The organism is Exiguobacterium sp. K1, assembly GCF_033721435.1.
GTDB lineage: Bacteria > Bacillota > Bacilli > Exiguobacteriales > Exiguobacteriaceae > Exiguobacterium_A > Exiguobacterium_A artemiae.
The window spans coordinates 1-57,671 of sequence record NZ_JAOTIT010000005.1; the positions used below are offsets into that span (position 1 = coordinate 1).

Annotated in this window: 52 protein-coding genes and 2 riboswitches (1 of these 54 running past the window's edge); of the genes, 45 read left to right on the forward strand and 7 right to left on the reverse strand. The window is 49.6% G+C overall.

Annotated features, from left to right (window positions below; genetic code table 11):
- Positions 1 to 96: 96 nt before the first annotated feature.
- The 20 genes from N7U64_RS11075 (at position 97) to ligA (ending at position 22,329) form a co-directional block, all read left to right on the forward strand.
- Positions 97 to 303, forward strand: coding sequence for an NETI motif-containing protein (locus N7U64_RS11075; RefSeq protein WP_318929807.1), 207 nt, complete (start codon positions 97 to 99; stop codon positions 301 to 303).
- A 223-nt stretch (positions 304 to 526) separates the two neighbouring features.
- A riboswitch (purine riboswitch) is annotated at positions 527 to 628 on the forward strand.
- A gap of 89 nt (positions 629 to 717) precedes the next feature.
- The gene (gene purE, locus N7U64_RS11080; protein WP_114596963.1) at positions 718 to 1,209 is read left to right on the forward strand and encodes a 5-(carboxyamino)imidazole ribonucleotide mutase; all 492 of its coding nucleotides are present in this window, start codon (positions 718 to 720) and stop codon (positions 1,207 to 1,209) included.
- The gene (gene purK / locus N7U64_RS11085) at positions 1,206 to 2,309 is read left to right on the forward strand and encodes a 5-(carboxyamino)imidazole ribonucleotide synthase (RefSeq protein ID WP_318929808.1); all 1,104 of its coding nucleotides are present in this window, start codon (positions 1,206 to 1,208) and stop codon (positions 2,307 to 2,309) included. The genes purE and purK overlap by 4 nt, the downstream gene beginning before the upstream one ends.
- Positions 2,306 to 3,601: an adenylosuccinate lyase gene (gene purB / locus N7U64_RS11090; RefSeq protein WP_290829540.1), complete on the forward strand. Its 1,296-nt coding sequence runs from the start codon at positions 2,306 to 2,308 to the stop codon at positions 3,599 to 3,601. Before purK ends, purB begins: the two co-directional genes overlap by 4 nt.
- 61 nt (positions 3,602 to 3,662) lie before the next feature.
- Positions 3,663 to 4,370: a phosphoribosylaminoimidazolesuccinocarboxamide synthase gene (gene purC / locus N7U64_RS11095; protein ID WP_214766545.1), complete on the forward strand. Its 708-nt coding sequence runs from the start codon at positions 3,663 to 3,665 to the stop codon at positions 4,368 to 4,370.
- Complete coding sequence (gene purS, locus N7U64_RS11100) at positions 4,367 to 4,615, forward strand: phosphoribosylformylglycinamidine synthase subunit PurS (protein WP_214766547.1); 249 nt, start codon at positions 4,367 to 4,369, stop codon at positions 4,613 to 4,615. Before purC ends, purS begins: the two co-directional genes overlap by 4 nt.
- Entirely contained in the window at positions 4,612 to 5,295 is a 684-nt protein-coding gene (gene purQ / locus N7U64_RS11105) for a phosphoribosylformylglycinamidine synthase subunit PurQ (RefSeq protein ID WP_214766549.1), read from the forward strand. Before purS ends, purQ begins: the two co-directional genes overlap by 4 nt.
- Positions 5,276 to 7,495 (forward strand): phosphoribosylformylglycinamidine synthase subunit PurL, encoded by a 2,220-nt coding sequence (purL, locus tag N7U64_RS11110; protein ID WP_318929809.1) that lies wholly within the window; start codon positions 5,276 to 5,278, stop codon positions 7,493 to 7,495. The genes purQ and purL overlap by 20 nt, the downstream gene beginning before the upstream one ends.
- Complete coding sequence (gene purF, locus N7U64_RS11115) at positions 7,471 to 8,880, forward strand: amidophosphoribosyltransferase (RefSeq protein WP_012369360.1); 1,410 nt, start codon at positions 7,471 to 7,473, stop codon at positions 8,878 to 8,880. Before purL ends, purF begins: the two co-directional genes overlap by 25 nt.
- Positions 8,881 to 8,899: 19 nt before the next feature.
- Positions 8,900 to 9,934 (forward strand): phosphoribosylformylglycinamidine cyclo-ligase, encoded by a 1,035-nt coding sequence (purM, locus tag N7U64_RS11120; protein WP_012369361.1) that lies wholly within the window; start codon positions 8,900 to 8,902, stop codon positions 9,932 to 9,934.
- Positions 9,931 to 10,506, forward strand: coding sequence for a phosphoribosylglycinamide formyltransferase (gene purN, locus N7U64_RS11125; protein WP_214850266.1), 576 nt, complete (start codon positions 9,931 to 9,933; stop codon positions 10,504 to 10,506). Before purM ends, purN begins: the two co-directional genes overlap by 4 nt.
- Entirely contained in the window at positions 10,503 to 12,023 is a 1,521-nt protein-coding gene (gene purH / locus N7U64_RS11130) for a bifunctional phosphoribosylaminoimidazolecarboxamide formyltransferase/IMP cyclohydrolase (protein ID WP_214850269.1), read from the forward strand. Before purN ends, purH begins: the two co-directional genes overlap by 4 nt.
- A 15-nt stretch (positions 12,024 to 12,038) precedes the next feature.
- Positions 12,039 to 13,295 (forward strand): phosphoribosylamine--glycine ligase, encoded by a 1,257-nt coding sequence (gene purD, locus N7U64_RS11135; protein ID WP_318929810.1) that lies wholly within the window; start codon positions 12,039 to 12,041, stop codon positions 13,293 to 13,295.
- A gap of 209 nt (positions 13,296 to 13,504) precedes the next feature.
- The gene (locus N7U64_RS11140; RefSeq protein ID WP_318929811.1) at positions 13,505 to 15,244 is read left to right on the forward strand and encodes an adenine deaminase C-terminal domain-containing protein; all 1,740 of its coding nucleotides are present in this window, start codon (positions 13,505 to 13,507) and stop codon (positions 15,242 to 15,244) included.
- A 67-nt stretch (positions 15,245 to 15,311) separates the two neighbouring features.
- Positions 15,312 to 15,626 (forward strand): YerC/YecD family TrpR-related protein, encoded by a 315-nt coding sequence (locus N7U64_RS11145; RefSeq protein WP_012369366.1) that lies wholly within the window; start codon positions 15,312 to 15,314, stop codon positions 15,624 to 15,626.
- 39 nt (positions 15,627 to 15,665) lie between these two features.
- On the forward strand, positions 15,666 to 17,045 hold the full coding sequence (locus tag N7U64_RS11150; protein ID WP_290829561.1) for a TrkH family potassium uptake protein: 1,380 nt from the start codon (positions 15,666 to 15,668) through the stop codon (positions 17,043 to 17,045).
- 12 nt (positions 17,046 to 17,057) lie between these two features.
- Positions 17,058 to 17,282, forward strand: coding sequence for a hypothetical protein (locus N7U64_RS11155; protein WP_318929812.1), 225 nt, complete (start codon positions 17,058 to 17,060; stop codon positions 17,280 to 17,282).
- 84 nt (positions 17,283 to 17,366) lie between these two features.
- Positions 17,367 to 18,050, forward strand: coding sequence for a heptaprenylglyceryl phosphate synthase (locus tag N7U64_RS11160; protein WP_318929813.1), 684 nt, complete (start codon positions 17,367 to 17,369; stop codon positions 18,048 to 18,050).
- A 44-nt stretch (positions 18,051 to 18,094) separates the two neighbouring features.
- Complete coding sequence (pcrA, locus tag N7U64_RS11165; RefSeq protein ID WP_131973679.1) at positions 18,095 to 20,320, forward strand: DNA helicase PcrA; 2,226 nt, start codon at positions 18,095 to 18,097, stop codon at positions 20,318 to 20,320.
- Between the two features lie 14 nt (positions 20,321 to 20,334).
- Positions 20,335 to 22,329: an NAD-dependent DNA ligase LigA gene (gene ligA, locus N7U64_RS11170; RefSeq protein ID WP_290829569.1), complete on the forward strand. Its 1,995-nt coding sequence runs from the start codon at positions 20,335 to 20,337 to the stop codon at positions 22,327 to 22,329.
- A gap of 93 nt (positions 22,330 to 22,422) precedes the next feature.
- Here the strand turns inward: ligA and N7U64_RS11175 are convergent, their stop codons facing one another.
- Positions 22,423 to 22,998: a class D sortase gene (locus tag N7U64_RS11175; RefSeq protein WP_318929814.1), complete on the reverse strand. Its 576-nt coding sequence runs from the start codon at positions 22,996 to 22,998 to the stop codon at positions 22,423 to 22,425.
- Between the two features lie 132 nt (positions 22,999 to 23,130).
- On the opposite strand from N7U64_RS11175, the gene N7U64_RS11180 reads away from it, so the two are divergent.
- The 3 genes from N7U64_RS11180 (at position 23,131) to N7U64_RS11190 (ending at position 26,569) form a co-directional block, all read left to right on the forward strand.
- Positions 23,131 to 24,309 (forward strand): CamS family sex pheromone protein, encoded by a 1,179-nt coding sequence (locus tag N7U64_RS11180; protein ID WP_290829573.1) that lies wholly within the window; start codon positions 23,131 to 23,133, stop codon positions 24,307 to 24,309.
- A gap of 217 nt (positions 24,310 to 24,526) precedes the next feature.
- A complete protein-coding gene (locus tag N7U64_RS11185) occupies positions 24,527 to 25,381 on the forward strand; it encodes a MurR/RpiR family transcriptional regulator (RefSeq protein WP_290829575.1) in 855 nt (284 codons plus the stop codon).
- A 12-nt stretch (positions 25,382 to 25,393) separates the two neighbouring features.
- On the forward strand, positions 25,394 to 26,569 hold the full coding sequence (locus tag N7U64_RS11190; RefSeq protein ID WP_318929815.1) for an amidohydrolase: 1,176 nt from the start codon (positions 25,394 to 25,396) through the stop codon (positions 26,567 to 26,569).
- Positions 26,570 to 26,632: 63 nt separating this feature from the next.
- Here N7U64_RS11190 and N7U64_RS11195 read toward each other — a convergent pair whose 3' ends face one another.
- Positions 26,633 to 26,824 (reverse strand): YwbE family protein, encoded by a 192-nt coding sequence (locus N7U64_RS11195; RefSeq protein ID WP_012369376.1) that lies wholly within the window; start codon positions 26,822 to 26,824, stop codon positions 26,633 to 26,635.
- A 192-nt stretch (positions 26,825 to 27,016) separates the two neighbouring features.
- On the opposite strand from N7U64_RS11195, the gene N7U64_RS11200 reads away from it, so the two are divergent.
- The 3 genes from N7U64_RS11200 (at position 27,017) to glsA (ending at position 31,543) form a co-directional block, all read left to right on the forward strand.
- A complete protein-coding gene (locus N7U64_RS11200) occupies positions 27,017 to 27,883 on the forward strand; it encodes a DnaJ C-terminal domain-containing protein (RefSeq protein ID WP_318929816.1) in 867 nt (288 codons plus the stop codon).
- Between the two features lie 7 nt (positions 27,884 to 27,890).
- Complete coding sequence (gene clpB, locus N7U64_RS11205) at positions 27,891 to 30,464, forward strand: ATP-dependent chaperone ClpB (protein WP_290829582.1); 2,574 nt, start codon at positions 27,891 to 27,893, stop codon at positions 30,462 to 30,464.
- 146 nt (positions 30,465 to 30,610) lie between these two features.
- Entirely contained in the window at positions 30,611 to 31,543 is a 933-nt protein-coding gene (glsA, locus tag N7U64_RS11210) for a glutaminase A (protein ID WP_290829584.1), read from the forward strand.
- Here the strand turns inward: glsA and N7U64_RS11215 are convergent.
- Positions 31,540 to 32,322 (reverse strand): CHAD domain-containing protein, encoded by a 783-nt coding sequence (locus N7U64_RS11215; protein ID WP_290829586.1) that lies wholly within the window; start codon positions 32,320 to 32,322, stop codon positions 31,540 to 31,542. The genes glsA and N7U64_RS11215 overlap by 4 nt on opposite strands.
- A gap of 96 nt (positions 32,323 to 32,418) precedes the next feature.
- Between N7U64_RS11215 and N7U64_RS11220 the strand changes: the two genes are divergently transcribed.
- The 5 genes from N7U64_RS11220 to N7U64_RS11240 all read left to right on the forward strand — a co-directional run bounded on the left by N7U64_RS11220 (position 32,419) and on the right by N7U64_RS11240 (position 39,716).
- Positions 32,419 to 33,774: an MATE family efflux transporter gene (locus N7U64_RS11220; protein WP_290829588.1), complete on the forward strand. Its 1,356-nt coding sequence runs from the start codon at positions 32,419 to 32,421 to the stop codon at positions 33,772 to 33,774.
- A complete protein-coding gene (gene mprF, locus N7U64_RS11225) occupies positions 33,771 to 36,329 on the forward strand; it encodes a bifunctional lysylphosphatidylglycerol flippase/synthetase MprF (RefSeq protein WP_318929817.1) in 2,559 nt (852 codons plus the stop codon). Before N7U64_RS11220 ends, mprF begins: the two co-directional genes overlap by 4 nt.
- A gap of 148 nt (positions 36,330 to 36,477) precedes the next feature.
- A complete protein-coding gene (gene nagA, locus N7U64_RS11230) occupies positions 36,478 to 37,623 on the forward strand; it encodes an N-acetylglucosamine-6-phosphate deacetylase (protein WP_318929818.1) in 1,146 nt (381 codons plus the stop codon).
- Between the two features lie 6 nt (positions 37,624 to 37,629).
- Positions 37,630 to 38,388: a glucosamine-6-phosphate deaminase gene (nagB, locus tag N7U64_RS11235; RefSeq protein ID WP_318929819.1), complete on the forward strand. Its 759-nt coding sequence runs from the start codon at positions 37,630 to 37,632 to the stop codon at positions 38,386 to 38,388.
- A gap of 212 nt (positions 38,389 to 38,600) precedes the next feature.
- Positions 38,601 to 39,716 carry an LCP family protein gene (locus tag N7U64_RS11240; protein WP_318929820.1) on the forward strand — a complete coding sequence of 372 codons (1,116 nt, stop codon included), beginning with the start codon at positions 38,601 to 38,603 and terminating at the stop codon, positions 39,714 to 39,716.
- Positions 39,717 to 39,831: 115 nt separating this feature from the next.
- On the opposite strand, the gene phnF is transcribed toward N7U64_RS11240, so the two are convergent.
- A complete protein-coding gene (gene phnF, locus N7U64_RS11245) occupies positions 39,832 to 40,566 on the reverse strand; it encodes a phosphonate metabolism transcriptional regulator PhnF (protein WP_012369386.1) in 735 nt (244 codons plus the stop codon).
- Between the two features lie 128 nt (positions 40,567 to 40,694).
- On the opposite strand from phnF, the gene N7U64_RS11250 reads away from it, so the two are divergent.
- From N7U64_RS11250 to lysA, 12 genes are all read left to right on the forward strand, one after another.
- Positions 40,695 to 41,846: an alanyl-tRNA editing protein gene (locus N7U64_RS11250; protein WP_318929821.1), complete on the forward strand. Its 1,152-nt coding sequence runs from the start codon at positions 40,695 to 40,697 to the stop codon at positions 41,844 to 41,846.
- Positions 41,843 to 42,271, forward strand: coding sequence for a GNAT family N-acetyltransferase (locus N7U64_RS11255; protein WP_290829602.1), 429 nt, complete (start codon positions 41,843 to 41,845; stop codon positions 42,269 to 42,271). The genes N7U64_RS11250 and N7U64_RS11255 overlap by 4 nt, the downstream gene beginning before the upstream one ends.
- A 121-nt stretch (positions 42,272 to 42,392) precedes the next feature.
- Positions 42,393 to 43,598: an argininosuccinate synthase gene (locus N7U64_RS11260; RefSeq protein WP_318929822.1), complete on the forward strand. Its 1,206-nt coding sequence runs from the start codon at positions 42,393 to 42,395 to the stop codon at positions 43,596 to 43,598.
- Complete coding sequence (gene argH, locus N7U64_RS11265; RefSeq protein WP_318929823.1) at positions 43,595 to 44,968, forward strand: argininosuccinate lyase; 1,374 nt, start codon at positions 43,595 to 43,597, stop codon at positions 44,966 to 44,968. The genes N7U64_RS11260 and argH overlap by 4 nt, the downstream gene beginning before the upstream one ends.
- Positions 44,969 to 45,035: 67 nt before the next feature.
- Positions 45,036 to 45,214: riboswitch (Lysine riboswitch) on the forward strand.
- A gap of 113 nt (positions 45,215 to 45,327) precedes the next feature.
- Complete coding sequence (locus tag N7U64_RS11270; RefSeq protein ID WP_012369391.1) at positions 45,328 to 46,527, forward strand: aspartate kinase; 1,200 nt, start codon at positions 45,328 to 45,330, stop codon at positions 46,525 to 46,527.
- 12 nt (positions 46,528 to 46,539) lie between these two features.
- Complete coding sequence (locus N7U64_RS11275; protein ID WP_318929824.1) at positions 46,540 to 47,532, forward strand: aspartate-semialdehyde dehydrogenase; 993 nt, start codon at positions 46,540 to 46,542, stop codon at positions 47,530 to 47,532.
- Positions 47,533 to 47,552: 20 nt separating this feature from the next.
- Positions 47,553 to 48,434, forward strand: coding sequence for a 4-hydroxy-tetrahydrodipicolinate synthase (dapA, locus tag N7U64_RS11280; protein ID WP_290829611.1), 882 nt, complete (start codon positions 47,553 to 47,555; stop codon positions 48,432 to 48,434).
- Positions 48,431 to 49,177, forward strand: coding sequence for a 4-hydroxy-tetrahydrodipicolinate reductase (gene dapB, locus N7U64_RS11285; protein WP_318929825.1), 747 nt, complete (start codon positions 48,431 to 48,433; stop codon positions 49,175 to 49,177). Before dapA ends, dapB begins: the two co-directional genes overlap by 4 nt.
- Positions 49,164 to 49,871, forward strand: coding sequence for a 2,3,4,5-tetrahydropyridine-2,6-dicarboxylate N-acetyltransferase (dapD, locus tag N7U64_RS11290; RefSeq protein ID WP_290829615.1), 708 nt, complete (start codon positions 49,164 to 49,166; stop codon positions 49,869 to 49,871). The genes dapB and dapD overlap by 14 nt, the downstream gene beginning before the upstream one ends.
- A 25-nt stretch (positions 49,872 to 49,896) precedes the next feature.
- Positions 49,897 to 50,829, forward strand: coding sequence for a branched-chain amino acid transaminase (locus N7U64_RS11295; RefSeq protein WP_012369396.1), 933 nt, complete (start codon positions 49,897 to 49,899; stop codon positions 50,827 to 50,829).
- On the forward strand, positions 50,826 to 51,884 hold the full coding sequence (alr, locus tag N7U64_RS11300) for an alanine racemase (RefSeq protein WP_318929826.1): 1,059 nt from the start codon (positions 50,826 to 50,828) through the stop codon (positions 51,882 to 51,884). The genes N7U64_RS11295 and alr overlap by 4 nt, the downstream gene beginning before the upstream one ends.
- 12 nt (positions 51,885 to 51,896) lie before the next feature.
- Positions 51,897 to 53,210 (forward strand): diaminopimelate decarboxylase, encoded by a 1,314-nt coding sequence (gene lysA / locus N7U64_RS11305; protein ID WP_318929827.1) that lies wholly within the window; start codon positions 51,897 to 51,899, stop codon positions 53,208 to 53,210.
- Positions 53,211 to 53,263: 53 nt separating this feature from the next.
- On the opposite strand, the gene N7U64_RS11310 is transcribed toward lysA, so the two are convergent.
- Positions 53,264 to 54,286 carry a LysM peptidoglycan-binding domain-containing protein gene (locus tag N7U64_RS11310; protein ID WP_318929828.1) on the reverse strand — a complete coding sequence of 341 codons (1,023 nt, stop codon included), beginning with the start codon at positions 54,284 to 54,286 and terminating at the stop codon, positions 53,264 to 53,266.
- Positions 54,287 to 54,491: 205 nt separating this feature from the next.
- Between N7U64_RS11310 and N7U64_RS11315 the strand changes: the two genes are divergently transcribed.
- Together N7U64_RS11315 and N7U64_RS11320 are read left to right on the forward strand one after the other, a co-directional pair.
- Positions 54,492 to 55,619, forward strand: coding sequence for an ABC transporter ATP-binding protein (locus N7U64_RS11315; protein ID WP_012369400.1), 1,128 nt, complete (start codon positions 54,492 to 54,494; stop codon positions 55,617 to 55,619).
- Entirely contained in the window at positions 55,616 to 57,199 is a 1,584-nt protein-coding gene (locus tag N7U64_RS11320; RefSeq protein ID WP_318929829.1) for a glycine betaine ABC transporter substrate-binding protein, read from the forward strand. The genes N7U64_RS11315 and N7U64_RS11320 overlap by 4 nt, the downstream gene beginning before the upstream one ends.
- A gap of 144 nt (positions 57,200 to 57,343) precedes the next feature.
- Here N7U64_RS11320 and N7U64_RS11325 read toward each other — a convergent pair whose 3' ends face one another.
- On the reverse strand, positions 57,344 to 57,541 hold the full coding sequence (locus N7U64_RS11325; protein ID WP_318929830.1) for a hypothetical protein: 198 nt from the start codon (positions 57,539 to 57,541) through the stop codon (positions 57,344 to 57,346).
- Between the two features lie 108 nt (positions 57,542 to 57,649).
- Positions 57,650 to 57,671 carry the final stretch of a gamma carbonic anhydrase family protein gene (locus N7U64_RS11330; RefSeq protein ID WP_318929831.1) on the reverse strand. Its footprint extends 518 nt past the window's final position, so the window shows 22 of its 540 coding nt (coding positions 519–540); its start codon lies off the right edge, out of view — the gene reads right to left on this strand; its stop codon occupies positions 57,650 to 57,652.

Sequence of the window (57,671 nt, forward strand, 5' to 3'; positions counted from 1 at the left end):
AACGGTGGTTCTGGAGCATACGCTCAAGGGCCGCCGCTTTTTTATGGACTTTTTTTGGTTTTTTCATATATATAATAAGGAAGGAATGTGATACTCATGGCAAAAAAACAAAAAATACGCGTTGCCGTAGAAGAAAATGAAACGATCAGTGATTGTTTGGATCGGATCGATGCCATGGGTTATCGTCCGACCGTCCGGCGGGAAGAACCGATTTTTGGACTGGATGCGAATGATGAACCGTATCCCATCCGTCAGCAAATCATCTTTGACTGTAAACCGAAACTCGAAGCTGAAAATGCCTGAATCGTGATAACTTCTTATACATACGACTCTTTCATAAACGAAAGGGTCGTATTTTTTTGTCGTTTTCTTATTAATAGTGTTGACTGCTTTCAAATTTCCGAATACTGAACTAAATGAACAAAACAATTTAAGCTTAAAAGCGAACGATAAATTTTCAGATAATTAAATTGTTCGCCTTTGGTTGACGAACCGACTCGAGTCTTGTTAAGATGAAGGCGTGATAGGAAGATTGAATATAACACCTCGTATAATAGCAGGGATATGGCTTGCAAGTTTCTACCCGACGACCCTAAATCGTTGGACTATGGGGTATATGGATGTTCGTCGATAATTCTTTGGCGTACCTTTTTATACCCTAAGCCACCCTTTTAGACGTGGTTTGGGCTTTTTTTATGCAAAAAGGAGGAGACGCAGATGAGTAAGGTGGAAATCGGGGTCATCATGGGCAGTCAATCAGACTGGGTGACCATGCAGAAAACGTGTGATGTACTGGATCAGCTGGACATTGGTTATGAAAAAAAAGTTGTGTCGGCACACCGGACACCTGACTTGATGTTCCGTTATGCTGAGTCTGCCCGGGAACGGGGACTCAAGGTCATCATTGCCGGTGCAGGCGGAGCCGCTCACCTTCCGGGAATGGTAGCTGCGAAGACGACACTTCCTGTAATCGGGGTTCCGATTCAAAGCAAAGCGCTTCAAGGCATCGATTCCTTACTCTCCATCGTCCAAATGCCCGGTGGTGTTCCGGTCGCAACAGTTGCGATCGGTGATGCCGGAGCGAAAAATGCCGGTCTGCTTGCAGCTCAGATTCTTGGAACGGTCGACGAACGGATTGCCCGGGCGCTTGATCATATGCGCGTCGAACTAGAAGGAGATGTCATTGCTTCCGAGGTACATCTGACATGAAACGGATTGGCATCTTAGGTGGAGGACAATTAGGTCGGATGATGGCTTTATCGGCACGTCAAATGGGCTATTCGCTTATTACACTGGATCCGACAGAAAATGCACCGTGTGCACAAGTTTCCGATCAACAGATTCAGGCACCGTTCACGGATGTGGAAGCAGCGAAACGGCTTGCTGCCGAATCAGACGTCGTGACCTACGAGTTCGAAAACATCTCACACGAAGTAGCAGAAGCAATCGGCAGTAAACTGATTCACGGAACAGAACTTCTGTTTCGGACGCAGCATCGAATTCGGGAGAAAGAACTGATTGAACAGCTCGGTTACCAAGTAGCACCGTATCAGGCAGTTGAGACGACCGAAGATTTGCTGGAAGCCAGACGTCAGTTAGGTCTACCGTTCGTCTTGAAAACAGCCCGGTTTGGTTACGACGGAAAAGGACAGACGGTCATTCGGACAGAGCTGGATTTACAAACAGCAATCAAGACGTTTGAATCAACCGAGTATGTCGCTGAAAAATGGTTACCGTTTGATCAGGAAATCTCCGTCATCGTCGCACGAAGCGGACAGGAGACGAAAGTGTTCCCGGTTAGTGAAAATATCCATCAAGACAATATCCTGCATCTGTCGATTGTTCCGGCGCGCATTCCGAATGAGTTGAAGCAACAGGCGATTGAACTGGCAACGCGGCTCGCGGATGATGTGAATCTGATCGGCACACTGGCGATCGAACTGTTTGTCGTCGGGGGCGAACTGATTGTCAATGAACTGGCACCCCGTCCGCACAACTCGGGTCATTATTCGATTGATGCGTGTGAGACGTCACAGTTTGAACAGCATATCCGGGCCATCTGCGGTCTCCCGCTCGGTGATACCCGCTTGACGACACCGGTCGTCATGGCGAACATCCTAGGTCAACATATCACAGCATTATACGAGGAACTACCAACGTTATCTTCACGGACGAAAGTCCATTTATACGGGAAACAGGAAGCAAAACAAGGTCGAAAGATGGGACATTTGAACATCCTGGCTGATTCAGTCGAAGAAGCATTTGCTGAAGTTGCGCGCCTGCAGATATGGAAGGAGACGGTTAGATGATCGAACGTTATACACGTCCTGAGATGAAAGCAATCTGGACAGAACAGAATAAATTCGAGGCCTGGTTGAAAGTTGAGATTTTAGCATGTGAAGCCTGGAGTGAACTCGGTGTCATTCCGAAAGAAGACGTCCAGTTGCTCTGGGAAAAGGCTTCGTTTGACGTCAAACGGATTAATGAAATCGAACAGGAAACACGACACGACGTTATCGCCTTCACACGTGCCGTATCGGAGACACTGGGTGAAGAGCGCAAATGGGTCCATTACGGACTGACGTCAACGGACGTCGTCGATACAGCGTTATCGTATCTATTGAAACAAGCCAATGATATCTTGGCGGCGGATCTTGATCGGTTCATTGACATCCTGAAAGTCAAAGCCAACGAACATAAATATACAGTCATGATGGGACGTACACACGGCGTACACGCGGAGCCGACGACGTTTGGTCTGAAGCTGGCGCTTTGGTACGAAGAAATGAAACGTAATAAAGTCCGCTTCGAGGCAGCACGGGAAACGGTCGAATACGGCAAAATGTCAGGAGCGGTCGGAACGTTTGCAAACATCGATCCGTTCATCGAAAAATATGTCTGCGAGAAGCTCGGCACGAAACCGGCACCGGTCTCGACGCAAACGCTCCAACGCGACCGTCATGCGCATTACATGTCGACGATTGCCTTAATCGCAACATCAATCGAAAAGATGGCGACGGAAATTCGTGGTCTGCAAAAAACAGAGACGCGGGAAGTCGAAGAATTTTTCGCCAAAGGTCAAAAAGGATCATCGGCGATGCCGCATAAACGCAATCCAATCGGTTCCGAGAACATGACGGGTCTTGCCCGGGTCATCCGCGGTCATATGGTGACAGCGTACGAAAACGTCTCGCTGTGGCATGAACGGGATATCTCCCACTCGTCTGCGGAACGGATCATTTTGCCGGATGCGACGGGATTACTCAACTACATGTTGAACCGGTTCGGCAACATCATCAAAAATCTGACGGTGTTCCCGGAAAACATGAAACGCAACATGGACCGGACGTTTGGTGTCATCTTCTCCGGTCACGTCTTACTCGCTTTGATCGAAAAAGGCTGGTCACGTGAAGCGGCCTACGACTTCGTTCAACCGCGGGCGATGCAGGCATGGGAAGAACAAATCATGTTCCGTGATGTCTTATGGCAGGAAGCGGACATTCAACAACTCTTTACAGAAGAAGAACTCGATGCTTGTTTTGATCCGACGTATCATACGAGCCGGGTCGATGAAATCTTTGAACGGTGTGGCTTGAACTAATCAAACCTGGGACGGGAGCACGGCTCCCGTCTACATCTTAGGATCATGGGGGACGAAATCGATGCAACCACTTTATGAAGGAAAAGCAAAACGGTTATACACGACGCAGGATCAGGATGTGCTCCGCATCGTCTACAAAGACGAAGCTACGGCATTTAATGGAGAGAAGAAGGCAGAGTTTGCCGGTAAGGGAGAGCTGAACAACCGTTTGACGAGTCACTTTTTTGAAGTTCTCGCAGCGGCCGGAATTCCGACCCACTTCATTGAGCGGACATCGGAGCGCGAACAGCTCGTACGTCGTGTCACCATCATTCCACTCGAAGTCGTCGTTCGAAACGTCGTCGCCGGCAGCCTGAGTAAACGGCTCGGTATCGAAGAAGGAACGGTCCTCGAAACACCGATCGTCGAGTTTTATTATAAGGATGACAGCCTAGGCGATCCGCTTGTCACACCGGCACACATCAATTTACTGAAGATTGCGACGACGGAGGAGCTTTCCTTGCTCGAACAGGAAGCGCATCGCGTCAATGATGTCTTACGGCCTTACTTTGATGAAAAAGGAATCACCCTGATTGATTTTAAACTTGAATACGGTAAAACACCGGCAGGAGAAATTTTACTCGCAGACGAAATCTCACCGGATACATGCCGGTTATGGGATAAGGAAACAGGCGAACACCTCGATAAAGATGTCTTTCGCCGTAATATCGGATCACTCATCGACACGTACCAAACACTATTCAATCGCCTAGGGGGAAACGGACAATGAAAAAGGTTACAGTAGCGGTCGCATTACGGGAAAGCATTTTAGATCCACAAGGGGTTGCGGTCAAAGGTGGATTACAACAGCTTGGTTTTGAAGGTGTCGAGGAAGTCCGGATCGGTAAACGAATTGAATTGCTTGTTTCAGATGAGACAACGGACACGATGATTCATGAGATGTGTCAGAAACTGCTCGTCAACACTGTCATGGAAGACTACCGTTTTGATGTAGAAGAGGTGACGACCGTATGAAGTTTGCCGTCATCGTGTTTCCAGGATCGAACTGTGATCTAGATATGTACCATGCTGTGAAAGACGCACTCGGTGAAGAAGCAGAGTATGTCTTCCATACGGAAACGTCACTTGAAGGATATGACGGCGTCTTGTTGCCGGGCGGTTTTTCTTACGGCGACTATCTCCGGTGCGGAGCGATCGCTCAATTCTCACCGATCATGGAGGAAGTCAAACGCTTTGCAGCAGAAGGCAAAACGGTTCTCGGCGTCTGCAACGGCTTCCAGATCCTTGTTGAAGCCGGACTTCTCCCAGGTGTCTTACACCGTAATACGGGACTAAAGTTCATGTGCCGGACGGTTGAACTGAAGGTTGAAAACAATGAGACACGCTTTACATCGGACTATGCGGCACAAGAAACGATTACGATTCCAATCGCACACGGAGAAGGCAACTATTACTGTGACGATGCGACGTATGCGATGTTACAGACGAACCGGCAAATTGCCTTTACGTATACGGATAACCCGAACGGATCACGCGGCGACATTGCCGGTATCACGAACAAAGCCGGGAACGTACTCGGTATGATGCCACACCCGGAACGGGCAGTCGAACTGCTGACCGGCGGAACCGATGGACTTAAGTTATTCACTTCACTCGTCAAACAGGGGGCACACCATGCTAAAACAACAGTCTGAACCAACGATGGAGCAAATTCAGGAACAACGGATCTACGCAACGATGGGACTGAGCGACGCAGAATACGACATGGTCGTCAAGTTACTCGGGCGTCAACCGAACTATACAGAAATCGGATTGTTTTCCGTCATGTGGTCGGAGCATTGTTCGTACAAGACATCGAAGCCGGTCTTACGCCAGTTTCCGACGACAGGTCCACGCGTCCTGCAGGGTCCCGGCGAAGGAGCAGGTGTCGTCGACATCGGGGACAATCAAGCCGTCGTCTTTAAAATCGAGAGTCACAACCACCCGTCAGCCGTCGAACCGTATCAAGGGGCAGCGACTGGTGTCGGTGGGATTATCCGCGATATCTTTTCGATGGGAGCCCGTCCGGTCGCCTTGATGAACTCGCTTCGGTTCGGTCACCTCGGTACACCGCGTGTCAATCAACTGTTTGAACAGGTCGTCGCTGGAATTGCCGGATACGGGAACTGTGTCGGCATTCCGACGATCGGGGGAGAAGTCGGCTTTGATCATTCGTATGAGGGCAACCCGCTTGTCAATGCGATGTGTATCGGTTTAATCAACCACGAAGACATTCAGAAAGGTCTTGCCAAAGGAGCCGGCAACTCGGTCATGTACGTCGGAGCCGCAACCGGACGCGACGGGATTCACGGAGCGACCTTTGCTTCAGAAGATCTTGGGGAGGATACGGAAGCAAAACGTCCGGCTGTTCAAGTCGGTGATCCGTTCATGGAGAAGCTGTTAATCGAAGCATGTCTCGAAATCGTCGGTCATCCGGCGCTCGTCGGGATGCAGGATATGGGAGCTGCCGGACTGACATCATCATCAGCCGAGATGGCTTCAAAAGCCGGTATGGGCATCGAGATGCATCTGGATGATGTACCGCAACGGGAAACCGGCATGACAGCTTATGAAATGATGTTATCGGAATCACAAGAGCGGATGTTGCTCGTCGTCGAACGCGGACGCGAATCGGAAATCGAAGCAATCGTCAGTAAATGGGGACTGCATGCGGTGCACGTCGGAGAAGTCATCGACGAGAAAGTATTGCGTCTCGTCCATCACGGCAAAATCGTCGCGGAAGTACCGGTCGATGCACTCGCGGAAGAAGCACCGGTCTATAACAAACCGTCACGCGTTCCGGCTTATTATGAAGAATTTCAGGCAATGGATGAAACGTTACCAGTCGTTGACGATGTGGTCGAGACATGGCGTGCCTTGCTCAAACAACCGACGATTGCTTCCAAGCGTTGGGTCTACGACCAATACGATCATATGGTCCAAACATCAACGGTCGTCGCACCAGGTTCTGATGCCGCCGTCATCCGGGTTCGCGGAACGAACAAAGCACTCGCGATGACAACGGACTGCAACAGCCGGTTCGTTTACCTCGATCCGTTTGTCGGCGGACAGATTGCCGTCGCCGAAGCAGCCCGCAACATCGTTGCGAGTGGTGCGACACCACTGGCGATTACCGATTGTCTGAACTTCGGGAATCCGGATAAACCGGAAGGCTTTTGGCAACTGCAGCAAGCGACAGCCGGAATGGCCGAAGCGTGTCGTGTGCTCGAGACACCGGTGATCGGCGGAAATGTTTCCTTATACAACGAATCTGCCGGAAAAGCAGTTCATCCGACGCCGGTCGTCGGGATGGTCGGTCTCCACGAACAAACGGAGTGGATTACGACACAACACGTCAAGCAAGCAGGCGACGCTGTCTACCTGCTCGGAGAGACGACAGCGGAATTCGGTGGCAGTGAACTGCAATACCTGCAATTCGAAAAATCATTCGGTAAAGCACCGCACATTGACTTAGCCGTCGAACAAGAACGGTTACTCGCCTTGCAAGCGGCAGTTCAAGCGGGACTCGTCACGGCGATCCATGACGTGGCGGAAGGTGGTCTCGCTGTAGCACTTGCTGAAATGACATTCGGCACGACGCTTGGTCTGGACGTAACATTTGACGGTCCGGCTCTCCATCTGTTCAGTGAATCGCAATCACGGTTCGTCGTGACGGTGAAACCGGAACAGGAAGCCGCCTTCGTCAAACAGACAGGCGCGCATAAATTAGGGTATGTTACCGATCAAGATGCTTTGCAAATCAAGACAAACGATACATTCATCGAAGCGACACGTTCAACACTGCAAGCCGACTGGGAAGGGGCGATCGCGTGTTATATGACATCAAAGGATTAAACGAAGAGTGTGGGGTGTTCGGGATTTTCGGACAACCGGAAGCGGCGCAGCTAGCGTACTACGGACTCCACAGCCTCCAACACCGGGGACAGGAAGGAGCAGGAATCGTCGCGAGTGACGGGAAACTGCTTCTGCCGCACCGGGGACAAGGGCTCGTCACGGAAGTTTTTTCGCAGGAGACGCTTGATTCCTTATCGGGGCACCATGCCATTGGACATGTCCGTTATTCGACAGCCGGGGGAAATACGCTCGAGAATACACAACCGCTCCATTTTAAATCACGAACGGGCGACTTGGCGCTGGCGCACAACGGAAACCTCGTCAATGCCGATTCGTTAAAACACTTACTTGAAGCGGAAGGGGCGATTTTCCAAACGACGAGTGATACGGAAGTCGTTGCCCACCTCGTCAAACGGAGTAAGTTACCGACGCTTGAAGACCGGATTGCCGATAGTCTGGCCCGGCTCGTCGGTGCATTCGCCTTCTTGTTCTTAACGGAAGATACATTGTATGTTGCGGTCGATCCACACGGTCTGCGGCCGTTGTCGCTCGGTAAAACACCGGACGGCGGCATCGTCTTTTCATCCGAGACATGTGCCTTTGACATCGTCGGTGCCGAGTTCATCCGTGATATCGAGCCGGGGGAGCTCGTGACGATTACGACGTCCGGTATGTCATCACGCCAGTATATGGAACCGCATGAACGGGCAATGTGTTCGATGGAATACATCTACTTTTCCCGTCCCGATTCGATGATCGATGGGGTCAATGTTCATACAGCACGAAAAGCACTTGGTAAAAAGATGTTCGAAGAAGCACCGGTCGAGGCCGATGTCGTTACCGGTGTGCCGGATTCAAGCATCTCGGCAGCGATTGGTTACGCGGAAGCAAGCGGCATTCCATATGAAATGGGATTGATTAAAAACCGTTACGTCGGTCGGACGTTTATCCAACCGTCACAGGAACTGCGCGAACGCGGCGTCAAAATGAAGTTATCGGCGCTACGAGGTGTCGTCAACGGCAAACGGGTCATCATGGTTGATGATTCAATCGTTCGCGGGACGACGAGTCGCCGCATTGTCGGACTGTTACGGGAAGCCGGGGCAACGGAAGTTCATGTCCGCATCACGGCACCGCCGATTACGAATCCATGTTATTACGGGATCGATACGTCTTCAAAAGATGAATTGATTTCCGCCCGGTTGACACCAAGTGAAATCTGCCAGGAAATCGGAGCGGATTCACTTGAGTTTCTGACGGTCAATGGAATGGTCAATGCAATCGACCGCCCGTTTGACGGACCATTAAAAGGTCAGTGTACGGCTTGTTTCACAGGCGAATATCCAACACCAATCGGTGCATTAGAACTAGAAGCCAAACTTTGAACAGACGGGGGAACAAAGCATGAGTAAACAATACGAAGCAGCAGGTGTCAGCCTGACAGCAGGATACGAATCCGTTTCCCGCATGAAAAAACACGTGGCCCGCTCGATGCGCAAAGAAGTCATGACGGGACTCGGCAGTTTCGGTGCAATGTTCGACCTCAGCCAATTAAATCTAAAAGAACCGGTTCTCGTCAGCGGGACGGATGGCGTCGGCACGAAGCTGAAGCTTGCCTTCGCCCTCGACCAGCACGATACGATCGGAATCGATTGTGTCGCGATGTGTGTCAATGACATCATCGTCCAAGGGGCGGAGCCGCTCTATTTCCTCGATTACATTGCTCTCGGAAAAGCGATTCCCGCTAAGATCGAGCGGATTGTTGCCGGTGTCGCGGAAGGCTGTGTCCAGTCCGGCTGTACGCTGATCGGCGGGGAAACGGCAGAAATGCCGGGCATGTACGCCGACGGTGAGTACGACATTGCAGGCTTTGCCGTCGGTGCCGTCGAAAAACAAAAATTGATCACAGGAGAACACGTTCAACCGGGAGACGTCATCTTAGGTCTCGCTTCGTCGGGCGTTCACTCGAACGGCTTTTCACTTGTCCGGAAGATCGTCGCCGAAAGTGGTCTGCGATACGAAGATGAGTTGATGATGTTTGGCAGTACGATCGGCAATACGTTGCTGATGCCGACACGGATTTACGTCGAAGCGGTCAAAGCCGCGCTTGAGACAGAAAAAATTCAGGCGATGGTCCACATTACGGGCGGTGGTTTTTACGAAAACGTCCCGCGTGTGCTTCCGGAAGGTTGCGGGGCGACGTTTGATCCGAAAAAATGGCCGACGTTACCGGTCTTCGACTGGCTCGAACAGGCTGGAAACGTTCCGCGTCACGATATGTACAATGTCTTCAACATGGGGATCGGCTACATGATGATCGTCAAACCGGAAGATGTCGCAGCAGTCTCGGCACGACTTGCTCGTGAAAACGAGACCGTCTATACGATTGGGACCGTGACGAGTGAACCGGGTGTCCGGATTCTTGGAGTCGACCAATGAAGATTGCCTGTTTTGCCTCGGGAAGTGGCAGTAATGTCGAAGCTTTATTCGAAGCAGTTGAAACAGGACGTCTGCAGGCTACGATTGAACTCGTCGTCTGTGATCAAAAACAAGCAAAAGTGATTGAACGGGCTCAGGCCCGCGGCTGTGATATCTTCGTCTTCACAGCCAAAGACTACCCGGATAAACCGTCGTTTGAACGGGAAATCGTTGCGGAACTGGAGCGGCGGGGCGTGGAACGGATTATCCTAGCCGGATATATGCGCTTGATCGGAGACGTCCTGCTGTCGCATTATGCTGGACGGATCGTCAACATCCACCCGTCGTTGCTCCCGGCATTTCCGGGAAAAGATGCGATCGGGCAAGCATTTCGTGGCGGAGTCAAAATCACAGGTGTTACAATTCATATAGTCGATGAAGGCATGGATACAGGACCAATCATCGCCCAAGAAGCGGTTCGGATTACAGAGGATATGACACGGGAAACGCTCCAACAAGCGATTCAGCAGGTGGAGCATAGATTGTACCCGCAAGTCATCGAAGAGTGGATCAAAGAGGAGGCAAACGTATGAGAGCGTTAATCAGCGTATCAGACAAAACAGGTATCGTCGAACTCGGACAGGCGATGCATGACGCCGGGATTGAATTGATTTCGACAGGCGGAACACATCAAGCCCTTGAAGCAGCAGGACTTCCGGTCATTGGCATCAGTGAAGTCACACAATTCCCGGAGATGCTCGACGGCCGGGTCAAAACCCTTCATCCGATGGTCCACGGTGGACTGCTCGGACGCCGTGATCTTGAGAGCCACCGCGAACAGATGGCGGAACAACACATCAAACCGATTGATTTTGTTGTTGTTAATCTCTATCCGTTCAAAGAAACGGTCATGAATGAAGATGTGTCGTATGCCGATGCGATCGAGAATATCGATATCGGCGGACCAAGCATGATCCGTTCGGCTGCCAAAAATCATGCGGCGGTAACTGTCGTCGTGGATCCGGCCGATTATCAGGCGGTCATCGAGGAAATTCATCTGGGCGGAACGACATTCGAAACCCGTCAAAAACTGGCAGCCAAAGCATTCCGTCACACAGCGGCGTATGATGCCTTGATTGCCGATTACTTCCTGACACAGACCGGTGAAAAATTCCCCGATCAGTTGACGATTACGCTCGAAAAAGTCCAGGATTTGCGGTACGGAGAAAACCCGCACCAGGAAGCCGCCTTCTACAAAACACCAATCTACCGAGGGGCTTCACTCGCGTCCGCGAAACAGCTCCACGGGAAAGAATTGTCTTATAACAATATCCAGGATGCCAATGCGGCACTGGAGATTCTCGATGAGTTCCGCGAAGCGGCCGCCGTCGTCGTCAAGCACATGAATCCGTGCGGCGTCGCCGTCGGTCCAACGATTGATGAAGCGTTCCGTCGTGCACATGCAGCGGATCCGGTTTCGATTTTCGGCGGAATCGTCGCCTTGAACCGGGAAGTTGATCTCGCGACAGCGGAACAACTAAGCGGTATTTTCCTTGAAATCATCATTGCTCCATCCTTTACGGAAGACGCATTTGCGTTACTATCGGCGAAGAAAAATCTCCGGTTGCTCGAACTGGACGTTAAACGGGTCCAAGCAATCCGCTATACGGCAGTTGCCGGCGGCATGCTTGTCCAGGACAGTGATGACGAAACACTTGATGATGCATCAGCACGTGTCGTCACCGATCGTAAACCGACGGCCGCTGAATGGGAAGACTTAAAACTCGCTTGGCGTGCGGTTAAACACGTGAAATCCAATGCCATCGTCATCGCGAAAGATGAAGTGACGGTCGGCGTCGGTGCCGGACAGATGAATCGTGTCGGTTCAGCGAATATCGCGATTACGCAAGCCGGCGAGAAAGCAATCGGGGCTGCCATGGGCTCGGATGCGTTCTTCCCAATGGGCGATACGGTCGAAGCGGCAGCAGCGGCCGGGATTACAGCCATTATCCAACCGGGCGGATCAATCCGTGATCAGGAATCCATCGATGCCTGCAACAAACACGGCATCACGATGATCTTTACGAACGTGCGTCATTTCAAACACTAAGCGGAGGCGATCCGAATGAAAGTATTAGTAGTCGGTAAAGGTGGACGCGAGCATGCGCTCGTTTGGAAATTGGCACAGGACGTGCGTATTGAAACCGTGTATGCCGCACCCGGCAACGTCGGGATGACGGAGGCGGTCTGCGTGCCGATCCGGGAAGATGCGATTGAGGAATTGGTTCAGTTCGCACGGGACGAGCAGATTGACTGGACGATTGTCGGACCAGAAGGACCGCTTGTCCTCGGAATCGTCAATGCGTTTCAAGCAGCCGGTTTACAGATTTTTGGACCGTCACGCGAAGCGGCAGCGATTGAGGGCAGTAAACAATTCGCAAAAGCTTTGATGGACCGGGCCGGTATTCCGACGGCAGATCATGCCGTCTTTACATCAGCGGCGGAAGCGATAGCTTACATCCGTCGCCAGGGTGCACCGATCGTCGTCAAAGCCGACGGACTGGCAGCCGGGAAAGGTGTCACTGTGGCGACGACGATTGAACAAGCCGTTCAGGCGATTGATGAAATTTTCGCCGGTGACTTTGGTCAGCAGAGCAGTGTCGTGATTGAAGAATGCCTCGTCGGTGAAGAATGTTCGCTGATGGCCTTCGTCCATGAAGAAACCGTCATTCCGATGGTCTTGTCGCAAGATCATAAACGGGCGTTTGACGGGGACACCGGTCCGAATACAGGCGGAATGGGAGCTTACAGTCCGTTGCCGCAATTTGACGAAGCAGCCGTGACGGAAGAAGCGATGCAACGTGTTCTCCGTCCGCTTGTCGAACAAATGGCGAGCGAAGGCATTCCATTTACCGGTTTCCTGTACGCGGGTCTGATGTTGACGAGCCGCGGACCTTCCGTCATCGAGTTCAACGCTCGTTTCGGTGACCCGGAAACGGAAGTCATCCTGCCGCGGCTCGAGACGGAATTGCTTGACGTCATTATTCCGTTGATGCAGGGGAATATCCCAGAAGTCCTCTGGTCGGACGATGCCGTCGTCGGTGTTGTCGTCGCGGCGAACGGTTATCCGGAACAGCCGGTGACGGGGCATCCTGTTCAAACGTCGACGATCGGTTCCGATGTCCTGATTTTCCATGCGGGAACAGCTGCAGGCGATGAGGAGAAGATTGTATCAGCCGGAGGACGTGTTCTGGTCTGTGTCGCGAAAGCAAAAGACATGCAGCAGGCTGTTGCAACGGTGTACAACGGACTTGATTCGTTTGACCGGACCGGCTTCTTTTACCGGACGGATATCGCCAAAAAAGCATTTCGCACGACATAACGGATAAGCCGGTTCCACTCACAGTGATGTGAGGGAGCCGGCTTTTTTTCAATGCTGCTGCGAACATAACTTGTTTTCCGTGGCGGTTTTGTGTTATTTTGGCGAAATGGATTGAATTGACGACGAATAAGCTTGAAACTTTTCCGGTAACATTTTAGTATAAGAACTATAAGAAAGCGTTTTCAAATTAAAAAGGAGGTCGAGCTTTCATGAAAAAAAATTGTGGACGGTCCCCATGGACGAAAACAGAAGTCCGTACGCATCAAGCGGTCATCAACGGAAAGCTTGCACCTACACTCGTGATTGAAAATGCGACGTACTTAAACCAAGGACTTAAAGCCTGGCGGACGGCAAACATTTGGATCAGCGGCGACCGGATCATTTACGTCGGACCGGATATGCCGGACACGGCGGGTGAAGTATACGATGCGACAGGGAAATTTATCGTCCCCGGCTACATCGAACCGCATGCCCATCCCTTCCAGTTGTATAATCCGGCGACACTCGCAAAATTTGCGGCAGAGCGCGGAACGACGACGCTCGTCAACGATAATATGCTGCTTTTATTAGAGCCAACGGAGCAAGCGTTTGCGCAGGTCGACGCATTGGCCGACCTTCCGACATCAATGTACTGGTGGGCACGACTCGATGCCCAGACGGAACTGGATGCCGACAGCATCACGATTGATAACCGGCGGATTCAAGCCTGGTTGAAGCATCCGCAAGTCATCCAAGCCGGCGAATTGACGGGCTGGCCGCGTCTGTCGCAAGGTGATGATGAGCTATTGCAATGGATGCAGGACGCGATGAAGCTCGGTAAACCGATTGAAGGACATTTCCCGGGGGCTTCTGCAAAGACGTTAACGAAAATGGCGTTGTTCGGTGTCACGAGTGACCATGAAGCGATGACGGTCGAAGAAGCGCTGATGCGTCTCGAACTCGGCTACACGACAACGATCCGCTATTCCTCGATCCGTCCGGATTTACCGGATATCTTTGCCGGTCTCGTTGAAGCGGGATTACAAAATTACGAGAAGGTACTGGTGACGACAGATGGCTCGACACCATCCTTTTATAAAGCCGGTCTGATGGATGAGACAATCCGTCTGATGCTTGCCGCCGGGATTGCGCCGGAAGAAGCGTACCGGATTGCGTCGTACAACGCAGCGCGTCACTTTAACCTCGATCATCTGCTTGGCAGTATCGCTCCGGGACGGATTGCCCATTTAAACATCCTCGAAGCAAAAGACAAGCCGACACCGGTTGACGTCGTCGCCCGCGGGACCTGGGTCCGCAAAAACGATATCCCGTGTTATCCGGTCGAAGCGCTCGACCGGGCGATCGATTTGATGCCGGCTTCACAAGTCGGTCTTGAGTTGACGGAACAGGACTTTTCGTTCAGCATGCCGGTTGGCCTTGAAATGGTCAATTCGGTCATCATGAAGCTCTATCAGGTCGAACACGATACCAGCATGCAGGTGCTGCCTGCCGGATGCAATGAGTCATTTTTGATGCTCGTTGACCGGGAAGGAAAATGGCGTCTGAATACCGTGCTGAAAAATTTTGCGACCCATGTCGGCGGGCTCGTCAGTTCGTATTCGATCAGCGGCGATATCCTGCTGATCGGAAAATCGAAACGGGATATGCAGATTGCCTTTGATCGGATGAAAGCATTCGGCGGCGGGGTGGTTCTCGTCGAAGACGGCGAAGTGGTGGCAGAAGTTCCTTTGACCTTGATGGGGCAGACGTCCGATTTACCGCTTGAAGATTTGATCGTTCAGGAAACGGCGCTCCGTGAAGCACTGTTCGCCCGTGGCTATCAGTTTGAAGATCCGATTTATACGCTTTTGTTCCTGGCGTCGACCCATTTGCCGTATGTCCGGATTACGCCGCAAGGAATTTACGAAGTCTTACGGAAAAAAGTACTTTTCCCGGCAATTTTGCGATGACGCTTGAAATTTAAAACGTCGCACTTTAAACTGTTAAAGAGCAACAAATGGGAAAGGGAGTTAGACGATGCAACTCGATAAATTGCGTGGAAAAGAACTCGATCAATTATTTACAGCCATCATGAAGATGGATTCATTAGAAGATTGTTATACCCTGTTTGAAGACTTGGCGACGGTCAATGAAATTCAGGCCTTGGCACAACGTCTCGAAGTCGCCCGTCAGTTACGGGAAGGCAATACGTATCATAAAATCGAAAAGGCGACAGGTGCTTCGACAGCCACGATTTCGCGTGTGAAACGGTGCCTGAACTACGGTTCCGGCGGCTACGACTTGGCGCTCGCACGATTAGGTCTCGTAGAGGAGGAAGTAGCGGATAACTAATTGGTTATCCGCTATTTCTGTGAAGGAGGACGAAGCCGGATGGATTTAGCGTATCAACAAAAACTGCAACACTTCATTCGAAAACTGACGCCGATCCAGTCACTCGTCATCATTTATTTTGTTGCCGTCATCATTGGTGTCATTTTACTGGGGTTACCTTGGTCGACAAAAGGCAATTACGATTGGGATTTCACGGATCTCGTATTCATGGCCGTCAGCTGTGTCAGCGTGACCGGATTGACGACCGTCTCCGTCTCGGACACATTTACGACGTTTGGGTACTTTATGATCATGATTTTGGTCCAGGTCAGCGGAATCGGTTTAATGTCCCTGCATATCGCGATGTGGGTCATCCTAGGCAAGCGGATCGGCTTTCGGGAGCGGCAACTTGTCGTCCGTGACCAAAACCAGACGACGATGCAAGGGGTCGTCAAATACATTCGGGAAGTCATTATCATCATCGTGTCGATCGAAATCATCGGTGCCCTTATTTTAGGTTTGTATTATACGAAGTATTTTCCGACGCTCGGCGAAGCAATGCTGCAAGGACTATTCGGTTCCGTCAGTGCGACGACCAATGCCGGATTCGATATTACCGGAGAATCACTCCTGCCGTTCCGGGGAGATTTATTTGTCGTCTTCATGCAAATTCTGCTGTTGACGCTCGGTGCAATCGGCTTCCCGGTCCTGGTTGAAGTCCGGCGGTACATCTCGTACCGGGCGACCCGTCAGTCGACCCGTCAGCCGTATCATTTTTCGTTATTTACGAAATTGACCGCTTCGACGTTCTTTATCCTGGTCTTATTCGGAACGGTCAGTCTGTTGCTGTTCGAGTGGAACCAATCGTTTAAAGGATTGCCGGTTAATGAAAAACTGGTCGATGCCCTGTTCCAATCCGTGACGACCCGAAACGGCGGACTGACGACCGTCGATATCACATCGTTCTCACAGGCCTCGATCTTTGTTTTGTCGATTCTGATGTTCATCGGAGCGTCCCCGTCCTCGGTCGGAGGCGGAATCCGGACGACGACATTTGCCGTCGCCGTGCTCAGTGTCGTCGCCTTTATCCGCGGTGAATACGGCATCAAAATCTTTGGGCGCGAAATCGGCCAGTCGGATATTTGGAAAGCTTTTGTCGTCATCGTCGTATCGACCGGCGTGACGATGATCGGACTGATTGTCCTGCTGATTTTTGAAGATGCGCCGTTCCTCGTCCTGTTTTTCGAAGCCTGTTCCGCGTTCGGAACAACGGGTCTGTCGCTTGGAATCACAAATGAGCTATCCGATGTCGGCAAATGGACGTTATCGGTCCTGATGTTCATCGGACGGATTGGTGTCATTTCGTTTGTCTTGCTGCTGAAGGCGAACCAACCAAAACGGAATTACAATTATCCGAAAGAATCGGTCATCATCGGTTAAGGAGGTTGTGACGTGAATCGGACATTTTGGATCAACTTTGGCTATATCTTTATGGTGCCGGCGTTACCGTTTTTGGCCCTCGTCAACGGACGGGCGCTCTGTTCGCCGGATTCACCGTTACTGGATGTCCCGGTACTTGGTTTTTTCCTGGCCGAACCATGGGCGTTCGCCGTCGTTTATGCTTTTTTGGCTTTCGGTCTCGCTGCGCTGTTGACGAAGCGCTGGACCCGTACTTGATTGATCTGCCCCATCTCGCTCTGCGCGGGATGGGTTTTTGTTTTATACTGGGGAAAGAGAATGAGAAGAGAGGATGGAACGAACATGTTGTTACCTTATAATGAATGGCGTCATGTCTTTAAACTCGATCCGGCAAAGGAGATTGAAGAAGAAGTTCTTCAGGCGGTTGCGACTTCGGGAACGGATGCCATCATCGTCGGAGGTACCGATGATATCACCCTCGATGCGACACTGGATTTGCTGATGCGCTTGCGCCGGTATCCGGTCGCGGTGGCACTTGAAGTATCGGAGCTGGAAGCAGCGACGATGGGATTTGATACGTATTTGACGCCGAGCGTCCTGAACAGTGGAACGCTCGAGCATGTGATTGAGAAGCAGATCGAGGCGCTCGAAGAAGTCGGTCATATGCTGGCGCATCAAGACCTCGTCGGGGAAGGGTATATCGTCCTGAATCCTGACGCCAAGGTCGCTCGCGTCACGCAGGCAAAACAGCTGACCGATGACCGGGTGGTCGCTTACGCGCAACTGGCGGACAGTGTATTCCGGATGCCGATCATTTATCTTGAGTACAGCGGCATGTATGGCGATCCGGCGCTCGTCGCTTCCGTTAAACGTGTCTTGAAGCAAGGCCGTCTGTTCTACGGCGGCGGCATCGACTCCGCTGAACGGGCGCGAGAAATGTTGACACATTCGGATACGATCGTCGTCGGCAACATCATCTATGACAATTTAGAAGCGGCACTTGCGACCGTCGCAGCAACACGATAAAATATAAGAACAAAAGTTCGGAATACAGAAATGAGGCTATTTAGATGTTTAATTTAAGTGAACAGCTTGTCAGCGGATTGAATCCGGAACAGGCAAAGGCAGTCAAGCATACCGATGGACCGCTTTTAATCATGGCGGGAGCAGGCTCAGGGAAAACCCGTGTCCTGACACACCGTGTCGCCTATTTGATGGCAGCGAAACAAGTTGCGCCGTGGAATATCCTCGCGATTACGTTTACGAATAAAGCGGCACGCGAGATGCGTGACCGGATTTCACGGCTCGTCGGCGGTGTCGCCAACGACATCTGGGTCTCGACCTTCCACTCGATGTGTGTCCGGATGTTGCGCCGTGATATCGAAAAAATCGGCTACAACCGGAACTTTACGATTCTTGATTCGAGTGATCAGCAATCCGCACTGAAACTCGTTTTAAAAGAACAGAACCTCGATCCGAAAAAGTGGGATCCCCGGTCGATGCTGTCGATCATCTCGAGTCAAAAAAATGAACTGCGCAGTGCCGAGTTCTACGCGTCGATCGTTACGAATCCATATGAAAAAACCGTTGCTGAGATTTATAAAGGATACGAAGCCGTCCTGCGTCGCAACAATGCCCTTGATTTTGATGACTTGATCGGGAAGACGACAGAATTGTTTAAACAAAATCCAGACGTCTTGGCATTTTATCAACGCAAGTTCCAATATATCCATGTCGATGAGTATCAGGATACGAACAAAGCCCAGTACGATCTCGTCAATCTCCTGGCAGCGGCCCATCAGAATCTATGTGTCGTCGGGGACTCGGATCAGTCGATTTACCGCTGGCGCGGAGCCGACATTGCGAACATCCTGTCGTTTGAGGAAGATTATCCGACAGCAAAAGTCATCCTGCTCGAACAAAATTACCGGTCGTCAAAACGAATTCTCGATGCAGCGAACCATGTCATTCAAAACAACAGTACCCGGAAAGACAAAAAACTCTGGACGGAAAACGCGGAAGGCGAAAAACTAATTGTCCACACGGCGGAAAATGAACGCGAAGAAGCGTTTTATATCGTCCAGGAAATCCGGAATGCGTTACGTTACGGCATGAAACTAAACGATATCGCGATTCTCTACCGGACGAATGCCCAGTCACGGGCGATTGAGGAAACGTTGCTGAAATCGAATGTTCCGTATAAGATGATCGGCGGCACGAAGTTCTATGACCGCAAAGAAATCAAGGATGTTCTGGCCTACCTGCGTCTGATTTCCAATCCGAACGAAGACTTGTCGTTTGCCCGGATCGTCAATGAACCGAAACGCGGTATCGGAGCGACGACAATCGATAAATTGCGTGATTTTGCCGACCTGCAGGGCGTCTCCCTGATGGAAGCGATCCGTGATATCGAATTGTCGAGCATTGCGCCGAAAACGGCAGCCAAACTGACGGATTTCCGAACGATGATTCTTGGCTTACAACAAATGCAGGAATTTATCAGCCTGTCTGAACTGGTGGAAGAAGTCCTTGAGAAAACCGGATACCGCCAAGTGTTAAAAGAAGACAAAACACTGGAAGCACAAAGCCGTCTTGAGAACATCAACGAGTTCATCACGGTTGCGCAAAACTTTGAAAAAGAGACCGAAAAAGCCGATCCGGAAGAACAAACAATCATCGCTTTCTTAACCGATTTGACGTTGGTCGCCGATGTCGATTCGCTCGATGAAAGTGATCCGGGCGAACAGGTGACGTTAATGACATTACACTCCGCCAAAGGGCTTGAGTTCCCAATCGTCTTCCTGATTGGAATGGAGGAAGGTTTGTTCCCGCACAGCCGCTCCCTGCAAGATGAAGACGAAATGGAAGAAGAACGTCGTCTTGCATACGTCGGGATTACACGGGCTGAAAAACGTCTGTATCTCTCACACGCGCGGATGCGTTCGCTGTATGGTCGGACGAATGCCAATCTCGAATCCCGTTTCCTTGCCGAATTACCGGAGGAAGTACTGGAACGGACCGGTAAAAAACCGAAACCGTTACCGTGGGAAGACCGTCCGGTACCGCAAGGGAAAGCCGTCATCGGGCGGTCGGTCACGAAACCAACAGCGATGAAGACATCAGGCGCGGAATCACTCGGCTGGAACGTCGGGGACAAAGCAGAACACGGAAAATGGGGCCGTGGAACCGTCGTTCAGACACGCGGAGCAGGGGACAGCTTAGAAATCGATATCGCCTTCCCGGAAGTCGGTGTCAAACGGTTGCTTGCGAAATTCGCACCGATCAAAAAGGTATGAGTGGAGGCGTCAAGATGATAGAACAGGCACGAATCGAGGAATTACGCCAAAAGTTGAACCAATACAGTTACGAATATTACGTGCAGGATCAACCGACTGTTCCGGACAGCACCTATGATCAATTGTTACGTGAACTGACGGAACTTGAAATGGCACATCCGGAACTGATCACGCCAGATTCACCGACGCAACGCGTCGGTGCGGCGCCGCTCGATGCCTTCGAGAAGGTGACGCATGATTTACCGATGTTATCGCTCGGCAATGTCTTTGATGAAACAGAAATCCGGGAGTGGGTCGCCCGCATCGAACGCTCACTCGGCCGTTCGACGACGTATGTCGCCGAGTTGAAGTTTGACGGACTTGCGATTTCCTTGAAGTACGAAGACGGACAACTTGTCCGCGGGGCGACACGAGGCGACGGAACGGTTGGCGAAAACATCACACAAAATCTGCGGACAATCAAAGCCCTACCCCTTCGGTTACGTCGAAATGAGACGGTAGAAGTCCGAGGGGAAGCTTATATGCCGAAACAATCATTTGAACGCTTGAATGCGGACCGGGCCGCGCGGGAGGAAGCGCTGTTTGCCAATCCGCGCAATGCAGCAGCCGGCAGCTTACGTCAGCTCGACTCGTCGATTACGGCATCCCGCAATCTGTCCTTATTCGTCTACGGTGTCGGTGTCAATACACTGAGTGCCCGTTCGCACAGTGAAGCGATGCTTCAGCTGGCTGAACTCGGGTTACCGACGAACAAGGAGATGCGGACGTGTGAGACGGTCGAAGAGATTTTAGCCTACATTGCCCAATGGACGATGGAACGTTCTAATTTACCGTATGAAATTGACGGCATCGTCTTAAAGGTCGACCGTTATGACGATCAGGAAGAACTCGGCTTCACGGCGAAAAGCCCCCGCTTTGCGACGGCGTATAAATTTGCCGCGGAAGAAGTCATGACGACGGTCGAAGAAGTCGATTTCAGTGTCGGACGGACAGGGAAAGTCACGCCGCGTGCCCGGTTTGCCCCGGTCGTTGTCGCCGGCTCGACCGTCAGTTATGCAACATTACACAACGCGGACTTCATCACGGAAAAAGATATTCGACTGCACGATCAAGTCATCATCAAAAAAGCCGGAGACGTCATCCCGGCAGTCGTCAGCGTCGTCGTTTCAGAACGGACAGGGAACGAACAGCCGATCGAATTCCCGGCGCATTGTCCGGCCTGCGAGTCTGAACTTGTTCGATTGGAAGGCGAAGCGGATATTCGGTGTGTCAGTCCAGAGTGTCCGGCCCAGCTTGTCGAAGGCATCATTCACTTCGTCTCGCGTCAAGCGATGAATATCGACGGTCTTGGTGAAAAAGTCGTCCGTCAATTGTATGAACACGAAGCCATCCGGACCCTCGCCGATTTGTACCGCCTCGACCGGGATGAGTTGTTGACGTATGAACGGATGGGTGAAACGTCGGTCGATAATCTTCTGACCGCGATTGAAGCCTCGAAGCAGAATTCCTTAGAACGACTGGTGTTTGGCCTCGGAATTCGATTGGTCGGTCAAAAAGCGGCATACCTGCTCGCAGAGCGGTTTGATTCACTGGACGGGATCGCACAGGCGGAGTATGACGACATTTTAGCGATTGATGGAATTGGCAGTAAGATTGCCGATTCTGTGACGAAGTATTTTGAACATCCGGAAGCGCAAGACCTTATTAAGGATTTAGCAGCACTCGGGCTGAACCAACAGTTTCTTGGACAACGGGTCGATCAATCGAATGCACCGCTCGCCGGGAAGACGATTGTATTGACCGGAACACTTGAGACGTTAAAACGTTCAGAAGCCGGGAAACGGCTCGAGTTGCTTGGTGCGGATGTGACCGGTAGCGTCAGTAAAAAGACGGATATTTTGGTAGCCGGAGAAAAGGCTGGTTCGAAGTTAACGAAAGCCGAGTCGCTCGGAATCGAGATTTGGAATGAAACACAACTGCTTGAAGAGCTGGCGAAATACGAAGGGTAACCAAACAACCGTCAAACGGATGATTTAAATAAAAACAGGGAAGGCGGCATGCATCATGCGCCTTCCCTGTTTTGTATTGAAGTGTACGGAGAGTTACAACGATTCGGTTTTGATTAAAACCCCTTGTTTGATTAACCGATTGGTTGCCGTTTCCGGCGGATCACACGTAATCAGTGTAATGGTTGCTTGTTTTACGTCCTGGTGCAAGACGGATAAATCGGTGGGTTTGACAAGTTGTGACGTCTTCATTTGATAGGTATAGCGGTGACTTTTTGTTGTTACGATCACATGAGCCCCTGCTTTCAATTCCGGCAGACGATTAAAATGCAGTCCTTTTGTGAAACTGCGGTGTCCCGCCAAAGCGTAATTGCCTTTACCGGGAGCGCCGGTCGCTTTCAGGTGACCGATGCTTTGATCGAGGACAGCCGTCGAAGCCCCTTCTAAAATGACTTGCTCAAAATTAAGGGATGGAATCGTCAATAATCCGCTGCCGTTCGTTGCGACAGGCTGCTTCGTTTCCTTTGCATCGACCGCTTTTAAGTTTTGTGTCCACTGTTGCTTCAGCTCTTCCGCGGCCGCCTGTTTTTGATGGTTGGTATACAGCGGCCAGAGAATCAGCAGGATGCCCGCAATCAGAAGAAGCAGGCCCAAAAATTTTTGTCGTTTCATGAAGTATCCTTTCATCTGCTGTTTCAGCAGGATCGTTTTTTGAAAATCAGGGGAAAACTACACCTTCCCGGATGGAAAACTATTCTGTTATGATAGAGAGAACGATTTTAAAAACATGGGGTGCGTAAAGAAATGAAATCTAAAAAAATAGCAGCGTTGACGTTGACGAGTACATTATTCCTCGGCGCGTGTTCGTTTGATTTGTCACAGAAAAGCGATACAAAAGAAGTCATTACAGAGAGCGAACAAGGAAAAGAAGTCCAAGCCGTCGTCAGTCCGGCAATCGATACAACCGATTCCTATTATCGGACCGTCTTACCGTTCCGACCGAGTGTCGCCCGCGGGATGACACAAAAGCGGGTCAGTTCCCGCTTGGAACTGGATGAAATCGAGACCGGCCTGATGCGTCACTCCACTCAATTTTTTGCTCCGGATAAGTACTATTATCAAGAAGGACAGTTACTGCAAGCCGATCAGATTGCCCAGTGGCTGTTGCGAAAAGGAAAGTCCGGAGATGGTGTCAGTGATCCGAACGGCCTAAATCCTGCGTATACGACCGGAAAATCCTATAAAGAAAAAAACCAAAAGTCTCCTTTGATTCTATCGCACATTTTGGAACAGGACTACATGTTGGAAGAAGATAAAAAACTTGAACTGGGCGGGACGTCAGTTGCTTTAGTCTTAAACAGCGAGTATGTTTTCCAAGATGAAAACTACGGTCCAACCTATACTGTAAAACTTGATGAGAAAAAAGTCATTGCAGAAGGAAAGCGGATGGCCAATGAGTTGGTCAAGAAAATGCGGAAAACGGACGGGGTCAAAACGACACCGATCCACGTGGCCTTGTATTTGCAGGAAAGTGAAGGGTCACCGGTCTCCGGTCATTATGTCTCTTCTGCCTTCATCGGCCGTGGCAATCAAATCAGTTCAAATGACTGGAAAAACTATGACGAAAAGTATTATTACTATCCGTCCGGTGCCGCGACGAACGATGTCCGGGATGATGCCGCGAAGTTTGATCTATTCAAAGACCGCCTCGAAGACTACTTCCCGAATTACACCGGTATGATGGGCGAAGGTTTTTATCAGGAAGGTGAACTGAAAAAGTTGGAAATCAAGATTCCGGTGCAATTTTACGGAAAAGCAGAACTTGTAGCGTTTATTCAATACGTAACCTACCTGCTCGAAAATCGTTGGGAATACAATCGAAATGTCCCAACAACGATTACCGTCACGAACTTGAACGGTGATACGGAAGCGATGTTGTTCATTGAACCGGATACGAAAAAGCCGATCGTCAAAATTCGGTGATTGCATTTGCACAGACAGACTCCTTGCGTAAGCAGGAGTTTTTTTGTTGAGATGAAGCGGACTTTCAGGTCCAACAGAACAACGCTTCGTATTGTCAGATTTCTTTAGATTTACGAAAGCGGTCTTGAAAGCGCATAATAGAAAAGAAGCATAATGCGAATCAGAAAAATCTAAGCTGAGTTCGCCTGTTTTAATTTATGGTAAGGGAGCGGGTCGCATGAAAGGTGGTATTTTTTCACAGATTAGCGCCGTCCACGAAGAGTTGCCTTCTTCTTCGCGGAAAGTCGCTGATTTTGTTTTAGCGCATATGAATGAAATCGCGGGGATGACGATTCATCATTTAGCCGAAGAATCGGGAACAAGTGCGGCAGCTGTCGTCCGGTTTTGCCGGGCACTCGGTTTAAAAGGTTATCCGGAACTCCGGATGCGGATTTCGGCAGATACGGCACGAACAGACCTAAAAGGATATCATGACATCGAAAAAAATGAACGTCCTGCTGACTTAGTGGAAAAGACGGTCAGTAACAGCATTCAAGCGTTACAGGACACAGCCAAACAATTGAGTGAAGACCGGATTGCGGAAGCGACGGACGTACTGGACCAGGCACGGGCAATTTACTTTTATGGAATCGGCGCATCAAACGTCGTTGCACTGGATGCCGCCCAAAAGTGGACGCGTGTCGGAAAACTGACAATCCAGGAGTCCGATCAGCATCTTGTCGCGACGATTCTCGCGAATGCCAATCCGGATGATGTCTTTTTTGCGATTTCCTACAGCGGGGAGACTGAAGAGGTTGTGGAGTTGATCCGGCTCGCCAAGATCCGGGGCTTAAAGGTCATCAGTTTGACACGGTTCGGAGACAATCGGGTTAGCCAGCTGGCGGATGTTGCCTTATGGACATCACGGGCACCGGAAGCGCCGTTACGGAGTGCGGCCTTAAGTTCACGTCTCGCACAGTTATTTGCGATTGATGTGTTGTTTTTATCTTATGCCGCCGTCCATTATGACGATACGATTGAACGGCTGCAGTATACGCGGGAAAGCGTCAAGATGTTGCACAGTAAAAAATAGGGGGCGTACATAATGAAACAGACGGTGGAAGAGATGGTGGAGCAGTTATTTCCAGTGATGGTTGAACGGCGTCGGTATTTACATCAGCATCCGGAGTTGTCGTTTCATGAAGTGGATACCCCGCAATTCATTGCGGAACGATTAATGGAACTTGGGATTGAAGTCCGGACCGGTGTCGGTGGACGGGGTGTTGTCGGAACGATCCGCGGAGGGAAACCGGGGAAAACGGTCGCACTGCGGGCAGACTTTGATGCATTGCCGATTCAGGACGAAAAAACCGTTGATTACCGGTCGACCGTTCCTGGTGTCATGCATGCCTGCGGGCACGACGGGCATACGGCAACATTACTTGCTGTCGCCGAAATTCTGGTCCGGCAGAAAGACGAGTTGGCCGGAAACGTCGTCTTGATTCACCAACACGCGGAAGAAGTGGTTCCGGGCGGTGCACGGGACATGGTGGCGGACGGATGCCTCGACGGCGTCGATGTCATCTTCGGAACTCATCTGTGGTCGACGACGAAACTCGGGACAATCGGTTACCGGATTGGTCCGGTCATGGCAGCAGCCGACAAATTCGAACTGACACTGTTCGGGCGCGGCGGACACGGCGCGAAGCCGCACGAAACGATTGACGCCGTCGTGCTGGGGGCGACCGTCGTCAAAGAGTTGCAAAGCATTGTCAGCCGGCGACTCGATCCGCTTCAGCAAGCGGTCTTGACGATCGGTACACTGCATGCCGGAAATACGTTTAACGTCATCGCCGACAGTGCGGAACTGACGGGGACGATCCGGACGTTTGATCCGGAAGTCGCCGAGCAAATCGTTCGTGAAATGGAACGGACAATCAAAGGAGTATGTGACGCGGCAGGGGCGACCTATTCGTTTACCTACGAAAGAGGGTATCCGGCAGTCGTCAATCATCCGGAAGAAACGAACCTTTTACGGACGGTGGCATCTGATATCATGGGAGCAGACCGGGTCTTTGAAATTGATCCGACGATGGGCGGGGAAGATTTCGCTTATTACCTGCAACACGTGCCCGGTACCTTTTTCTTTACCGGGGCCGGGGACGAAACCTTTTACCCGCATCATCATCCGAAGTTTGACTTTGAAGAACAGGCGATGCAGTATGCTGCCCGGATCTTAATCGAAGTGACCTTACGTTACCTTGCGCGCTCCAGTGATTGAAGAAAAGCCCCCCCGTTCTCCGGCAGATGGCCGGAAAGCGGGGGGCTTTGTCGTGTGCTTGAATTATAAGATTTCCTGAACCCGGCCGACTTGCCCGTCTTCAAGACGGACTTTGATACCGTGCGGGTGATTCGGTGACTTGGTTAACAGATCCTTGACGATTCCTTCCGTCCGTTTCCCTGTCCGTTGGTCTTGTTTTAATACGATACTGACGTGTTGTCCGATTTTAACGTCGGCGCGTTTTTTACCATCCATGCCTTGATCGCTCCTTTTTACTGATGCTAGTTGTCAGTATATCATGGTTTCTGAAACGAAACTTGTTTGAGGAAAATGCGTAAAGTGAAAAGAACAAAAGAATCGTCAAAAAAAAGTTTGACTATATTTGACCAATTGACTGACTAATTTTATAATTAAGATACAGAACAAAAAGTTAAGGGAGTGATCAGAGTGGCGAAAGACTACTATCGGACGCTTGGTGTCGAGAAGACGGCATCGAATCAGGAAATCAAGCGGGCCTACCGAAAGCTTGCGAAACAATACCATCCGGACGTCAATCAGGAGGCGAGTGCGGATCAACGCTTTAAAGACATTCAGGAAGCATTTGATGTCCTCGGAGATGAAGAAAAACGGGCACAGTATGATCAATATGGAAGTAATTATGAACGGATGGCAGGAGCGGGTTACGGACAGTCGGCTGACTATGATGATCTTTTCCGTCAATTCAACGGCCGTCAATCGCGGCCGTCGGGATCGACCGGACAGTCATTTGGATTCGAGGATATGTTCGGTTCGTTCTTTAGTCAGGAGCCGGAGGAAACGGATGAAGAACTCGAGTTGACGGTTCCGCTGAGTCATCTGAGTCAAAATGACAAGGTGACGATTCGACTGGCGACAGGAGCCATTCAAATGAGTTTGCCAAAAGATTTGTATGACGGGAAAAAAGTCCGGTTGCGCGGTAAAAGTTCGAAACGCAACCGTAAAGGCATCGCGGGAGATGTGTACGTGACGATTCATCTGAAGGATGATGAACACTTCCGCCGCCAGGATACCGACGTCATTTCGACAGTTCGGGTTTATCCGACCGTATTTGTTCTCGGAGGAGAAGTCGTGGCAGATACGTTGGAAGGAAAACGTGTCAAATTGAAAATCAAGCCCGGCACAAAACCGGGGGCACGGCTCCGTATTCCGAATCGGGGACTCAGTAACCGGGAAGGACACCGCGGTGCTCTGCTAGTTCAATTGGAAGTGAAGTTACCGGAAATGGAACCGTCGTTTTATGAAGAGTGGGAAAATCGTTTATCTGTGAAGGAGTGACGGAAAAATGGATTTCGAAAAATTAACAGACCGGGCACATGAAGCCATCGTATCGGCACAAGCCATTGCCAAACAACGTCGACACAGTGAGATTACAGAGTGGCATCTGTTGCTCGCCTTACTCTCACAAGAAGAGGGAATTGCACGCATCGTTTTTGAGAAGCTGGACCAGCGGATCGACCAGTTGGAGGCAGGTGTGAATGAAGCACTCGGACGATTACCGGCACTTGGTCAATCCTCGACGCCGCGCATCAGTAACTCTTTGTTGCAGGTCTTAACGGAAGCCGAGACGGAAGCCCGTTTGATGCAAGACGATTATGTTTCTGTCGAGCACTTATTATTAGGTCTTGTCAAACAATCGAGTCCGGCGACACAATATTTGCGGAACGAGGGAGTGACTGAACAGGTCTTACGGGAAGCAATCATCGAAATGCGGGGCAACCGCAAAGTAACGACTAAAAATCCGGAAGCGACTTTCGACGTCTTGAAGAAATATGGCCGCGATCTTGTCGCAGACTTCCGGTCCGGGAAAACCGATCCGGTCATTGGACGAGATGACGAGATCCGTCGTGTCATCCGGATTCTCAGCCGGAAAACGAAAAATAATCCGGTCTTGATTGGGGAACCGGGTGTCGGGAAAACCGCAATCGTCGAAGGTCTGGCGCAACGGATTGTCCGGGGAGATGTCCCGGAAAGTCTGAAAAACAAACAGTTGTTCAGTCTCGATATGAGTACGCTTGTCGCAGGTGCAAAATACCGCGGAGAGTTTGAGGAACGTCTGCAGGCAGTCTTAAACGAAGTTAAGGAAGCTGAAGGACAGATTCTGTTGTTCATCGATGAACTGCATACGATTGTCGGGGCCGGAAAAACCGAAGGGGCGATGGATGCCGGTAACATGCTGAAACCGATGCTTGCCCGCGGAGAGTTGCACTGTATCGGGGCGACGACGTTAGATGAATACCGGAAATATATCGAAAAAGATCCGGCACTCGAACGCCGATTCCAACAGGTCCTTGTTGCGGAACCGGATGTCGAAGATACGATTTCGATTTTACGGGGACTAAAAGAACGATTTGAAATCCATCATGGTGTCCGGATTCATGATAATGCCTTGGTTGCAGCAGCGATCCTGTCTGACCGGTATATCACGGACCGTTTTATGCCCGATAAAGCCATCGATTTAGTCGATGAAGCCTGTGCCATGATCCGAACCGACATGGAATCGATGCCGGCTGAACTGGACTCACTCGTCCGCCGTGTCATGCAGCTTGAAATTGAAGAAGCGGCACTGAAAAAAGAAACCGATGAAGCCTCCCGGAAACGACTCGAGACGCTCCAGCAGGAACTCAGTTCTGTTCGGGAGGACGAGAGTGCGCTCCGGACACGATGGGAACGTGAGAAAGACAGTTCCCAAAACGTCCAGCAGCTACGGGCCGATCTTGAAAAAGCAAAACTTGCCTTACAGGAAGCCGAAGGACGATACGATTTGAATACCGCATCCGAAATCAAGTACGGTCAGATTCCCGCTCTTGAGAATCAGTTGAAAGTTGCGGAAGAATCGGCAGAACACGTATCGCATGAACTCGTCCGGGAAGCCGTGACAGATGAAGAAATTGCCGATATCGTATCGAAATGGACAGGGATTCCGGTCAGCCGACTCGCACAAGGCGAACGTGAGAAATTGCTGTATTTGGAAGATACGCTGCACGAACGTGTCTTTGGTCAGGATGAGGCCGTCCGACTGGTGTCGGATGCAGTCATCCGGGCACGTGCCGGAATCAAGGATCCGAATCGTCCAATCGGCTCATTCCTGTTCCTCGGACCGACAGGGGTCGGGAAAACGGAACTGGCGAAAGCTCTCGCAGCAGCCATGTTTGACAGTGAGGAACACATCGTCCGGATTGATATGTCGGAATATATGGAGAAACACAACGTCTCCCGTCTGGTCGGAGCACCTCCGGGTTATGTCGGGTATGAAGAAGGCGGTCAGTTGACAGAAGCTGTCCGCCGGAGTCCATATTCGGTCCTCCTGTTTGACGAGATTGAAAAAGCACACGGAGACGTCTTTAACATCTTACTTCAAGTGCTCGACGACGGACGGTTGACCGATGCACAAGGACGGATGGTCGATTTCAAGAATACGATCGTCATCATGACATCCAACATTGGATCGAACATTTTGCTTGAAGCAGCAAAAGACGGAGAAATCGATGCGGCAGAAGAAGAAGCGGTCCGTCAAGAGTTGAAAAAGTATTTCCGACCGGAGTTTCTGAACCGGATTGATGACACGATTCTCTTCCATCCTCTCCACCGGGCGGAAATTGAACGGATCATCGACAAAGCAGTCAGCAAGATGGCGGATCGTCTGTCCGGTCGCGAAATTACGATTGACGTGACCGAAGCGGCAAAAACATTGATTTTCAATGAAGCGTTTGAACCGCAGTACGGGGCACGCCCGATTAACCGCTATATCCAGCGGACGATCGAAACGAAACTGGCACGGGCCTTAATCAGTGGATCCATCCAGGACGGTTCACACGTCGCAATCGATACAGACGGTACAGAATTGATTATCCGTTAAAGTATAGTCTAAAAGGTCGTCTCGTCCTCTGACAGTCAGGGGAGAGACGACCTTTTGAATGAGAAGGAAAACTAAAAAGAACAACGGCATATCTCATGATGAAAAAGCATGATAAGCTAATGAAAACGACAGGAAGAGGGACTCCGATGAACGTAACGCAACAACAACTAGAAGAGTTAATCGCTGAATGCCGCCCCTATACCGTCCTCGGGCAGGTAGCGAGTTATATACCGGAACTGGCAAAATCGGAACCGACCCAGCTCGGAATCGCCGTGTGCAATGCAGACGGCAGTTTTGTATCCGCAGGAGACGCCGAAACGATGTTCACCTTACAAAGTGTTTCAAAAATCATCACATTGGCGTTTGTCCTCGAGACGTTCGGAGAAGACTACGTGTTCTCAAAAGTCGGGATGGAACCGACAGGGGACGCATTCAATTCGATTGCGAAGCTGGAAGAGACGATTCCGACAAAACCGCTTAATCCGATGATCAATGCCGGAGCTCTCGCTGTGACGAGCATGTTACCGGGAGAAAATGCAGTGGATAAGCTGAACCGCTTACGTCAATTCATTGCGGATTTACTTGATATCGATCTCGATATGGTCAAATATGATGCGGAAGTCGCGAAATCCGAATTCGAGACGACTGACTTAAACCGGGCTCTGCTTTACTTCATGCGGTATCATGGAGTCATCGAAGGGAACGTCGAAGAAATCATCGATGTCTACACGAAACAATGTGCGATCTTAACAAACTGTAAAGGACTCGCGATGATGGGCAAAATTTTGAGTCAGTCCGGAAAAACCCCTTCCGGAAATCAAGTCATCTCCCGTCGGAATGCACGGATCATCCGGGCGATCATGACGACGTGCGGCATGTACGATGCATCCGGTGAATTTTCAGTTCAAGTCGGATTACCCGGAAAAAGCGGGGTCTCCGGTGCGATCGTCGCCTGCGGTCGAAGTGACTTTGATATGGCGGATCTTGGCATCGGTATCTTCGGACCGGCACTTGACTTGAAAGGGAATTCGATTGCTGGAACGAAGATGTTGGAGTTGCTCGTGCAGCGCCATCCTTAATCAAATGACAGCTGATCGAGCAGTTTCGAAAGCTTTTTCTCAAGCCGCGTTATTTCTTTTTGCTGTTGCGCCAGCTGTTCTTCCGGAACACTGAAGAGACGCCAGCGTTCGAGACGGTTATACGTATCATTGATGTCACCGAGTTGGGTTTGAATCCGTTTTAACCGATCGACGGACGACTTCGGGAAATCGGTATATGGACGCAGATATTCGACTGTATACCGGTAGAACTTCGTTGCCAGCCGTAATTCATGCATCATTTTAATCCGTTTATTGCCTTCCTTGTGCTGGACTTTTTCATAATGAAGTTTCTTTTTATCAAATCGTTTTTCGGCCGTTTCGAGAAGATCTTGTTCGTGCATCCGTTTTAATTGTTTCGTCAACCGACCGGCTAAAAAACGGCGGACGGAACGGTCGAGCTCGTCGGAAATCAACAGGTGCATCGTTTCCAGTAACGTTGCCCGTTTTCCTTGCAGCTGTAAGGACAGATGTTCTGCGAATAATTGTTCAATCGGCGAATCGACGGATTGTTGGCTGAGTTGGACATCAAGATCCCGCACTTGACCGAACGCCGCCATCAAACGTTTCCAGATGAGATAGATCGGTTCCTCGGTTTGATTAACCAGCTTCGCGAACGTAATTAATTTACGCAACCGGATCCGGGCCTGGTGGACATCCTCCGGGTTTTTAAATGTTTGGGCTTCCTTGGCATAATGATTAAACGTCGACCAGGTCTCAAGTAATTCGAAGGTTAAATTTTCCGCATCCCGATGATTCAAATGAATCCCTCCTTAAATAACTTACGTAGAACAAAGAACGAACCTGAATGTTTTAATAAAAATAGGGGGCAGATGGCCCTGAAATGTGGTGGAACAATGTTAGAGACAACTACGCTATCGGGAAAGATCCAACAGTTCATGAAGATTTTCTTTCCGATTCTCGTTACACAGGTAGCGTTTTACTTAATTAGTTTTTTTGATACGGTCATGGCAGGTCGATACGGTTCGGCTGATTTGGCTGGTGTCGGCGTCGGAGCCAGCCTGTGGGCACCGGTTTACACAGGATTGACGGGTATATTATTAGCCGTGGCGCCGCTTGTGTCCCAAGCAATGGGGGCACGAAAAGAACGAGAAGTGAAGCGGATTGTGATTCAGGCTTTATATGTGTCCGTAGCCATCATCGTGTTGACGGTTTTGCTCGGACTGGTGCTCGTGAATCCGATTTTGAATCAAATGGAATTATCAGATCAGGCACGTCACGTTGCCCGCATCTATCTCGTCATGTTAGGGTTTGGAATCATTCCGATGTTCGTCTTTTTTGTCCTGCGTACCTTAATTGATTCATTAGGCAAATCGAACATCACGATGACGTTATTATTATTCTCTTTACCCATTAATGTGGCTTTCAATTATCTGTTTATCTTCGGAAAGTTCGGTTTCCCGGAACTCGGGGGAATCGGAGCCGGTGTGGCGACCGCCATCACCTACTGGATTTTATGCATCGCGGTTGTCGGTGTCGTCTTGAAAGGAGAACTGTTTCAACGTCTCGGGATTCTCCGTCGTTTTTATAAACCGGATGTTACAAGAATCAAAGAATTGGTCTTGCTCGGTGCGCCGATCGGCTTAGCGATCTTTTCGGAAGTCAGTATCTTTTCAGCTGTGACTTTGCTGCTTGGCGCCTACGGCGATGTCGTCATTGGAGCCTATCAGGCAGCCATCAACTTTGCATCATTCGTCTATATGATTCCGCTCTCGGCCGCATCAGCCCTGACAATCACGGTCGGATTCGAAATGGGTGCCAAACGGGTCAAGGACGCCGTTCAATACGTGTGGATCGGCTTATTGCTCTGTCTCGTCGTTTCGCTATTTTCCGGGATATTACTGTACGTTCAAAATGAACGGATTGCGGCACTTTACAGCAACGATCCGGCAGTCATCAAAATGGCAGCTCATTTCATGATTTTAGCGATTTTCTTTCAATTGTCCGATGCGGTCGCAGCACCCACTCAAGGGGCGCTTCGTGGATTTAAGGATGTCAACGTGACGTTCATTTTGACGATTACTGCTTACTGGGTCATCGGGTTACCGCTCGGATTTTATTTTGAGCGGTTTACGGAACTCGGACCAGACGGATATTGGTGGGGCTTGATTATCGGACTCGCTGTCGGAGCCAGTCTGCTGTTGTTGCGCCTGATGCATCTTGTCAGAAAATCAAAGGAGGTCGCGAAATGAGATTCAATAAACAACGTTTGCTGACGGTGGCGAAAATCATTTTGCCGATTGTCTTAATTGCGTTCATTTTTTATCAGGGGCAAAACGAATTAAGAAGTCTTTCGTTAAAAGAATCGATTCGGGCGATTCAGCAAATTCCGTCCTGGAAGTTTATTTTATTGATTGTCTCGGGACTTGCAGCAGTCGCGACGATGTTCTTTTATGATTTCTTCTTACTGCGTTCGCTGCAAGTGAAGGTTCCGGTCGGATTGATTTTCCGGGCATCCTGGATCGCGAACTCGTTTAACGGCATCATCGGTTTTGGAGGACTGGCCGGAATGGGTGTCAGAACGGCCCTCTATCGACCGTTCGTCGAAGGAACCCGGTTGTTGAAAGCGATTGGCTGGATGGCACCGACACTGATCAGCGGATTATCGATTTTATCGGCATTATCCTTACTAAATGTCTTTCCGGCATTTGAAGTGTTGGCGTTAAAGAAATGGTTGTGGCCGGTCATCATCGGCGTCGCCTTTTTCTTCCCGCTCTATCTCCTGTTTACCTTCCGGCGCGGAAGCAGCAGTATCCGTCCGTCGTCGATCGCACTCTACTCGCTCGTCTCGCTTGCGGAATGGTTCAGTGCGGGAGTCGTCGTCTATTTCATCCTGGCGGCGCTCGGAACGGACGTCAGTTTTTCTAAAGTCATCGGTGTCTTCATCATCGCCGCGACAGCCGGTCTGATTTCGATGGTACCGGGTGGATTCGGTTCGTTTGACTTGGTCTTCTTGATCGGTATGCAACGCGCCGGCGTGGGAGAAGGCATCGTCCTCACCGGATTATTGATTTATCGTCTCGTCTATTATTTGATTCCGTTCGTGATCGGTGTCATTTTCTCGGCGCGTGAATTCAGTGGTCCGGTCGTCAAGATGATTGAGGATAAACCGATTGTCGGTCCGTCGGTTGAAGTCGGCGGTGTCATTTGGCGGCTACAGTTACGTTTTTTAAGTAAAGTCCGACATTTTACATTGGCCTTGATTACGTTACTTGCCGGTATCGCGATTTGGGGACTGGCGATTCTTCCGCCTAACTCGACGCAGTATGAGTACTTGGAAGCCCGTCTGCCGCACGAAATGTTGCTGCTTGCGAACAGTTTCTTTTTGATGTCCGGCTTGTTGTATGTCCTGCTTGCCCCGTCGCTGTACCGACGGACGAAACGTTCGCTGTATATGATTTATGGTGTTTCGGCATTTGCTTTGATTGGGATGGCGCTCCGCGGATTTAATTTGATTTCCTTGTCTGTCGTGTTGATCGTATTGATTTTAGTGACGATGTCACGCAGTGCCTTTCATCGTGAACGGACGTTGATTACGACGACTCGTATGATCCGGGCCGCTTTTGCTGGCTTTTTATACATCGGTGGCTTTATCTTTTTCGGATACGCTTTTTATACACTCGGTTCGGCTGACGGAACGAAGGTCTATCCTGCCCATGAAATCTTCATGTTTGCCGCAAGTGCCTCGATTTTTGCGCTTGTTTATACACTCGTCTTCATTCGTTTATTCAATACGTTTAACCAACCGGTCCTCGGCGAAAAGTTAGATTTGCAAAAAGTTAAGGATGTCTTGACAGAAGAGGGGGGAAATTATTTAAGTCACCTTTCTTTTCTCGGCGATAAACGCTTTTTCTTCTCCGAGTCCGGGCGTTCCTTCATTCAGTTCAGCCAGACCGGAAACCGGATCATGATGCTGGGTGACCCGAGCGGGGATCCGGAAGAGCATTCCCAGTTGATTGCCTGTTTCTTACGGCGTGTTGAGGATTTAGGGTATATCCCGAACATCTATCAGATTCAAGCACAAAATATGTCGCTGTATCATGATTTCGGATTTAACTTCTTTAAGCTCGGCGAGGAAGCAATCGTCGATATGACGACCTTTACCGTTTCCGGGAAAAAACGGGCCGGCTTACGTTCCATTAAAAATCGTTTCGAACGGGAAGGTATGACGTTCGAAGTCGTGTCACCTCCGTTTAGTGAAGCGTTGTTGGATCAATTACGTGACGTCTCGGATGAGTGGTTGGGCGGTAAATCAGAAAAAGGATTTTCATTAGGCTATTTCAACGAGTCGTATTTGAATCAAGCGCCAATCGGTATCATGCGTGATGCCAGTCAGCAGATGCTTGGATTCATGACGTTCATGCCGGCATATCAAGAGGGAGTTCTCTCGATTGATTTGATGCGTTTTCGTCCAGATGGTCCGAACGGAATCATGGATGCCATGTTTATCCGTTTGTTTGACTATGCGACCGAGCAAGGCTACCATACCTTTAATATGGGGATGGCTCCACTCTCGTCCGTCGGTGAGGACGAAACCTCATTTTGGCAGGAACGCGTGGCAGCGGATGTGTTCAATAACATCCGGTATATGTACAGCTTTACAGGACTGAGACGATACAAGGAAAAATACGATCCGAAATGGGAAGGACGTTACCTCGCCTACCGTAAACGCCAATCACTGACGATTGCGATCTTAAAAGCGACACGTCTGATTTCGAAGAAAAAAGACCGGATTTTATTGCCGTGACTAAAGAAGATTCCGGATCAGACGCCGGAATCTTCTTTTTCACAATCGGTTAAATGTATAAAGGTCTATACAACTAGAATGAACAGCAGTATACTAAAAGGGAAGATAGATCACTTGCCGGAATTTACACGAGAAAGGAAGTCACAAGATGCCAACCATGATTCATGCCGAAATTTATACGGGACAGACCATTATTCACGATGGATTCATCCGCTTTGAGGAGACGATTCAGGAAATCGGGCCGATGTCCGCGTACACAGAGCGTGACGAAACAGTTATTGATCTTGCGGGGAAACGATTGATTCCAGGAATGATTGATGTCCATATCCATGGCGGATACGACGTCGATATGATGGACGCAAGTGCGGAAGCGCTGTACCGATTGAGTGAAGCCATGCTTGCGGAAGGTGTCACGTCCTTTTTTGCGACGACGATCACCCAAGACTGGCATCAGATTACGCGGGCCCTGGAAGTCGCGCGCGATGTCATCGACTCTCGGGAGACGACGATTGAAGGGATTCACCTGGAAGGACCGTTCATCAATCCGGATTATGCCGGAGCACAACCGCTTGAATACATCGTCGAACCCGATGCAGATCAGTTTTTAAAATGGCAACAGGCATCCGGAAATCAGATCAAACTCGTCACGTACGCTCCCGAACAGCCCGGTGCCCGTGATTTTGAAGCGGCGGTTCGAAAGACGGGGGCGATTCCATCTGCCGGACACACCGATGCGACATTTGACCAAAATCATTTAGGTAATGTCACCCACGGGACACATCTCTACAATCAAATGCGTCCCTTGCATCACCGGGAACCAGGGACGGTCGGATATTGTCTTCTCGAACGATCAGTCTTTGCGGAAATCATTCCGGACGGGATTCACAGTTCAAAAGAGATGGTCGAATTCGCTTATCGGATGAAAGGACCAGACCGTTTGACGGTCATCACCGATGCGATGCGGGCAAAAGGATTGTCGGATGGAGAATATGAACTCGGCGGACAAACCGTACACGTCAAGGACGGAGCTGCCCGTCTTGCGAGCGGGAACTTAGCCGGCAGTGTCCTGACGATGGATCAGGCGCTACGCAATATCATCCGCTTTACTGGCTGTTCACTCGAACAAGCCGTCCAGATGACGTCGATTAATCAGGCAGGGGAATTCGGCTTAACACATAAAGGACGACTCGAGCAGGGCAAGGATGCCGATTTTGTCGTATTGACAGCAGACTTGGAAGTGGAACAAACCGTTCACCGCGGGAAAGTGCACCGATTTACAAACGGAAAGGGGTAACAACTGATGAAATGGATGATTGTAGAAAAAGCAGAAGAATTGGCAAATGTTTCGTATCAACTGCTCAAACAGGAGATTGTAAGACACCCGGAAGGATTAACGATAGGACTTGCGACCGGCAGTTCTCCGCTCGGTGTGTATGAAGAATGGCGCAAAGATCGAGTGGATTGCCGGCATGTGACGACCGTTAATTTGGATGAATACGTCGGACTCAGTCCGGATCATCCACACAGTTACCATACCTTCATGCAAGAGCACTTGTTTGATGCGGTCGACTTTAAAGAATCGTATGTGCCGATCGGAAACACGGCGGACCCACGGGAAGAGAGTGACCGCTATGAAGCGCTTGTCCGGCAATTAGGGATTGATATTCAACTGCTCGGTATCGGTTCGAACGGTCATATCGCGTTTAACGAACCGGGTACTCCGTTTGATGCCAAAACCCACGTGACTAAGCTGACCGAGTCGACCCGACAGGCCAATCAGCGCTTTTTCGACCGGTTGGAGGATGTACCGACCGAAGCGATCACGATGGGAATCGGAACGATCATGGAAGCGAAGAAGATTTTATTGGTTGCTTCAAGCGAGCGGAAAGCGGAGGCGATCCGCGACACGATGGAAGGTCCGGCGACGACGGATTGTCCGGCAACGATTTTACAGCGGCATGCCGATGTCATGGTCGTTCTGGACGAAGAAGCGGCAAGCTTGTTATCGGACGAAGCGAAACGTACAGGGCGAGCTGCCTATACGAACTTCATGAAATGAATCGATGACTCGTCTCTGATGAGACCGGACTGCTTCAGACCGGTCTTCTCAACAGACGGGTTTTTTGTTTTGTATGCGTCAAGTCGTGCGAGTGTAAAAACAGTGAAATCACATGATCTTAATCGAATCGTAAATTGACATTTTAATAAAAGTCGGGATAATGGAGAATAGTGAACTTTACAGAAAATTTACATGAAAATGAGGGCGTACAGATGCAGACGAGATCAGCAAGAAAGAGGCAACCAAGTGCTGGCAAGATGTTCATCAAAGTGATTGCTGCCTTGTTATTACTTTTGACCGTCATCGGTTCCGGTTATGCGGGAGCGGTTTTCATTAAAACACAGGAAACGCTGGCAAGAACACAAATCAACATTCCGGGTTCAAAAGTCAGTTCGAAATATGATGATGTGCCGTCCGAATCTTTCTTGATTTTAGGAACGGATGAAACGAAAGCCAGTAAAGACCGGCATGAGCCGGCACGATCGGATGTCATGATTGTCGGTGTCCTGAATAAGAAGACCGAACAATTGGTACTGACAAGTATTCCACGGGACTCACTCGTCAATATCGATTATTCCAAATATGATGTGCCGTACGGGAAAACAGGTGTCGAGCAGGATAAAATCACTCATGCTCATTATTTCGGTTCAATGGACAAATCGAGTTCATACAACGGAATCAAACTGGCACGTGAGACAACCGAAAATCTGCTCGGTATTGATATCAACCATGTCGTAAAAGTTAACTTCCAAGGATTCGTTCAGTTGATTGATGCACTGGACGGAGTCGATATTGATGTCCGTTATGCCTTCAAGGAACAGGATTCGGCGCGTAAAGCAGGGACGATTACCGTTCCGAAGGGAATGCAGCATTTGAGCGGGGAACAGGCACTCGCTTACGTTCGAAACCGTCATGATGACCCACTCGGGGATATCGGCCGGGGACAAAAGCAGATGCAGGTCATCCAAGCTGTTGCAAAAGAAGCGGCAAGCTTCCGTTCGCTCGGGGCGTACCGTGACATCTTGGACGCTGTCGGCGACAACGTCGAGACGAACTTAGGTCCGAACGATTATCTCCGGTTAGCTGACTTTACGACAGCTTTACGGAATACGACAGAATACCAGCTCGCAGGTGAAGGATACATTGGAATCAGCGGGAAATGGGAGTACCATCTGGATCCGAATCAACTTGACCGGGTGAAAGCCAACCTGGCCAAGGCGATGCAAGGACAAGAAGTGTCACCGATGAAAGAAGAGACAGGGACACCGGGAGCCACGGACCCGACAACAACAGATGATTCGACGACAGTCGAGCAACCCGTTCAATAACGCTAACGGGTGATGTTAAAAAGCACACGTTTCAGATACTTTCTTGAAAAGTATCCTGAAACATGTGCTTTTTTTCGGAAAGGAAGATGAGTTCTCCTCTGTATTCAAATCAGAATCAGCGTTGCCGTTCCATTTCGACCGTGAACGTATACCGGTCGCCGCGATACGCGGAAATGACATACTCAAACGGTTGATCGGTGGCAAGGAAAGTCAGTTGTTCGACGGACAAAACAGGTGAACTGACCGACAGACCGAGGTGTTGTGCTTCTTCTTTTGTCGCGAGACGTGATTCGAAAGTCTGACTGGCGCGACCCAGGTTGAGTCCACTGGCTTCAGCAAAGGCATAAAGGGACGTAATGGCGACATCCTGGTTCAAACCCGGCAACAGCTGTTCTGGGATATAAACAGTTTCGAGCGCAAGCGGTTGTTCGTTTGCGATGCGTAACCGTTTTAATTCATAAATTTTGGCACCTTCACGAATCCCGAGTTTATTCGCAATCGTCATTTCAGCAGCAATCGTTTGATAAGACAACAGTTCACTCGCCGGTTCCAAACCAAGATGTTCCATCTCTTCGGAAAAACTGGTTAATCCGGACAGTTGCATGACGATTTTTTTGTTGGCGACGAATGTGCCGCGTCCTTTTTGACGAATGAGATAACCAGCGTTAACAAGATTCGAGATGGCTTGACGGACAGTCATCCGGCTGATTTGATGGGCTTCGGCAAACTCGCGTTCCGAGGGGATCAAATCGCCGGGTTGTAACAGACCCTCCTCGATTTGTTGCTTCAAGGCAGCTTCGATTTGGTAGTAGATTGGAAGTGGTGAATTTTTATTGATATGCTGAATCACGGCATTTCGTCCCTTCGCGGTCGATAGTCTTTCATCTAGTGTACTAGGAAATGGAGATGTCGACAAACGATTGTAAGTGATTTGTGTCATAATAGAAGCAAATTCAGTGCTGAAAAGGTGGAATGAAGATGCGTTCAGAGCAAATTTATCCGGACGTCCGGACCTTCGAATCAATCGTGACAGGTACGAAGGAAGAACAAGGCTACTGGATAAGATTAGAACAAAGTTACTTTTATCCGGAGAGCGGGGGGCAGCCTGCCGATCGGGGAACACTCAACGGGGTTTCCGTCCTCGATGTCCAGCTTCAAGAAGGGGATGTCTGGCACCTGCTCGACAGTCCGCTTCTTGAAAACGAAGTGCAAGGTGAGGTCGATGATGTCATTCGAACGGATCATGCGGCGCAACATACAGCACAACACGTTATTTCTGCCGTTCTTCAAGACGAATTTCAAATCAAGACAGTCAGTTTCCGAACCGGCACAGAAGAATCGACGCTTGATCTCGATCTCGATGACTGGGATGAGACGCTTCAAAGTCGTTTGGAGGAACGTTTACGGACGGTGATTCAAGCGAACCTCTTGATTACGGCAACGGAATATACAGAAGAAGAAGCATTGCAGTTACCGTTACGAAAAACACCACAAGTCACAGGAAAAATCCGGGTCGTTCAAATCGGTGAACTGGATTACAGTGCCTGTGGAGGAACGCATCTCGCCTCGACGTCGGAACTGGAACTGATTTTATTCACGGGACTTGAAAAGGTTCGCGGGAATATTCGTTTAGCGTACGTTGCAAAAGACCGAGCGTTTCGATTACTGACGACCGAACGGCGTGTCCTGACAGAAACTGCACGTGCAGTATCAGCTAAAAAAAATCAGGTCCATCTTGTTGTGGAAGACCTGAAACAGGAGCAAGTCCGTCTGAACCGTCAAATCGGACAGGCAGAAGATCTGCATGTCAAAACGGTCTTAAAACAGTTGCTCGCAACAGATGAACCGGTTCTCACCGTACGGCATAATCAAGAGGATGTCCGTTTTTCGGAAAAACTGTTGAAAGCCCTGGCTGAAACAGGACGGACAGGATTCGTCTGGAACGAAAACGCCAAAAAATTATTCATGTGCAGCGCTGGATCCATTCATCTCGGAAAATTTGCCAAAACCCATTTAAAGCAGTTTAATGGACGGGGCGGCGGAAGTGAAAACAATGCCCAAGCAGTATTCCAAACGTATGAAGAGGCACAAGCTTATGCAGAAGCATTAAAGGAGGAATTACATACATGACAGTGATTCAAGTAAAAACAACCGAACAAAAACAAGCGGTCCGAATGATCCGGGAACGGGTTTTCGTCGAGGAACAAGGCGTTCCGAGCCATTTGGAATATGATACGCATGATGAAACAGCGATTCACTTGCTTGTCCTCGATGAGATGAATCGTCCGGTTGCGACGGGGCGGACCCGTCCGTACGATGAGCAACGGATGAAGGTCGAACGCGTCGCGACCCTTGCGGCGACAAGAGGAAAAGGATACGGCGGCGAGCTGATGCAGGCGATGGAGCGGATTGCCCGCCGGGAAGGCCGGACGATTTTAACGCTCGGTGCCCAAGTACAGGCCATTCCGTTTTATCAAGGGCTTGGTTATGCGATTGTTTCCGATGAATTTGACGATGCGGGCATTCCGCACCGGACGATGGAGAAAAAAATTTAATGCTGATTTTTTTGAGAAATCCTGAAAAAAGGGTTTCTTTTTTTGAAAGTCTATGTATATATATAATTCATAGTGAATTTTTATACAGACAGATACAGTCGAATTCAAGGAGGAAATAAGAATGACAAAACAAAAATTGATTTTAGCGTATTCGGGTGGACTGGATACTTCAGTCGCCATCAAATGGTTAAGCAAGGACTATGACGTCGTCGCATTGTGCATGGATGTCGGCGAAGGAAAAGATTTGTCGGTCATCAAAGAAAAAGCGTTACTCGTCGGTGCGATCGAATCGATTGTTCTTGATGTCAAAGATGAATTCGCAAATGACTTTGTTTTGCCGGCCCTCCAATATGGTGCGCATTATGAAGGTGCGTATCCATTGATTTCCGCTTTATCTCGCCCGTTGATTGCTGAAAAACTGGTTGAAGTGGCACATGCCCACGGTGCCACAGCAGTCGCCCACGGATGTACCGGAAAAGGAAACGACCAAGTCCGGTTCGAAGTTTCGGTTGCTGCTCTTGATCCGTCGCTCGAAGTCATCGCACCGGTTCGCGAATGGAAATGGTCACGTGAAGAAGAAATCGCTTATGCAAAAGAAAACAACGTTCCGATTCCGATTAATCTCGACAGCCCGTATTCAATCGACATGAACTTATGGGGACGCAGTAACGAATGTGGTGTCCTTGAAAATCCATGGACAGAGCCGCCGCAAGATGCATACGCTTTGACGGTCGCACCGGAAGACGCACCGGATCAAGCGGAAGAAGTCATCATCGGTTTTGAAGCAGGTGTTCCGGTTTCAATCAACGGGACAGCGTATCCGCTGGCGAAGCTGATTACAGAACTGAATATCATTGCCGGTGCACACGGTGTCGGACGGATTGACCATGTCGAAAACCGTTTGGTCGGCATCAAGTCACGTGAAGTGTATGAGTGCCCGGGTGCGACAGTCTTACTCAAAGCCCACGCAGCACTTGAAACGATCACATTGACGAAAGACGTTGCCCACTTTAAACCGATTCTCAGCAAACAATATGCAGAAACGATTTACAACGGATTGTTCCATGCCCCGCTGACAAAAGGCCTCAAAGCGTTCTTGACGGCAACGCAACAGGACGTGACCGGTGAAGTCCGTGTCAAACTGTATAAAGGGAACGCAACCGTCACAGGACGTCAGTCAGCAGTTTCGCTCTACGATGAGAAACTCGCGACGTATACAAAAGAAGATGCCTTTGATCACGAAGCAGCGAAAGGATTCATCAAATTACACGGTCTTGCGATTTCGACACATGCCAGTGTCCATCGTCAGGAAGGCGTGAAAAAATGACGAAACTATGGGGCGGACGTTTTACGGAAAGTGCTTCCGCTCAAGCGGAGGCCTTCGGAGCATCGATTTCGTTTGATCAGAAATTAGCAGCCGTTGATTTACAGGGGAGTCTTGCGCACGCGCAGATGTTATATGAACAGGGAATTCTTGAAAAGACCGAGTGGGAACAAATCGAAGCCGGTCTTAAACAGTTGCAAACGACACTCGAGCAACACGTCTATACGACAGTGGATGAAGACATCCACATGAATCTCGAGCGGTTACTGACGGAACAGATTGGTCCCGTTGCCGGGAAGCTACACACGGCGCGCAGTCGAAATGACCAGGTCGCGACTGATCTCCACCTTTGGATGGAACAGCATGTTCTTGAACTTCTGACCAGTATCCGCAACCTGCAATCCGTCATTACGGAACAGGCGGAGCAACATGTCGAGACGGTCATGCCAGGTTATACTCACCTGCAACGGGCGCAACCGATCTCACTCGCGCATCATCTGCTCGCTTACTTTTGGATGTTTGAACGGGATGCCGATCGATTGACCGATAACCTGAAACGGATTCGGATGTCGCCGCTCGGTGCCGGGGCACTGGCGGGAACGACTTTCCCGATTGATCGGTTCAAGTCAGCTGAACTACTCGGTTTTGAACACGTCTATCCGAACAGTTTGGACGCGGTCTCAGACCGGGACTTCGTGATTGAATACCTTGGCATCGCGTCGACGGTCATGATGCATCTGTCACGCTTTTGCGAAGAAATCATCATCTGGGCGTCGCAAGAATTTTCGTTCATTGAGCTGTCCGATGCGTTTTCGACGGGATCAAGCATGATGCCGCAGAAAAAAAATCCAGATTTCGCGGAACTGATCCGCGGCAAAACAGGTCGTGTCTACGGAAATCTGATGGGTTTCCTGACGACGATGAAAGCATTACCACTCGCATACAATAAAGATATGCAGGAAGATAAGGAAGGTGTCTTTGACACCGCTGATACCGTGTTACAATCCGTTCAAATTTTTACAGGCATGATCGAATCGGCTACGTTTAAGACAGAAGCGCTCAAGAAGGCGACGATGCAAGACTTCTCGAATGCAACGGAACTGGCGGATTATCTGGTCACAAAAGGGATTCCGTTCCGGGAAGCACATGAAATCGTCGGCAAAGCCGTCTTACATTGTGTCCAAAGCGGCTGTTTCTTAAAAGATTTGACGCTGTCCACGTATCAGACGTTCCATCCGGTCATTGCAGAAGATGTCTATCCGTTGTTAGATCCGGTTCAGGCGGTCGCACGACGGGGAAGTTACGGCGGGACCGGTTTTACGGCCGTCCGGGATCAACTCGCATTAGCGAAGAAGCAACTTGAAAAATTATAAAATTCAAAAAAAGTTTGGCAAATCACTGGATTTAACAAAAAATGTTTGCTATAACTGTAACTAACAACCGACAGATAGAGGCGCGGATGACATCAGTAGCAACACTTATTCAAGGCAAGCATGCCAAGTGATGTGAAAGGGGAAATCCGCCGAAGTGAACAAGAAGATGCTTTTTCTTGATTGCTGGTACAACGGTTAAGATCCGTTGTACTGCCGAAACCCACGTTTCGGAGCGCTATCTTACGTAAAAGAACGTATGACGCTGTCATCGTTTGTCCGATCGTGATAACGACGGGCCGTAGGAACGCTCCTACCGGCCCGTCGTTTTTTTCTGTTTCGGGACAAAAGGAGATAGGATTGTGACAACTGTACTTAAATTTGGTGGTAGTTCGGTTGCGACTGTCGAACAGATTCAGTCAATTGCGAATTATTTGAAGAATCGGACGGAACAAGGGGAAAAATTAGTCGTCGTCGTGTCGGCAATGGGGAAAATGACCGATTCATTGATTGCCCAGGCGCAGGCGATAACGGACCGTCCGGAACGACGCGAACTGGACCGGCTGCTTGCAATCGGTGAAGAACAGACGATTTCATTACTCAGCATCGCCCTGAACTCACTCGGGATAAAAGCCTTGTCGCAGACAGGGGCCCAGGCAGGCATCAGCACGATGGGACTGCACACGAAAAGTAAAATCAAACAGATTGACGGCGAATTGCTCCGGAAAAAACTGGAGACATACGACGTCATCATCGTCGCCGGTTTCCAGGGCGTCAATGAGCTCGGGGATGTCACGACACTCGGTCGTGGCGGATCGGATACGACAGCCGTCGCATTGGCCGCGGTTCTTGATAAACGATGTGAAATTTACACGGACGTCGACGGTGTTTACACAGCTGATCCACGGATTCATGCAACGGCACAACCGATTCCACACATTTCATACGATGAGATGATGGAAATGAGTGCACTCGGTTCAAAAGTCATGGAGATGCGCAGTGTCGAACTCGGTAAAAAATACGGCGTCCACATCTTCGTCGGAAAAACATTAGAATCGGAAAGAGGGACTTGGATTATGGAGGCAACGGAAACGATGGAACAAAAAGCGGTCACGAGCGTCAGTGTAACGAAAAACGTGTTGACGGTGTCAATCAAGCATGTACCGCAGACGAACTCGGCGGTCGCGGATATCTTTGAACTGTTATCAGGACGTCACGTCAACATCGATATGATCAGTCAGACGACGTTTGACAGTGACATCTTCCTTTCCTTCTCTTGTCCGCTGGATGAAGAAGAGTTTTTGGAAGAAGCACTGCAGGATATCATCAATCGTTTCCCGACGGTCAAAGTCGACCGTCATAACCAGCATGCCAAGTTATCCGTCGTCGGAATCGGGATGCGGGACGCAACCGGGGTCGCTTCGAAATTGTTTGCGACGTTCCGGGCGGAAAACATCACGTTTTATCAAGTTACGACATCAGAAATCAGCATCTCATATACGATTGCCCAGGCCGATATCGAACGGACTGTCGCAGCAATCGCAAAAGCATTCGATCTGTAAGGAGGAAATCATATGTATCATGTCGCAGTCATTGGCGCAACCGGCGCCGTTGGTCAAAAAATGTTACAAGTCCTGGCGGAACACGATTTTCCGGTCCGTCAGATTTCAGCTTATGCTTCAGCCCGTTCAGCCGGGAAAATCGTTCAGTTCAAAGGACAGGACGTCACGATTCAAGCGTTATCGGAAAACATCACGAAAGACGGGATTGATGTCGCACTGTTCGCAGCTGGCGGTACCATCAGTGAACAGTATGCCCCGTTGCTTGCTGCAGCAGGAACACTCGTCGTTGATAATTCCAGTGCGTTCCGGATGCAGGCAGATATTCCGCTTGTCGTACCGGAAGTAAATTCGCAGGCAATCGGACCGAACGATCGTTTGATCGCCAATCCGAACTGTTCAACGATTCAATCGGTCGTCGCCTTGGCACCGCTTCAACCATTTGGTTTGAAGCGCGTCAACTATACGACGTATCAGGCCGTATCCGGTTCCGGTCAAAAGGGAATCGAGGATTTAGCCCGCGGCAGTCGCGGCGAAGAACCGGTCAACTATCCACACCCGATTCATGATAATATTTTGCCGCATATCGATGTGTTCTTACCGGACGGTTATACAAAGGAAGAACAGAAGATGATTGACGAAACTCGGAAAATCTTTCGTTTGCCGGAGTTGCCCGTCAGCGCGACGTGTGTCCGTGTCCCGGTCACGAATTCACATTCCGTTGCCATCAATGTCACGTTTGAGCAGGAAACAAGTGTTGAAGCGATTCGTGCTGCTCTGGCCGAAGCACCTGGCGTCGTTTTAGTCGATGATGTCAGTCATAATCAATATCCGATGCCGCTTGATGCAAGCGGAACAGACGAGGTGTACGTCGGCCGGATTCGTCAGGATCAGAGCCTGCCGAATACGTTCCACATCTGGTGCGTCGCTGATAACATCCGTAAAGGGGCCGCTTCGAACGCCGTCCAAGTCGCGCGTCAAGCGCTTGAAAGTTCAATCCATTCGTAAGAAACGAGGAGGAATCCGATATGTTTAAAGGAGCAGGAACAGCACTCGCTACACCGTTTACCTCAACCGGTGAACTGGATTTAGCGGTATTCGAGCAACTGATCGAGCAACAACTAGCAGCAAACATTCAAGCATTGGTCGTCGGCGGGACGACCGGGGAAGGGTCGACGTTGACGAATGCAGAGTTTGAGACGTTACTTGAAACGGCAGTCCGTGTGACAGCCGGCCGTGTCCCGGTCATTGCCGGAACCGGAACAAACAACACGGCACAGACGATTGAGAAAACACAGACGGCAGCCCGGCTCGGTGCGGATGCAGCGATGCTGGTCACACCTTACTACAATAAGACGTCGCAAGCCGGACTCGTCGCTCATTTCACGGCGGTCGCAGATGCCGTCGATTTACCGATCATGCTGTACAATGTGCCGTCACGGACGGGAGTTGCGATTTCGGTCGAAACAGCCGTGACGCTTGCGAAACATCCGAATATCCAAGCCTTTAAAGAAGCAAGCGGAGATGTCAGCTTCATGGGTGAATTGATGACGGCGTTACCAGCTGATTTTGCCGTCTTCTGCGGCAACGACGATCAAATTCTTCCGTATATGGCATGGGGAGCACAAGGTGTGATTTCCGTCTTGTCGAATCCATATCCGGCGGAAACTCAAGCACTGGCAGAAGCGTTACTTGCGAATGACTACACGGCGGCGCGCCGGATTCAAAGTGATTTGATGCCTGTCATCTCGGCATTGTTCAGCGATGTCAACCCGATTCCGGTCAAAGCAGCACTCGAAGAAATCGGTCTGGCTGTCGGTGCACCGCGTCTGCCGCTTGTTCGCCAGTCGGAAGCCGGTCATAGCCATCTTCTTGAGACGATGCGGAGTTACAAAGGAGTGGTTGGATGAGACTCGCCATTCACGGATACGGGGCAACGGGACATTACGTGCACGAACTGGCACCGGATGCCGTCGTCGCCGTCATCGACAAAACGAAAACGGCGGAACAGGTACCGTCTTACGGTACGCTTGCCGAAATGACGGAGTCAGTGGATGCGATCATTGATTTTTCACATCCGAGTCTCTTACCGGACTTGCTTGCCTACGGTATCCGAACGAAGACCCCGCTCGTCATCGCGACGACCGGTTTCTCGGACGCAGAACTGCAGACGATCCGCGAGGCGTCAACACAGATTCCGATTTTCCAATCGTATAACATGTCGTTTGGGATCGCGATGATGCAACAGCTGTTAAAAACACTCGTTCCGCTCGCCGGTGCATTCGATATCGAACTGCTGGAAAAACACCATAATCAAAAAGTCGACGCACCAAGCGGAACGGCGGAGCTGCTGTTGCGGACGATTCAAGATTTGCGGGACGTCACACCCGTCTATGAACGGGAATCAACACGCGAGAAGCGGGAAGCGAATGAAATCGGCATGCACTCGATGCGGGGCGGAACGATCTTCGGGGAACATGAAGTATTGTTCGCCGGTGTTGACGAATTGATTGAAATCAAGCATACGGCGCTGTCAAAAAAAGTCTTTGCTTCAGGTGCGATCAAGGCAGCAGAAGCACTCATCCAAAAATCAGCGGGACTCTATACACTGGAGACGCTTTACACACAGGAGGATTCACATGTTATTAACTGATGCTTTTGAAATTGCGAAATTTATTAAAGACGCTAAAAAACAAACACCGGTCAAACTGTACGTTAACGGGGACCTGGCAGGACTGACGATTGAAGGGGCAACAGCTTTCGGAACCGATCAATCTAAAATTTTCTTCGCGGATGCAGGACTTGCGTCAACTTTCTTAGAAGAGAATGCAGACCGGATCACGGAAGTTCACGTCGAGTATGACCGCCGGAACAGTGCCGTACCGATGCTTGATACGCGCCATTTAAACGCACGGATCGAACCGGGTTCATGGATTCGTGATCATGTCGTCATCGGTGACAATGCTGTCGTCATGATGGGAGCAATCATTAATATCGGTGCATCAATCGGAGATGGTACAATGATTGATATGAACGCCGTTGTCGGAGCACGTGGCACAATCGGGAAAAACGTTCATGTCGGCGCCGGCGCCGTGGTCGCAGGGGTTCTTGAACCGCCTTCAAAAACACCGGTCATCATTGAAGATGGTGTCTTAATCGGAGCGAATGCCGTCATTCTTGAAGGTGTCCGCGTCGGAAAAGATGCCGTCGTCGCAGCAGGCAGTGTCGTCACAGAAGACGTTCCTGCCGGTAGCGTAGTTGCTGGTACTCCAGCACGCGTCATCAAACAGAAAGACGAAAAAACAGCAGAGAAGACGCAATTGGTGGATGATTTACGTTCACTCTGATTGACGTCGAAGAGGAGGAAAACACATGGCAGTGGATACACAGTATGGAGAAGCAATTTGGTTAGACGGAGTTTTTCATGATCCAAAAGAGGCAAATACGAGCGTCATGTCCCATGCGATTCATTACGGAAGCGGATTCTTCGAAGGTATCCGTGCGTATGCGACACCGGATGGTCCGGCGATTTTCCAATTGACGGAACACATTGAACGTCTGTTCCGCAGTTGCGCGTTCTATCACGTGACGATTCCTTATACAGTGGAAGAACTTGTCCAAGCGACAATTGATCTGGTCGCCAAAAACGGCTTTGAATCTTGTTACATCCGCCCGTTTGTTTTCCTCGGTACACCGTGGCAGGCATTGATGGCAAAAGATACGACGGTTCACGTCGGAATTTCTTGTTGGGAACTGGGCGAGTACTTTGATAAAGGCGCCGGTATCCGCGCGAAAGTCGCTTCTTACCGCCGCGTTTCGTCGACAATGATGCCGATGCAGGCAAAAGCTGCTGCCAACTACATGAACTCGCAACTCTTAAAAGGCGAAGCACAGCGTGACGGATTCGACGAGGCGATTGCCCTCGATATGAACGGAAACGTAAGTGAAGCGAGTGTCGCCAACCTGTTCATGTTGAAAAACGGCACGATTTATACACCTTCACTCGACTGCTCGGTATTAGACGGCATCACACGTCAAGTCATCATGCGTTTGGCGCAGGATCAAGGATATCCGGTCGTCGAGCGTCATATCGGCCGTGATGAGTTATACGTCGCAGACGAAATCTTCTTGACGGGTACAGCAGCAGAAATTACAAGTGTCGGAGAAATTGATCACATCGTCATCAACGGCGGAACACGGACTGTCGCGGATGAGTTGCTTGATCTTTACCGACAGACGGTCTCAGGTCAATTGCCGCAATATGCGGACTGGTTGACACATGTGACACCTGCTGTCGCCGAATGAGTTCAAGAACTGTCGTTACAATCGATCGGGAAGCGGTGCGGCATAATGTCGCATCGGTTTTCGCCCGGTCTAACAAGCAGATTTTTGCCGTGGTCAAAAACAATGCTTACAACTTAGGGATGATTGAAATGGTCGCCACATTGATGGAAGCCGGTGTCCGGCATTTCGCAGTGGCAGAAGTTTATGAAGCAATTGAAATCAAAACGAATTTTCCAGACAGTTATGTCCTGGCGATGAATCCGGCATCGGATTTTAAAGAGGTCCGCTTGCACGGAGTAGCGCTCGGAATTCCTTCGCTCGATTGGCTGACACGTCATCAGGCGGATTTATCGGGAATTGAACTGCATTTAAAAATAAATGTCGGGATGAACCGTTTTGGTGTCAGTTCGCTCGAAGAAGCATCAGCGGTGCTTGAAACCGTACGGGAGCAAGAGCTGACGTTAACAGGGCTCTACACGCATTTCCCGCTTGCCGATGAACCGGGAGCCGATCACGACGGTCAGGTTGAGCGGTTCCTTGAAATCGGAAATCCGTTACAGGCGAAACATAGCTTTACTTATATCCATGCCGAAAACAGTGCGACGATCGTCAAACATGATCCGCGCCTCGCCTGTTGCAATTATGTCCGGCCCGGTATATTCCTGTTTGGCTATTCGCCGATCGAAAAAATGGATTGGCTCGTCCCCTCACTCCGGATGACGACGGAGATTGCTGAAATCCGTGAAGTGGCAGCAGGGGAACACGTCGGTTACGGAACATCGTATACAGCACCGACAGCGATTCGTGTGGCGGTTTTGCCGGTCGGCTACGGGGACGGGGTTATCCGCGGACGGTCGTCACTGCCGGTCATCATCAACGGAAAACGTTATCCGATCATCAGTAAGTTATTTATGAGTCATACGTTCATCGCCGTCGATTCGACGGTGAAAATCGGTGATAAAGTTGTTCTGTACGGAGACGGCATCGAAATTGATGACATCACCCGGACCGGGACAGCCAATAATTCGGAACAGATGTGTGCCCGTTCGTGGCGTTTAACACATCGTTATTTATAAGGGGGAAGCAAGATGTACGGAAGCCGCTATTTGACGGAACAAAACAATGAACTACAGATTGACGGGGTGGCAGCAACAGAGCTTGCCAAACAATACGGGACACCGCTTTATGTCATGGCAGAACGTGAATTGACGGACCGTCTGGCGACCGTACGCGACGCCTTTTTAAAGAAATATCCGAATACGTATGCTTCGTTTGCTTCTAAAGCCTTGACAATCGGTGCCGTTTACCAGCAAGTTGTCCGACATGGTCTTGGCATTGACGTCGTCACAGGCGGCGAACTGTTCATCGCCCGTAAAGCCGGTGTACCGGCGGAACGGATTTATTTCCACGGTTCAAATAAATCGACGCAGGATTTACGGTATGCCGTCGAAGAGGGTGTCGGGAAAATCGTCATCGATCATTACGGGGAAATCGCTCAACTCAACCAGATTGCGGGCGATACCTGTCAAAGCGTTCAGGTTCTGATCCGGATTGTTCCGCAAGTCATCGGTGGTGCGCACACGAAAATCCAGACCGGTGGTGTCGATACGAAGTTTGGTTTTTCGACGCATGATGATTCGTACCTGCAAGCCGTCGAAGCTGTTTTAGCAGCGGAACATTTGGTGTTACTCGGTATTCATTGCCATGTCGGATCGCAAATTCAAGAAATTGAACTGTTTGAGCGGACGGCCCGGACGATGATGGGGTTCGTCGAAACGATTCGCGAGCGGACTTCTTTCGTCGCAAGCGAAGTCAATCTCGGCGGTGGATTTGGAATTGCCTATACGCAAGATGATCAGCCGCTTGATTTCGAACAAACGATGGAGCGGGTTATGGCGATCATCGATGAAGAAACAACGCGTCTTGCGATCGATCGTCCGCGAATCGGGATTGAACCGGGGCGGTGGGTCGTCGCAAATGCCGGAACGACGCTGTACACGGTTGGTGCTATCAAGGAAGTACAAGGTGTACGAACGTACCTATCGGTGGACGGCGGAATGGCGGATAATATCCGGCCTGCTCTATACGGAGCGGTGTACGAAACCGTCATTGCCAATCGAATCAAAGGAGAAACACGTCATGTGACAGTTGTCGGTGCAGCTTGCGAATCGGGCGATCTGGTTGCTGAGTCTGCTGATTTAGCAAAACCCGTCAGTGGAGATACATTAGCGGTCTTCGGGACAGGCGCTTATAACTATTCGATGGCAAGCAACTACAACCAATTTTTACGACCGGCTGTTGTTTTCGTTAATCAAGGTGAATCGCGTGAAGTTGTCCGTCGCCAGACGTACGCCGATTTAATTCAATGTGATCTGGGTCTTGAAAATATCCCGTCTTCTTAAGAACTGAAACCATTCAAAAGCGTCCTGGTCGTAAAGACCGCGACGCTTTTGTGTTACTTCGGAATGACAAGGACTTGCCCGACGGAAATCAAATTGACATTCGTGATTTTATTGGCACTGGCAAGCGCGGTGACCGTCACGCCGTACTTCGTTGCAATGGAGTAGAGCGTGTCCCCAGCTTTGACGGTATAGGTGACTGTTGTTGGCGGAGGAGGTGTCGTTCCCGGAATGACAAGGACTTGCCCGACATTGATCAGATTGTAGTTCGTGATGTTATTGGCTTTAGCGAGAGCAGCGACGGTGACATTGTAGAGGTTGGCGATTTTATAAAGGGTATCGCCCGATTTAACCGTATACGTTTTACTGCCGCTTGGAGGCAATTTTAATAATTCGGAGATTGTGACGAATTTATATCCTTTGGCTTTGAGTTGCGAAATCATCGATGGAAGTGCAACCGGTGTACCGGGTGCACCAGCCCCCGTATGCATCAGAACGATGGATCCCGGGACGATGTTCGGAACGACACGCGCCAAAATGGCTGTTGAACTGATACCTTTCCAGTCAGTTGTATCGATGTTCCACTGAATCGTTTTCGTGTATCCGGCATTCCCGACGGCGGCAAGGACAGCGCTGTTGCTCGCGCCAAAAGGTGCGCGAAAAATCGGTTTAGTCGTCCGTCCGGTCAATGACTTGATTAAGTTTTCGGTTTTTGAGAGTTCACTCGTCATCTGAGTGGCGGTTAATTTCGTAAAATCAGGATGCGTATAGGAGTGATTTCCAAGCTGATGCGTCGGAGTTGCAGTGGCGATGTTTTTAATCAATTGTGGATGATTATTGGCACCGGTACCTGTTAAGAAAAAGGTTGCTTTGACATTGTTGGCTTTTAAGATACTCAAAATCTTAGTGATGTTTCCACCATCTGCTCCGTCATCAAACGTCAGTGCGACGACTTTACTCGTCGTCGATCCTTTTGTGACAAACGTCGAACTGGCTGCATCTGCCGTCAAACCGTAACTAAAGAAAGGAAAAAGCGATATTAACACTATCATGATGATCCGAATCCATTTCCCGTGCATGTGTACGTCGCCTCCTTTTTCTAGGATGACTGCCTCTCACTTGACTCTACTTATCTATTACCCTTTTTGAGCAAAAAAACTAAAAAAGAGGGAAATAATTCCCGAATTTTTATGAGTCTAAACGGATTAATCTTAAATAATTGTTTAGCCCTGAAATGAATAGGGAACATATGGTATATGGAAATAGTAAAAGGAGTGGAAACGAATGATTGAATTTAAAAACGTCGGGAAGCAATTTAAAGACAACGTTGTCTTAAAAGGCTTAACTCTCGAAATCAAAGAGGGCGAGCTGGTTGTGTTCATCGGACCGAGTGGATGTGGGAAAACGACATCCTTAAAAATGATCAATCGTTTGATTGAACCCTCGTCAGGAACGATTTTAGTCAACGGAAAGGACATCATGAAGACGGATACGATTGAATTGCGTCGTCATATGGGATACGTCATCCAACAGACCGGTCTCTTTCCGCACATGACTGTCCGGGAGAACATTCAATTGATTGCCGGGCTTGAAGGGAAAGACCACGATCAGATGGATGTTCGGACGGAAGAACTGTTACAGATGGTCGGTCTTGATCCTAAACAATTCATTGACCGTTATCCGAGTGAACTCAGTGGTGGACAACAACAACGCGTCGGGTTTGCCCGAGCCTTGATGAATGATCCGGATGTCATCCTGATGGATGAGCCGTTCAGTGCGCTTGACCCCGTCACACGAAATGACCTCCAAGAAGAATTATTTAACCTCCAGGAAGAAGTCAAGAAGACAATTGTTTTCGTCACACATGATATGGATGAGGCGATCAAGCTGGCTGATCGGATTTGTATCATGCGCGATGGGGAAATCGTTCAGTTTGATACACCGGAAGAAATCTTACGACATCCGAAAGATGAATACGTCGAATCCTTTATCGGGAAAAATAAAATCTGGAGCAGTCCGGCGTTCATCAAAGCAGAGGACATCATGATTGAAGATCCTGTTTCCATCAGTGGGAAACGGACGCTGCTGCAAGGGATTGAAATCATGCGCGGCCGTAAAGTCGACAGCCTGTTGATTACAGACCGCGATCGCATTCTCCAGGGAATCGTCAAACTGAAGAATATTCAAACGGCTCCTGATAAAGGGGTACGAATTGAAGACGTCATGGAAGGGGAACTGGTTGCGGTCGATGAGCAGGACTCCTTGCTTGATGTACTGGAAGTCATGAACCATGAAGAAACAGGCTATCTGCCGGTAACGAATAAATCAGGACAATTACGTGGATTAATTACAAGAAGTAGCTTACTTTCCGTCTTGAGTGAGCAGTTCATTCAGGAGGAGGAAGTTCAATGAATGGATTTTTAGATTATGTTCAAAATAATACCGGTCAAATTTTCGATTTATTACTTGAACACTTACAATTGACCGTGTTTGCCGTCGTCATTGCCGTCGTTCTCGGGATTCCGATTGGGATTTTGATCACGCGGTATCAACGTTTTGCGAAGCCGGTGTTGGCTTTAACAAGCGTCGTCCAAGCCGTACCGAGTCTTGCCCTGCTTGGATTCTTGATTCCGTTCATCGGAATCGGTTCGACACCGGCCATCATCATGGTCGTTCTCTATTCGCTGCTTCCAATCGTTAAAAATACGTATACCGGGTTATCGAGTATTCCGGGAGATATGCTGGAAGCAGCCAAAGGAATCGGCTTAACGGATCGTCAGATTTTAGGTAAAGTTCAAATTCCATTAGCGTTACCGATCATGATGGCCGGAATTCGGATTTCTGCCGTCACGGCAGTCGGTCTGATGACGATTTCTGCCTTCATCGGTGCAGGCGGATTAGGATATCTTGTTTTCTCCGGGATTCAAACCGTTGATAACAATCAGATTTTGGCTGGTGCCATTCCTGCCGGTATCTTAGCATTAGCCATTGACTTCATCGTCAGCCGGATCGAGTATTCGGTCGCACCAAACGGTATTCCGCTTGCGGACGGCCGTGTAAAGAGTCGCGCACGTAAACGCCGTAAAGCGATGTCGGCCGGAAAGAAAATTGCGATTGCAGCCATCATTTTCCTGTTGATTGGCGGAACGGTCGCCTATTCGTTCTTAAAAACGGATAAAATCGTCATCGGTTCAAAAAACTTTACGGAGCAATTGATTTTAGGAAATATGTTAGCAGACCTCATTGAAGACAAAACGGATTTGGAAGTCGAGCGCCAACTCAATCTCGGCGGAACAAAAGTCGCCTATGGAGCGCTTGAAACAGGCGAAATCGATGCTTATGTCGAGTATACGGGAACATTATTGATTGATGTTCTGAAACAAAAGGTGGAAACTGATCCGGAAGCCGTCTATAAAAAGGTCGGAAAAATGATTCCGGAAAAAAGCCAGGTGGATGTTCTCGATCCGATTGGTTTTAACAACACGTATGCTCTTGCGATGACAAAAGAAGATATTAAAAAATATGACTTAAAAACTGTTTCCGACATGGCAGCGGTCAGTAACCGGTTGATTCTCGGATCAACGATTGAATTCGCCAACCGGGAAGACGGATACTTGGGATTAAAGAAAAAATATCCCGACATGAAGTTTAAAGATGTCCAGCCGGTCGACGGCGGACTACGTTATACGGCTTTAACGAACGGAAAAACCAATGTCATCGACAGCTTCTCGACAGACGGTCTACTGAAAAAGTTTGATCTGACGGTTCTTGAAGACGATAAAGAATTTTTCCCGCCGTATTATGCCGTACCACTCGTTCGTCAAGAAACACTCGAAGAACACCCGGAATTAAAAGAAGTCCTGAACCTGTTGAAAGACAAGATCACGGATAAAAAGATGCAGGAATTGAACTTTAAAGCGGATGTTGAAAAAGAACGTCCGGAAGATGTGGCACGTGAATTCTTGATTGAAGAAGGACTCATTAAAAAGTAAAAAAAGAGAGCCGAGGCGGGAATCCGCTTCGGCTCTTTATCATGCGCGCTGACGCGCTATATCGTTTTGGAAAATAGGTAATCCTGGTAGATCATTATTTTTTGATTCGACTAGCGAGCCAAGCGCGAACTGTATTTTGCTGAATCATACATGTTCTTCCTTTCTTGATTGAATTATTCCTAAACTCAAGGATTTTTGCTCGGCATCGTTAACAATACGTGCTTGCAGCTCTTTCGTCAACCCATCTGTTTCATATACAGGTAAAGTCGGTAAACCGTAACTCGGATTATTTGTGGATGAAAACAAGTCAGCCATCAACCGTTCTTCGAACAATGGTGTCATTTTAAATCCTCCTCCGTCGTGATTCCTGCCTTACATCTACAGTGTACGGGAAAGATGTAAACAGGATAGAAGAGAATTGTTAAAAACAGGTGAACTTTGTAAACACTTTCACATTGTCGTCAAATCTTCT

Excerpts from the sequence above, each read along its gene's own strand:
- purK (WP_318929808.1), top strand. The coding sequence starts at position 1,206 with ATGAAACGGATTGGCATCTTAGGTGGAGGACAATTAGGTCGGATGATG.
- N7U64_RS11315 (WP_012369400.1), top strand. The coding sequence starts at position 54,492 with ATGATTGAATTTAAAAACGTCGGGAAGCAATTTAAAGACAACGTTGTC.
- N7U64_RS11160 (WP_318929813.1), top strand. The coding sequence starts at position 17,367 with ATGTTGTTACCTTATAATGAATGGCGTCATGTCTTTAAACTCGATCCG.
- N7U64_RS11180 (WP_290829573.1), top strand. The coding sequence starts at position 23,131 with ATGAAATCTAAAAAAATAGCAGCGTTGACGTTGACGAGTACATTATTC.
- pcrA (WP_131973679.1), top strand. The coding sequence starts at position 18,095 with ATGTTTAATTTAAGTGAACAGCTTGTCAGCGGATTGAATCCGGAACAG.
- N7U64_RS11255 (WP_290829602.1), top strand. The coding sequence starts at position 41,843 with ATGACAGTGATTCAAGTAAAAACAACCGAACAAAAACAAGCGGTCCGA.
- alr (WP_318929826.1), top strand. The coding sequence starts at position 50,826 with ATGAGTTCAAGAACTGTCGTTACAATCGATCGGGAAGCGGTGCGGCAT.
- nagB (WP_318929819.1), top strand. The coding sequence starts at position 37,630 with ATGAAATGGATGATTGTAGAAAAAGCAGAAGAATTGGCAAATGTTTCG.
- N7U64_RS11240 (WP_318929820.1), top strand. The coding sequence starts at position 38,601 with ATGCAGACGAGATCAGCAAGAAAGAGGCAACCAAGTGCTGGCAAGATG.
- N7U64_RS11310 (WP_318929828.1), bottom strand. The coding sequence starts at position 54,286 with ATGCACGGGAAATGGATTCGGATCATCATGATAGTGTTAATATCGCTT.
- N7U64_RS11175 (WP_318929814.1), bottom strand. The coding sequence starts at position 22,998 with ATGAAACGACAAAAATTTTTGGGCCTGCTTCTTCTGATTGCGGGCATC.
- N7U64_RS11190 (WP_318929815.1), top strand. The coding sequence starts at position 25,394 with ATGAAACAGACGGTGGAAGAGATGGTGGAGCAGTTATTTCCAGTGATG.
- argH (WP_318929823.1), top strand. The coding sequence starts at position 43,595 with ATGACGAAACTATGGGGCGGACGTTTTACGGAAAGTGCTTCCGCTCAA.
- purB (WP_290829540.1), top strand. The coding sequence starts at position 2,306 with ATGATCGAACGTTATACACGTCCTGAGATGAAAGCAATCTGGACAGAA.
- purQ (WP_214766549.1), top strand. The coding sequence starts at position 4,612 with ATGAAGTTTGCCGTCATCGTGTTTCCAGGATCGAACTGTGATCTAGAT.
- purD (WP_318929810.1), top strand. The coding sequence starts at position 12,039 with ATGAAAGTATTAGTAGTCGGTAAAGGTGGACGCGAGCATGCGCTCGTT.
- lysA (WP_318929827.1), top strand. The coding sequence starts at position 51,897 with ATGTACGGAAGCCGCTATTTGACGGAACAAAACAATGAACTACAGATT.
- N7U64_RS11195 (WP_012369376.1), bottom strand. The coding sequence starts at position 26,824 with ATGGATGGTAAAAAACGCGCCGACGTTAAAATCGGACAACACGTCAGT.
- N7U64_RS11250 (WP_318929821.1), top strand. The coding sequence starts at position 40,695 with ATGCGTTCAGAGCAAATTTATCCGGACGTCCGGACCTTCGAATCAATC.
- N7U64_RS11320 (WP_318929829.1), top strand. The coding sequence starts at position 55,616 with ATGAATGGATTTTTAGATTATGTTCAAAATAATACCGGTCAAATTTTC.
- purC (WP_214766545.1), top strand. The coding sequence starts at position 3,663 with ATGCAACCACTTTATGAAGGAAAAGCAAAACGGTTATACACGACGCAG.
- dapA (WP_290829611.1), top strand. The coding sequence starts at position 47,553 with ATGTTTAAAGGAGCAGGAACAGCACTCGCTACACCGTTTACCTCAACC.
- N7U64_RS11275 (WP_318929824.1), top strand. The coding sequence starts at position 46,540 with ATGTATCATGTCGCAGTCATTGGCGCAACCGGCGCCGTTGGTCAAAAA.
- N7U64_RS11185 (WP_290829575.1), top strand. The coding sequence starts at position 24,527 with ATGAAAGGTGGTATTTTTTCACAGATTAGCGCCGTCCACGAAGAGTTG.
- N7U64_RS11260 (WP_318929822.1), top strand. The coding sequence starts at position 42,393 with ATGACAAAACAAAAATTGATTTTAGCGTATTCGGGTGGACTGGATACT.
- glsA (WP_290829584.1), top strand. The coding sequence starts at position 30,611 with ATGAACGTAACGCAACAACAACTAGAAGAGTTAATCGCTGAATGCCGC.
- clpB (WP_290829582.1), top strand. The coding sequence starts at position 27,891 with ATGGATTTCGAAAAATTAACAGACCGGGCACATGAAGCCATCGTATCG.
- purH (WP_214850269.1), top strand. The coding sequence starts at position 10,503 with ATGAGAGCGTTAATCAGCGTATCAGACAAAACAGGTATCGTCGAACTC.
- N7U64_RS11150 (WP_290829561.1), top strand. The coding sequence starts at position 15,666 with ATGGATTTAGCGTATCAACAAAAACTGCAACACTTCATTCGAAAACTG.
- N7U64_RS11075 (WP_318929807.1), top strand. The coding sequence starts at position 97 with ATGGCAAAAAAACAAAAAATACGCGTTGCCGTAGAAGAAAATGAAACG.
- nagA (WP_318929818.1), top strand. The coding sequence starts at position 36,478 with ATGCCAACCATGATTCATGCCGAAATTTATACGGGACAGACCATTATT.
- purN (WP_214850266.1), top strand. The coding sequence starts at position 9,931 with ATGAAGATTGCCTGTTTTGCCTCGGGAAGTGGCAGTAATGTCGAAGCT.
- N7U64_RS11220 (WP_290829588.1), top strand. The coding sequence starts at position 32,419 with ATGTTAGAGACAACTACGCTATCGGGAAAGATCCAACAGTTCATGAAG.
- dapB (WP_318929825.1), top strand. The coding sequence starts at position 48,431 with ATGAGACTCGCCATTCACGGATACGGGGCAACGGGACATTACGTGCAC.
- purM (WP_012369361.1), top strand. The coding sequence starts at position 8,900 with ATGAGTAAACAATACGAAGCAGCAGGTGTCAGCCTGACAGCAGGATAC.
- purE (WP_114596963.1), top strand. The coding sequence starts at position 718 with ATGAGTAAGGTGGAAATCGGGGTCATCATGGGCAGTCAATCAGACTGG.
- N7U64_RS11145 (WP_012369366.1), top strand. The coding sequence starts at position 15,312 with ATGCAACTCGATAAATTGCGTGGAAAAGAACTCGATCAATTATTTACA.
- purL (WP_318929809.1), top strand. The coding sequence starts at position 5,276 with ATGCTAAAACAACAGTCTGAACCAACGATGGAGCAAATTCAGGAACAA.
- N7U64_RS11325 (WP_318929830.1), bottom strand. The coding sequence starts at position 57,541 with ATGACACCATTGTTCGAAGAACGGTTGATGGCTGACTTGTTTTCATCC.
- mprF (WP_318929817.1), top strand. The coding sequence starts at position 33,771 with ATGAGATTCAATAAACAACGTTTGCTGACGGTGGCGAAAATCATTTTG.
- dapD (WP_290829615.1), top strand. The coding sequence starts at position 49,164 with ATGTTATTAACTGATGCTTTTGAAATTGCGAAATTTATTAAAGACGCT.
- ligA (WP_290829569.1), top strand. The coding sequence starts at position 20,335 with ATGATAGAACAGGCACGAATCGAGGAATTACGCCAAAAGTTGAACCAA.
- N7U64_RS11295 (WP_012369396.1), top strand. The coding sequence starts at position 49,897 with ATGGCAGTGGATACACAGTATGGAGAAGCAATTTGGTTAGACGGAGTT.
- N7U64_RS11140 (WP_318929811.1), top strand. The coding sequence starts at position 13,505 with ATGAAAAAAAATTGTGGACGGTCCCCATGGACGAAAACAGAAGTCCGT.
- purS (WP_214766547.1), top strand. The coding sequence starts at position 4,367 with ATGAAAAAGGTTACAGTAGCGGTCGCATTACGGGAAAGCATTTTAGAT.